Origin of the sequence: Magnetospirillum sulfuroxidans (assembly GCF_018224925.1) — a bacterium.
GTDB lineage: Bacteria > Pseudomonadota > Alphaproteobacteria > Rhodospirillales > Magnetospirillaceae > Magnetospirillum > Magnetospirillum sulfuroxidans.
The window spans coordinates 55,327-110,596 of the sequence record NZ_JAGTUF010000012.1; the positions used below are offsets into that span (position 1 = coordinate 55,327).

At 62.8% G+C, this 55,270-nt stretch carries 56 protein-coding genes and 1 tRNA gene (2 of these 57 running past the window's edge); 36 read left to right on the top strand and 21 right to left on the bottom strand.

Annotated features, from left to right (window positions below):
- Both KEC16_RS12850 and KEC16_RS12855 read left to right on the top strand, forming a co-directional pair.
- Positions 1-594 carry the final stretch of a gamma-glutamyltransferase family protein gene (locus KEC16_RS12850; RefSeq protein ID WP_428846060.1) on the top strand. It extends 969 nt beyond the left edge of the window, so 594 of the gene's 1,563 nt are visible here — the last part of the coding sequence; its start codon lies off the left edge, out of view; the stop codon is at positions 592-594.
- 27 nt (positions 595-621) lie between these two features.
- Positions 622-867, top strand: coding sequence for a hypothetical protein (locus KEC16_RS12855; protein WP_211549513.1), 246 nt, complete (start codon positions 622-624; stop codon positions 865-867).
- On the opposite strand, the gene KEC16_RS12860 is transcribed toward KEC16_RS12855, so the two are convergent.
- The 3 genes from KEC16_RS12860 to KEC16_RS12870 are packed head-to-tail and all read right to left on the bottom strand — an operon-like array spanning position 816 to position 5,148.
- Positions 816-2,261 carry an ATP-binding protein gene (locus KEC16_RS12860; protein WP_211549515.1) on the bottom strand — a complete coding sequence of 482 codons (1,446 nt, stop codon included), beginning with the start codon at positions 2,259-2,261 and terminating at the stop codon, positions 816-818. The two genes, KEC16_RS12855 and KEC16_RS12860, sit on opposite strands and share 52 nt — an antisense overlap.
- 58 nt (positions 2,262-2,319) lie before the next feature.
- On the bottom strand, positions 2,320-4,611 hold the full coding sequence (locus KEC16_RS12865; protein ID WP_211549517.1) for an NADP-dependent malic enzyme: 2,292 nt from the start codon (positions 4,609-4,611) through the stop codon (positions 2,320-2,322).
- 36 nt (positions 4,612-4,647) lie between these two features.
- Positions 4,648-5,148, bottom strand: coding sequence for a hypothetical protein (locus tag KEC16_RS12870; protein WP_211549519.1), 501 nt, complete (start codon positions 5,146-5,148; stop codon positions 4,648-4,650).
- A 172-nt stretch (positions 5,149-5,320) separates the two neighbouring features.
- Here KEC16_RS12870 and mutS point away from each other — a divergent pair, with 172 nt between their 5' ends.
- The 10 genes from mutS to KEC16_RS12920 all read left to right on the top strand — a co-directional run bounded on the left by mutS (position 5,321) and on the right by KEC16_RS12920 (position 18,305).
- The gene (mutS, locus tag KEC16_RS12875; RefSeq protein ID WP_211549677.1) at positions 5,321-7,924 is read left to right on the top strand and encodes a DNA mismatch repair protein MutS; all 2,604 of its coding nucleotides are present in this window, start codon (positions 5,321-5,323) and stop codon (positions 7,922-7,924) included.
- A gap of 187 nt (positions 7,925-8,111) precedes the next feature.
- Positions 8,112-10,883: a [protein-PII] uridylyltransferase gene (locus tag KEC16_RS12880; RefSeq protein WP_211549520.1), complete on the top strand. Its 2,772-nt coding sequence runs from the start codon at positions 8,112-8,114 to the stop codon at positions 10,881-10,883.
- A 4-nt stretch (positions 10,884-10,887) separates the two neighbouring features.
- Positions 10,888-12,450, top strand: a complete 1,563-nt coding sequence (gene murJ / locus KEC16_RS12885) for a murein biosynthesis integral membrane protein MurJ (RefSeq protein WP_211549522.1) — start codon at positions 10,888-10,890, stop codon at positions 12,448-12,450.
- Between the two features lie 63 nt (positions 12,451-12,513).
- Entirely contained in the window at positions 12,514-13,512 is a 999-nt protein-coding gene (gene trpS, locus KEC16_RS12890; RefSeq protein WP_211549524.1) for a tryptophan--tRNA ligase, read from the top strand.
- A gap of 12 nt (positions 13,513-13,524) precedes the next feature.
- On the top strand, positions 13,525-14,457 hold the full coding sequence (locus KEC16_RS12895; protein ID WP_211549526.1) for a DUF2333 family protein: 933 nt from the start codon (positions 13,525-13,527) through the stop codon (positions 14,455-14,457).
- 109 nt (positions 14,458-14,566) lie between these two features.
- Positions 14,567-15,496 carry a sulfite exporter TauE/SafE family protein gene (locus tag KEC16_RS12900; protein ID WP_211549528.1) on the top strand — a complete coding sequence of 310 codons (930 nt, stop codon included), beginning with the start codon at positions 14,567-14,569 and terminating at the stop codon, positions 15,494-15,496.
- Complete coding sequence (locus KEC16_RS12905; RefSeq protein ID WP_211549530.1) at positions 15,496-16,230, top strand: TIGR02186 family protein; 735 nt, start codon at positions 15,496-15,498, stop codon at positions 16,228-16,230. Before KEC16_RS12900 ends, KEC16_RS12905 begins: the two co-directional genes overlap by 1 nt.
- 13 nt (positions 16,231-16,243) lie before the next feature.
- On the top strand, positions 16,244-16,726 hold the full coding sequence (locus KEC16_RS12910) for a universal stress protein (RefSeq protein ID WP_211549532.1): 483 nt from the start codon (positions 16,244-16,246) through the stop codon (positions 16,724-16,726).
- A 94-nt stretch (positions 16,727-16,820) separates the two neighbouring features.
- Positions 16,821-17,369 carry a NifU family protein gene (locus tag KEC16_RS12915; protein WP_211549554.1) on the top strand — a complete coding sequence of 183 codons (549 nt, stop codon included), beginning with the start codon at positions 16,821-16,823 and terminating at the stop codon, positions 17,367-17,369.
- 27 nt (positions 17,370-17,396) lie between these two features.
- On the top strand, positions 17,397-18,305 hold the full coding sequence (locus KEC16_RS12920) for a glucosaminidase domain-containing protein (RefSeq protein WP_211549556.1): 909 nt from the start codon (positions 17,397-17,399) through the stop codon (positions 18,303-18,305).
- A gap of 22 nt (positions 18,306-18,327) precedes the next feature.
- Here KEC16_RS12920 and KEC16_RS12925 read toward each other — a convergent pair whose 3' ends face one another.
- Together KEC16_RS12925 and KEC16_RS12930 are read right to left on the bottom strand one after the other, a co-directional pair.
- A complete protein-coding gene (locus KEC16_RS12925) occupies positions 18,328-18,756 on the bottom strand; it encodes a hypothetical protein (RefSeq protein WP_211549558.1) in 429 nt (142 codons plus the stop codon).
- A 33-nt stretch (positions 18,757-18,789) separates the two neighbouring features.
- The gene (locus KEC16_RS12930) at positions 18,790-19,470 is read right to left on the bottom strand and encodes an EI24 domain-containing protein (RefSeq protein WP_211549560.1); all 681 of its coding nucleotides are present in this window, start codon (positions 19,468-19,470) and stop codon (positions 18,790-18,792) included.
- A gap of 159 nt (positions 19,471-19,629) precedes the next feature.
- Between KEC16_RS12930 and KEC16_RS12935 the strand changes: the two genes are divergently transcribed.
- Together KEC16_RS12935 and typA are read left to right on the top strand one after the other, a co-directional pair.
- Entirely contained in the window at positions 19,630-20,634 is a 1,005-nt protein-coding gene (locus tag KEC16_RS12935) for an adenosine kinase (protein ID WP_211549563.1), read from the top strand.
- A 22-nt stretch (positions 20,635-20,656) separates the two neighbouring features.
- Positions 20,657-22,471: a translational GTPase TypA gene (gene typA, locus KEC16_RS12940; protein ID WP_211549565.1), complete on the top strand. Its 1,815-nt coding sequence runs from the start codon at positions 20,657-20,659 to the stop codon at positions 22,469-22,471.
- Between the two features lie 156 nt (positions 22,472-22,627).
- On the opposite strand, the gene KEC16_RS12945 is transcribed toward typA, so the two are convergent.
- Positions 22,628-24,433 (bottom strand): leucine-rich repeat domain-containing protein, encoded by a 1,806-nt coding sequence (locus KEC16_RS12945; RefSeq protein WP_211549567.1) that lies wholly within the window; start codon positions 24,431-24,433, stop codon positions 22,628-22,630.
- A 306-nt stretch (positions 24,434-24,739) separates the two neighbouring features.
- Here KEC16_RS12945 and KEC16_RS12950 point away from each other — a divergent pair, with 306 nt between their 5' ends.
- On the top strand, positions 24,740-25,057 hold the full coding sequence (locus tag KEC16_RS12950) for a DMT family transporter (protein ID WP_211549568.1): 318 nt from the start codon (positions 24,740-24,742) through the stop codon (positions 25,055-25,057).
- A 54-nt stretch (positions 25,058-25,111) separates the two neighbouring features.
- Here the strand turns inward: KEC16_RS12950 and KEC16_RS12955 are convergent, their stop codons facing one another.
- Positions 25,112-26,206 (bottom strand): hypothetical protein, encoded by a 1,095-nt coding sequence (locus tag KEC16_RS12955; protein ID WP_211549570.1) that lies wholly within the window; start codon positions 26,204-26,206, stop codon positions 25,112-25,114.
- Between the two features lie 275 nt (positions 26,207-26,481).
- Here KEC16_RS12955 and KEC16_RS12960 point away from each other — a divergent pair.
- The 9 genes from KEC16_RS12960 to ccmI all read left to right on the top strand — a co-directional run bounded on the left by KEC16_RS12960 (position 26,482) and on the right by ccmI (position 32,720).
- Positions 26,482-26,558: transfer RNA gene (locus KEC16_RS12960), tRNA-Arg, on the top strand.
- 69 nt (positions 26,559-26,627) lie between these two features.
- A complete protein-coding gene (locus tag KEC16_RS12965; protein WP_211549572.1) occupies positions 26,628-27,365 on the top strand; it encodes a YkgJ family cysteine cluster protein in 738 nt (245 codons plus the stop codon).
- Positions 27,366-27,476: 111 nt separating this feature from the next.
- The gene (locus KEC16_RS12970; RefSeq protein ID WP_211549574.1) at positions 27,477-28,211 is read left to right on the top strand and encodes a heme ABC transporter permease; all 735 of its coding nucleotides are present in this window, start codon (positions 27,477-27,479) and stop codon (positions 28,209-28,211) included.
- Between the two features lie 9 nt (positions 28,212-28,220).
- A complete protein-coding gene (gene ccmD, locus KEC16_RS12975; RefSeq protein ID WP_211549576.1) occupies positions 28,221-28,436 on the top strand; it encodes a heme exporter protein CcmD in 216 nt (71 codons plus the stop codon).
- Positions 28,433-28,873: a cytochrome c maturation protein CcmE gene (gene ccmE, locus KEC16_RS12980; protein WP_211549578.1), complete on the top strand. Its 441-nt coding sequence runs from the start codon at positions 28,433-28,435 to the stop codon at positions 28,871-28,873. The genes ccmD and ccmE overlap by 4 nt, the downstream gene beginning before the upstream one ends.
- A gap of 22 nt (positions 28,874-28,895) precedes the next feature.
- Positions 28,896-30,887 carry a heme lyase CcmF/NrfE family subunit gene (locus tag KEC16_RS12985; protein WP_211549580.1) on the top strand — a complete coding sequence of 664 codons (1,992 nt, stop codon included), beginning with the start codon at positions 28,896-28,898 and terminating at the stop codon, positions 30,885-30,887.
- A gap of 2 nt (positions 30,888-30,889) precedes the next feature.
- Complete coding sequence (locus KEC16_RS12990; RefSeq protein ID WP_211549582.1) at positions 30,890-31,429, top strand: DsbE family thiol:disulfide interchange protein; 540 nt, start codon at positions 30,890-30,892, stop codon at positions 31,427-31,429.
- Positions 31,426-31,893, top strand: a complete 468-nt coding sequence (locus tag KEC16_RS12995) for a cytochrome c-type biogenesis protein (RefSeq protein ID WP_211549584.1) — start codon at positions 31,426-31,428, stop codon at positions 31,891-31,893. Before KEC16_RS12990 ends, KEC16_RS12995 begins: the two co-directional genes overlap by 4 nt.
- Complete coding sequence (ccmI, locus tag KEC16_RS13000) at positions 31,890-32,720, top strand: c-type cytochrome biogenesis protein CcmI (RefSeq protein ID WP_211549586.1); 831 nt, start codon at positions 31,890-31,892, stop codon at positions 32,718-32,720. Before KEC16_RS12995 ends, ccmI begins: the two co-directional genes overlap by 4 nt.
- A gap of 19 nt (positions 32,721-32,739) precedes the next feature.
- On the opposite strand, the gene ccmB is transcribed toward ccmI, so the two are convergent.
- Positions 32,740-33,405, bottom strand: coding sequence for a heme exporter protein CcmB (gene ccmB / locus KEC16_RS13005; protein WP_211549588.1), 666 nt, complete (start codon positions 33,403-33,405; stop codon positions 32,740-32,742).
- Entirely contained in the window at positions 33,402-34,073 is a 672-nt protein-coding gene (ccmA, locus tag KEC16_RS13010; protein WP_211549590.1) for a heme ABC exporter ATP-binding protein CcmA, read from the bottom strand. Before ccmA ends, ccmB begins: the two co-directional genes overlap by 4 nt.
- 227 nt (positions 34,074-34,300) lie before the next feature.
- Here ccmA and acnB point away from each other — a divergent pair, with 227 nt between their 5' ends.
- Positions 34,301-36,886: a bifunctional aconitate hydratase 2/2-methylisocitrate dehydratase gene (gene acnB, locus KEC16_RS13015; protein WP_211549592.1), complete on the top strand. Its 2,586-nt coding sequence runs from the start codon at positions 34,301-34,303 to the stop codon at positions 36,884-36,886.
- 93 nt (positions 36,887-36,979) lie between these two features.
- On the opposite strand, the gene KEC16_RS13020 is transcribed toward acnB, so the two are convergent.
- Positions 36,980-37,501, bottom strand: coding sequence for a bacteriohemerythrin (locus KEC16_RS13020; RefSeq protein WP_211549594.1), 522 nt, complete (start codon positions 37,499-37,501; stop codon positions 36,980-36,982).
- 134 nt (positions 37,502-37,635) lie between these two features.
- Here KEC16_RS13020 and KEC16_RS13025 point away from each other — a divergent pair, with 134 nt between their 5' ends.
- Complete coding sequence (locus KEC16_RS13025; protein ID WP_211549596.1) at positions 37,636-38,127, top strand: metal-dependent hydrolase; 492 nt, start codon at positions 37,636-37,638, stop codon at positions 38,125-38,127.
- On the opposite strand, the gene KEC16_RS13030 is transcribed toward KEC16_RS13025, so the two are convergent.
- Positions 38,122-38,700: a malonic semialdehyde reductase gene (locus KEC16_RS13030; protein ID WP_211549598.1), complete on the bottom strand. Its 579-nt coding sequence runs from the start codon at positions 38,698-38,700 to the stop codon at positions 38,122-38,124. The genes KEC16_RS13025 and KEC16_RS13030 overlap by 6 nt on opposite strands.
- A gap of 74 nt (positions 38,701-38,774) precedes the next feature.
- Between KEC16_RS13030 and KEC16_RS13035 the strand changes: the two genes are divergently transcribed.
- Positions 38,775-39,803 (top strand): polysaccharide deacetylase family protein, encoded by a 1,029-nt coding sequence (locus tag KEC16_RS13035; protein WP_211549600.1) that lies wholly within the window; start codon positions 38,775-38,777, stop codon positions 39,801-39,803.
- A gap of 29 nt (positions 39,804-39,832) precedes the next feature.
- Here KEC16_RS13035 and KEC16_RS13040 read toward each other — a convergent pair whose 3' ends face one another.
- From KEC16_RS13040 to KEC16_RS13060, 5 genes are all read right to left on the bottom strand, one after another.
- Positions 39,833-41,326, bottom strand: coding sequence for a DnaJ domain-containing protein (locus KEC16_RS13040; RefSeq protein ID WP_211549602.1), 1,494 nt, complete (start codon positions 41,324-41,326; stop codon positions 39,833-39,835).
- A 65-nt stretch (positions 41,327-41,391) separates the two neighbouring features.
- A complete protein-coding gene (locus KEC16_RS13045; protein ID WP_211549604.1) occupies positions 41,392-41,883 on the bottom strand; it encodes a hypothetical protein in 492 nt (163 codons plus the stop codon).
- A 61-nt stretch (positions 41,884-41,944) separates the two neighbouring features.
- The gene (locus KEC16_RS13050; protein WP_211549606.1) at positions 41,945-42,370 is read right to left on the bottom strand and encodes a hypothetical protein; all 426 of its coding nucleotides are present in this window, start codon (positions 42,368-42,370) and stop codon (positions 41,945-41,947) included.
- Positions 42,371-42,487: 117 nt separating this feature from the next.
- The gene (locus KEC16_RS13055; protein WP_211549608.1) at positions 42,488-42,847 is read right to left on the bottom strand and encodes a carboxymuconolactone decarboxylase family protein; all 360 of its coding nucleotides are present in this window, start codon (positions 42,845-42,847) and stop codon (positions 42,488-42,490) included.
- Between the two features lie 83 nt (positions 42,848-42,930).
- On the bottom strand, positions 42,931-43,371 hold the full coding sequence (locus KEC16_RS13060) for a nucleoside deaminase (protein ID WP_249209165.1): 441 nt from the start codon (positions 43,369-43,371) through the stop codon (positions 42,931-42,933).
- A 73-nt stretch (positions 43,372-43,444) separates the two neighbouring features.
- On the opposite strand from KEC16_RS13060, the gene KEC16_RS13065 reads away from it, so the two are divergent.
- From KEC16_RS13065 to KEC16_RS13080, 4 genes are all read left to right on the top strand, one after another.
- A complete protein-coding gene (locus tag KEC16_RS13065; RefSeq protein WP_211549610.1) occupies positions 43,445-44,161 on the top strand; it encodes a gamma-glutamyl-gamma-aminobutyrate hydrolase family protein in 717 nt (238 codons plus the stop codon).
- Positions 44,158-45,153 (top strand): pseudouridine synthase, encoded by a 996-nt coding sequence (locus KEC16_RS13070; protein WP_211549612.1) that lies wholly within the window; start codon positions 44,158-44,160, stop codon positions 45,151-45,153. The genes KEC16_RS13065 and KEC16_RS13070 overlap by 4 nt, the downstream gene beginning before the upstream one ends.
- The gene (rsmD, locus tag KEC16_RS13075) at positions 45,134-45,679 is read left to right on the top strand and encodes a 16S rRNA (guanine(966)-N(2))-methyltransferase RsmD (protein ID WP_211549614.1); all 546 of its coding nucleotides are present in this window, start codon (positions 45,134-45,136) and stop codon (positions 45,677-45,679) included. The genes KEC16_RS13070 and rsmD overlap by 20 nt, the downstream gene beginning before the upstream one ends.
- Positions 45,680-45,741: 62 nt before the next feature.
- Positions 45,742-46,485: a Bax inhibitor-1/YccA family protein gene (locus tag KEC16_RS13080; protein ID WP_211549617.1), complete on the top strand. Its 744-nt coding sequence runs from the start codon at positions 45,742-45,744 to the stop codon at positions 46,483-46,485.
- A 61-nt stretch (positions 46,486-46,546) separates the two neighbouring features.
- Here KEC16_RS13080 and nth read toward each other — a convergent pair whose 3' ends face one another.
- Both nth and KEC16_RS13090 read right to left on the bottom strand, forming a co-directional pair.
- Positions 46,547-47,179 (bottom strand): endonuclease III, encoded by a 633-nt coding sequence (nth, locus tag KEC16_RS13085; RefSeq protein WP_211549681.1) that lies wholly within the window; start codon positions 47,177-47,179, stop codon positions 46,547-46,549.
- A 30-nt stretch (positions 47,180-47,209) separates the two neighbouring features.
- Entirely contained in the window at positions 47,210-48,133 is a 924-nt protein-coding gene (locus KEC16_RS13090; RefSeq protein ID WP_211549619.1) for a DUF1848 domain-containing protein, read from the bottom strand.
- Positions 48,134-48,343: 210 nt separating this feature from the next.
- Here KEC16_RS13090 and dnaK point away from each other — a divergent pair, with 210 nt between their 5' ends.
- The 5 genes from dnaK (at position 48,344) to dapB (ending at position 52,887) form a co-directional block, all read left to right on the top strand.
- The gene (gene dnaK, locus KEC16_RS13095; protein ID WP_211549621.1) at positions 48,344-50,254 is read left to right on the top strand and encodes a molecular chaperone DnaK; all 1,911 of its coding nucleotides are present in this window, start codon (positions 48,344-48,346) and stop codon (positions 50,252-50,254) included.
- A 69-nt stretch (positions 50,255-50,323) separates the two neighbouring features.
- Positions 50,324-51,469, top strand: coding sequence for a molecular chaperone DnaJ (dnaJ, locus tag KEC16_RS13100; RefSeq protein ID WP_211549624.1), 1,146 nt, complete (start codon positions 50,324-50,326; stop codon positions 51,467-51,469).
- A 58-nt stretch (positions 51,470-51,527) separates the two neighbouring features.
- Positions 51,528-51,773 carry a type II toxin-antitoxin system CcdA family antitoxin gene (locus KEC16_RS13105; RefSeq protein WP_211549625.1) on the top strand — a complete coding sequence of 82 codons (246 nt, stop codon included), beginning with the start codon at positions 51,528-51,530 and terminating at the stop codon, positions 51,771-51,773.
- Positions 51,773-52,072, top strand: coding sequence for a CcdB family protein (locus KEC16_RS13110; RefSeq protein ID WP_211549627.1), 300 nt, complete (start codon positions 51,773-51,775; stop codon positions 52,070-52,072). The genes KEC16_RS13105 and KEC16_RS13110 overlap by 1 nt, the downstream gene beginning before the upstream one ends.
- A gap of 17 nt (positions 52,073-52,089) precedes the next feature.
- Positions 52,090-52,887: a 4-hydroxy-tetrahydrodipicolinate reductase gene (dapB, locus tag KEC16_RS13115; protein WP_211549629.1), complete on the top strand. Its 798-nt coding sequence runs from the start codon at positions 52,090-52,092 to the stop codon at positions 52,885-52,887.
- Here the strand turns inward: dapB and KEC16_RS13120 are convergent.
- The 3 genes in view from KEC16_RS13120 to hrcA are tightly spaced (at most 52 nt apart) and all read right to left on the bottom strand, a layout consistent with a single transcriptional unit that may run on beyond the window.
- Positions 52,857-54,047, bottom strand: coding sequence for a PQQ-dependent sugar dehydrogenase (locus KEC16_RS13120; protein ID WP_211549631.1), 1,191 nt, complete (start codon positions 54,045-54,047; stop codon positions 52,857-52,859). The genes dapB and KEC16_RS13120 overlap by 31 nt on opposite strands.
- A 52-nt stretch (positions 54,048-54,099) precedes the next feature.
- Entirely contained in the window at positions 54,100-54,690 is a 591-nt protein-coding gene (gene grpE / locus KEC16_RS13125; protein ID WP_211549633.1) for a nucleotide exchange factor GrpE, read from the bottom strand.
- Positions 54,691-54,713: 23 nt separating this feature from the next.
- On the bottom strand, positions 54,714-55,270 hold the 3' portion of the coding sequence (gene hrcA, locus KEC16_RS13130; protein WP_211549635.1) for a heat-inducible transcriptional repressor HrcA. The gene runs 496 nt beyond the window's last position; 557 of the gene's 1,053 nt are visible here — the last part of the coding sequence; its start codon lies beyond the right edge, outside the window — the gene reads right to left on this strand; its stop codon occupies positions 54,714-54,716.

Here is a 55,270-nt window from a genome sequence, read left to right on the forward strand (position 1 = left end):
TGGCCGCGCGATATCGGCGATGGCGATACCGTCTGGCTGGGGGTGATCGACGGCCAAGGCCGCGCCGTCAGCTATATTCAAAGCCTGTTCCATGCCTTCGGTTCCGGCGTGACCCTGCCGCGCACCGGACTGGTCTGGCACAATCGCGGCTTTTCCTTCTCGCTTGATCCCGAGCACCGCAACGCCCTCGAACCGCGGCGCAAACCCTTCCATACCTTGTCGCCGGCCCTGGCCCGCCTCAAGGATGGCCGCACCATGGTCTGGGGCAGCATGGGCGGCGATTCGCAGCCGCAGATTCAAGCGCAATTGTTCACCCGCGCCGTGTTGTTCGGCCAAAGCCCGCAAACGGCGGTGACCGCGCCCCGCTTTGCCCTTGGCCGCAGCCTGGACGGCGCCCCGCCCGGCGGCCTGCTGTTGGAAAACCGCTTCGCCCCCGCTTTGGCGCAAGATTTGAGCAAGGCCGGCCATGCGATACAAATGACCGGGGATTTCGATTCCGCCCTCGGTCACGCTGGCATGATCATTCGCCGGGCCGACGGCACCTTGGAAGGCGCTTGCGATCCCCGAGCCGACGGCACCGTCGCCGCCTGGTAACCATTCACGCGAAGGCTTAGAAACGCCATGGCCGAATTCATGATGAAGCCGATCAGCCAAAACGATATTGGCGAACGCACCATCTTCAACACCGGGGTTTCAACCGTGGGAAAGGGCGGCGATGACTATTTTTGCGGTCATTGCGGCCGCAAAATGATTCACAACATGAATCTGTCGGCCATCGAAGCCACCGTCGTCTATCAATGCGGCGGCTGCCAAAGCTACAACCTGCCGCCGGAAAGCGAAAGCGCCGACGAGACGGCTTCGGTCTGAGCCTTGGCCCCGCACAGATAAACCGAGAACACCGATCCCTGGCCCAACGTCGATTCCACCGTCAGTTTGCCGCGATGGCGATTGACGATGTGCTTGACGATGGCCAGCCCCAGCCCGGTGCCGCCCAGCGTGCGTGAGCGGGCGGTATCGACGCGATAGAATCGTTCGGTCAGGCGCGGCAGATGCTCCTTGCCGATGCCGTCGCCGTGATCGCGCACCGCCAACACCACCGCCGGTGCATCGCGCAAAGCCGGGCCGGCCGCCGCCGGCAAGGTGGTGGCCACGCGCAGGGTGACTTCCACCGCAGTGCCGTCACGACCGTATTTGACCGCATTGTCCATCAGGTTCTGGGCCAGTTGCGCCAATTCATCGGCTTGACCGATGACGTGGCGGGCGGCTTCGTCGATAGTGACGACCAAACGCATCTGCCGCGGCGCGGTCAACGGCATCAGGGCGTCGGCCCCGGCCTGGATGATGCGGCCAAGATCGACGCTTTCCGCCGGGGGGGTGTGCTCGTTCAGCTCGATCCGCGACAGCGACAGCAGGTCGTTGACCAACCGCGCCATGCGCGATCCCTGATCGAACATGATGCCGAGAAATTTGTCCCGCGCTTGTTCATCATCGCGGGCCGGACCCCGCAGGGTTTCGATGAACCCCAACAATGTCGCCAGCGGCGTGCGCAATTCGTGGCTGGCATTGGCGACGAAATCGGCGCGCATCTGCTCCATCCGCTTGAGCGTGGTCAGATCGTTGAGCGCCAACACCGCCACCGCGTCGCTGGCCGGCGATGGCCCCAAGCGTTCGATGCGAAACTGGAACGACCTTGGCACCGGCACCGGCAGCTCAAAGGCGCCATCGCGGGCCTGGGCCCCGGCCAAGACCGCGTCGGCGGCTTCCAGCACGTTGGGATTGCGCAACACCACCGACAGGTCACGGCCGGTGATGTCGCGCCCGAACGCCGTCAGCGCGCTTTGATTGAATTTGACCACCCGCCGTTCGGGATCGAGCAGAACCAGCGGATCGGGCAGGTTCTCGAACAGGCTTTCATTCCATTTGGCCAACAGGGCCAGCTCGGTTTGACGTTCCTGCCAGGCGCGGCGCAACTGCGCCACCGACGAAGCGATTTCCTCGATTGGGGTGTCGGGGCTTACCGGCGGTGGAATATTTTCGCCGCCGGCGGCCAGATTGCGCGCCCACAAGGCGACACGGGCGGCATCGGCCATGCCCGGACGGATCAGCCACGACAAAGCCAGCACCACCCAGGCCCACAAGGCCAGTGCGGTCAGCACATGCATTTCGCGCAAGATCACCAAGGCCGCCAGCACGGCAAAGCTGGGCAAGGAAAGCACAAAGGCGCGGCGCAGCAGGCGCGGCGGAGTGAAGCGTCGGCTCATGAGCCCATCCAGAAAAATACGGACAGCCAGTCTAACAGGCTGTCCGCCGCACCAAACGTTAACTTCTCATGGCATCGTAGCAGGCCAGCACCGCCATATTGACGATATCGTTGACGGTGGCGTCCATCGAGGTGATCTGGATCGGCTTGTCCAATCCCATCAAAATCGGGCCGATGACAGTGCCGCCGCCCATTTTCTGCATCAGCTTGGCGCTGATATTGGCCGAATGCAGGCCGGGCATGACCAGGACATTGGCCGGCCCCGACAGCCGACAGAACGGATAAAGCTTCAGCAAATCAGCATCCAAGGCGATATCGGCGGCCATTTCGCCGTCATATTCGAAATCGACCCGACGGGAATCCAAGATAGCCACCGCCTCGCGCACCCGTTCCGACGGATGGGCCACCGGATTGCCGAAATTGGAATAAGACAACAAGGCGACCCGCGGCTCGTGCCCCATCTGCCGGGCCTTGGCCGCGCTTTGCTGGGCGATATCCGCCAATTGTTCCGGCGTCGGCGTCTCGTGCACGGTGGTATCGGCCATGAACACGGTGCGGCCCTTGGCGATCATCATGGTCAGACCCAGCAGCACCTCGCCGGGGGCGGTGTCGATCACCCGCTTGATCTCGTCGAAGGCTTGCCAGTAATTGCGGGTCAGACCGGTGACCATGGCATCGGCATCGCCTTCGGACACCATCAGCGAACCGAAGATGTTGCGTTCCTGATTGACCAGACGCTGGACGTCGCGCAACAGCAATCCTTGGCGCTGCATGCGGCGATACAGCACCTCGATATAATGCTCGCGCTGATGCGACAGCCGGGCATTGACGATTTCCAGCCCTTCCAGGCCGGGCAGACCGCTGGATTTGACCGTCTCGTGGATCTGTTCCTCGCGGCCCAGCAAGATCGGCGTGCCGAAACCGGCATTGCGGAAGGCCAAGGCGGCGCGGATGGTTTTTTCCTCTTCGCCTTCGGCGAACACCACGCGCTGCGGGTGGGCGCGAACCTTTTCCGAGATGGCCTGCAAGCTGGCCGCGGTCGGATCAAGCCGGGCCGACAATTGCTTGGCATAAGCCTCCATGTCGATGATCGGCTTTTGCGCCACCCCCGAATCCATGGCCGCCCGCGCCACCGCCGGCGGCACGGTGGCGATCAGGCGGGGATCGAACGGCACCGGGATAATATATTCGGGGCCGAAACGAAGCCGGCGCCCGGCATAGGCGGCGTCCACCTCGTCGGGCACGTCCTCGCGCGCCAATTGGGCGATGGCGCGGGCCGCCGCCACTTTCATGGCTTCGTTGATGGTTCGGGCACGAACATCAAGCGTGCCGCGAAAGATATAGGGAAAGCCCAACACATTATTGATCTGGTTGGGATAATCGGAACGTCCAGTGGCGACGATGGCATCATTGCGCACCTGGCGGACCTCTTCCGGGGTGATTTCCGGGTCAGGATTGGCCATGGCGAAAATGATCGGACGCGCCGCCATCGCGGCGATCATCTCCGCGTTCACCGCGCCCTTGGCCGACAGACCCATGAACACGTCGGCGCCGACCATGGCCTGTTCCAGGGTCCGGGCGTCGGTGGGCACCGCATGGGCGGATTTCCACTGGTTCATGCCGTGGTCGCGGCCTTGGTAAATGACCCCCTTGGTATCGCACAACGTCACGTTTTCGTGGCGGATGCCCATGGCCTTGATCAGCTCGACGCAGGCAATGGCGGCGGCGCCGGCGCCATTGACCACCACCTTGGTGTCGGCAAGCGAGCGCCCGGTCAGGTCCAAGGCGTTGAGCAGGCCGGCGGCGGCGATGATGGCGGTACCGTGCTGGTCATCATGGAAGACCGGAATGTCCATGATCTCGCGCAGGCGGCTTTCGATGATAAAGCATTCCGGCGCCTTGATATCTTCCAGATTGATCCCGCCGAAGGTCGGCCCTAAAAACCGCACGCAATTGACGAATTCGTCAACGTCGCGGGTATCGACTTCCAGATCGATGGCGTCAACATCGGCAAAGCGCTTGAACAAGACCGCCTTGCCTTCCATCACCGGCTTGCCCGCCAACGCCCCCAGATCGCCCAGCCCCAAAACGGCGGTGCCGTTGGAAATCACCGCCACCAGATTGCCCTTGGCGGTGTAGTCATAGGCCAAGGACGGATCGCGGGCGATGTGCAGGCAGGGAAAGGCGACGCCGGGCGAATAGGCCAGCGACAGATCGCGCTGGGTGGTCATCGGCTTGGTCGGCACCACCTCGATCTTGCCGGGACGGCCCGAGGCATGCATCAGCAGGGTTTCGCGTTCCAGCGCGGATTGCGCCCCGGTTTCGTTACGGTTGGCGGACAAATCGGTCATGATGATATGGACGTTCCCAGACGATTCCAGGCCTGTTCAGCGGCCTTGGCGGTTGAAGACGTGAATATTGGCGGCGCCGGTTTCGGCCAGAATCTTCTTGGCCTTTTCCTCGCCCAATTGATCGGCGACCATCACCCACAAGATGACGGCGCCGGCGGCCAGGGCGCGGTCGAAATCATGGCTATCGGGCAAGGCCGAGACTTCGTCCAGCACTTCCTTGATGGCGGCGCCCCCGATGCCGGCGGCGACGATGGCGGCGATGGTCGCCCCCACCGGCCCCGAAGCCAGGGCGATCAGACCGGCGGCGACCAGCGGGCCTTCGTATTTGATGTCGCCGGCGACGGCGATCAGCGCATCCTTCCATTTGGACGAGGATTGCGCAGCGTCAAGCGAATCGTGCGACGACAGCACCGACAAATCGGCGCGGGCAAAGCCTGCGGCCAACAGAGCAAGGACGGCCGATTGAAAATGTTCGCGGTCAGCAAAGGTTCCAACCACTTCACGCGTGATCGGGGCATGGATGTCGGTGGCGTTCAAAGCCCCCTCCTGTAAAGCATCGGGGGCAATCATTCTGCGCCAACCAAAAGCCGTTGCATAGGGGGCAGGGGTTGCGAACATGTCGCGACGTGCTACCTTGCCCGCATTCTCGTCAACCCGGACCCGATCCACGCCCGTGACCGAAGCAATCATCCCCGCCGATGCCACGCCGATGATGGCCCAATATCTGGCCATCAAGCATGCCCATCCGGATTGCCTGCTGTTTTACCGCATGGGCGATTTCTACGAATTGTTCTTCGACGACGCGGTCAAGGCGGCGGCCACCTTGGATATCGCCCTGACCAAGCGCGGCAAGCATCTGGGGGAAGACATCCCCATGTGCGGCGTGCCGGTGCGGTCCTACGAAGTCTATCTGTCGCGGCTGGTGCGCGCCGGCCACAAGGTGGCCATCGGCGAACAGACCGAAGACCCGGCCGAAGCCAAGAAGCGCGGGGCCAAATCGGTGGTCGCCCGCGACGTCGTCCGCGTCATCACCGCCGGCACCCTGACCGAAGACAATCTGCTGGATTCCCGCGCCCATAATTACCTGGCCGCCGCCGCCGAAATTGGCGGCACCATCGGACTGGCCTGGGTCGATGTCTCCACCGGCGATTTCGCCATGCAGCCGCTGGCCCCCGCCCTGCTGTCCGCCGCCCTGGCCCGCCTGTCGCCGGGCGAATTGCTGGTGCCGGAACGGTTGTTGCACCAACCCGACCTGCTGGAAGTGTGGGCCGAGTGGAAATCCATTTTGGCCCCGCTGCCCAGCGTCCGTTTCGATTCCGAAAATTCCCGCAAGCGGCTGGAAGCGTTGTACGGCGTCGGTGCGCTGGATGGTTTCGGCAGTTTCGGCCGGGCCGAACTGGCTGCCGGCGGCGCCCTGGTCGATTACATCGAGCTGACGCAAAAGGGCAAGATGCCCCGCCTTAACCCGCCGCAACGGCTGGCCCAAGGCGCGGTGATGGAAATCGACGGCGCCACCCGGCGCAACCTGGAACTGGCCGAAACCGTCAATGGCGAACGCAAGGGCTCGCTGCTGGCGACCATCGACCGCACCATCACCGGGGCCGGGGCGCGTTTGCTTGCCGCCCGGCTGGCGGCGCCGCTGACCGATCCGGCCGCCATCGGCCAACGGCTGGATGCGGTGGCCTTTTTCGTCGAACACGAAACCGTGCGCGCCGATATCCGCGCCGCCCTCAAACGCTGCCCGGACATGGAACGCGCCTTGTCCCGCCTTAGTCTGGGCCGCGGCGGCCCCCGTGATCTGGCCGCCATCCGCGACGCCCTGGCCGAAATTCCCGCCTTGCGCGCGGCCCTGGCCCGGCCATCCCTGGACACGCCGCCGACGGCCATCGCCACGGCCGCCGCCGATCTGGGCGAACATTCCACCGTCGTCGACATCCTGACCCGCGCCCTGGCCGAAGAGCTGCCGTCGCTGGCCCGTGACGGCGGCTTCATCCGCCCGGAATTTCATGCTGGCCTGGACGAACTGAAAAGCCTGAAGGCCGAGGGCAATTCCCATCTGATGCGGCTGGAACGGCGCTATGCCGAGGAAACCGGCATCGCCAATTTGAAAATCCGCCATAACAACATCATCGGCCATCACATCGAGGTGGCGGCCAAACAGGCGGAAAAGCTGGATGAAAGCTTCATCCATCGCCAGACCATGGCCACGACCGCACGCTACACCACCACCGAGCTGATCGAGCTGGCCGGCAAGCTGACCGGCGCCGCCGACCGCGCCCTGGCCCTGGAACAGCACGTGTTCGAGCATCTGGTCGGCGACGTGACGACGCGGGCCGCCGCCATCGCCGCCGCCGCCGCCGCCCTGGCCACGCTTGACGTTGCCGCCGCCTTGGCCGAATTGGCGGCAGCCGAGGATTGGATCCGCCCCGAAATCGATGACAGCACCGCCTTCGTCATTGACGGCGGCCGCCATCCGGTGGTCGAGGCGGCCTTGCGCGCCGCCAATTCCGGCGCTTTTGTCGCCAATGATTGCGATTTATCGGCCGGCAACCGGCTGTGGCTGATCACCGGCCCCAACATGGCCGGTAAATCCACCTTTCTGCGCCAAAACGCCGTCATCGTCCTGCTGGCGCAGATGGGCGCCTTTGTTCCCGCCCGCGCCGCCCGCATCGGCGTCGTCGATCGTCTGTTTTCCCGCGTCGGCGCCGCCGACGATCTGGCGCGTGGCCGATCGACCTTCATGGTGGAAATGGTCGAAACCGCCGCCATCCTCAATCAATCCGGCCCTCGGGCCTTGGTCATCTTGGACGAAATCGGACGCGGCACCGCCACCTTCGACGGCCTCTCCATCGCTTGGTCGGTGGTCGAGCATCTGCACGAGGTCAATGTCTGCCGGGCCTTGTTCGCCACCCATTACCACGAGCTGACGTCGTTGGCCGGCCGGCTGAAAAATCTGTCGTGCCGGCAAATGCGGGTCAAGGAATGGCAAGGCGACGTGGTCTTTTTGCACGAAGTGGCGCAAGGCGCCGCCGACCGTTCCTATGGCATTCACGTCGGCCGCCTCGCCGGCCTGCCCCCGGCTGTCGTTGCGCGGGCGGAAGAAGTTCTGTCAGCCCTGGAAAAAGGTGAACAAGGCAGCGCCGTCGCCCGGCTGGCCGATGACCTGCCGCTCTTCGCCGTCCTGGCCAAACCAAAAGCCAAAGAAGCTGCCGGGCCATCGCCGTTAGAGGAAAAATTGAAAGATATCAACCCGGACGAGCTGAACGCCAAGCAGGCGCTGGACCTGCTTTACGAGCTCAAGCGGCTGCTGTGATGGGCAAATACCTGCTGATCGCCTTGGAAATCGGTGTTCCCGCCCTGTTGCTGTGGCTGATCTTGCGCAATCTGCGTAAGTCCTAGGCAGTCGTGCCCACAGAGGAAGCAATGGCAAAACGTCTGGAAAGCCTTGCTTTTCCGGCCCTATACTCCGCATCCCTCGCACGTTTTCCCGGTGCCCGTTCATGAGCAAAATCGTCCGCCAACGCGACATCATCGACCGCCGTGCCATCATGGCCCGACTGACCGAGCTGGCGGAATCCGACTTGCCCAAGATGAAACGACGCAGCGCCGTTCTCGGCGTCTTCAAGGATGTTCTGGCGCATGGCCGCGCCGAAGTCCGCCAGCGCTTTGACGTCCATGGCGATGGTACCCAGACGGTGCGGGAAAATTGTTTCCTCATCGACCAACTGGTCCGCATCGTCCACGATTTCGCCGCCGCGCATGAATTGCCGCAAAACATCCGCACCAGCGGCGAAGCCATGAGCCTGGTCGCCGTCGGCGGCTATGGCCGGGGCGAGTTGTCGCCGCAATCCGATATCGACCTTTTGTTCCTGACGCCCTACAAGCGCACCCCCTGGCACGAACAGATCGTCGAATACGTCTTGTACATGCTGTGGGACATGGGCCTGAAGGTCGGACAAAGCACCCGTTCGGCCGATGAATGCATCCGCATGGCCAAAGGTGACCTGACCATCCGCACCGCGCTGCTGGAAATGCGCTGGCTGTGGGGTGACCAACCCTTGTATTTCGACCTGAAGAACCGTTACGCCAACGAGATTATCGCCGGCACCGGCGAGGAATTCGTCGAGGCCAAGCTGGCCGAGCGCGATGCCCGCCATTCCAACATGGGCGACACCCGTTATGTCCTTGAACCCAACGTCAAGGAAGGCAAAGGCGGGCTGCGCGATCTGCACACCCTTTACTGGCTGGCCCGCTATCTCTACCGCGTCGACAGCATCGCCGAACTGGTCGATCAGGGCATCTTATCCAAGGATGCCCACAAGCGTTTCGCCAAGGCCCAGGCCTTCTTGTGGACGGTGCGTTGCCACCTGCATTACGTCACCGAACGGGCCGAGGATCGCCTGACCTTTGACGTTCAGCCGGAAATCGCCCAGCGGATGAATTACACCGACCATGCCGGCACCCGCGGCGTCGAGCGGTTCATGAAGCATTTCTTCCTGGTGGCCAAGGATGTCGGCGATCTGACCCGGCTGTTTTGCTCGTTGGCCGAGGAACAGCAAAAGCGTAAGCCGCGCATGCGCCTGGGCAAGCTGCTTTTCCTCAAACGTTCGAATGTGGACGGCTTCATCATCGACGGCGACCGCTTGAACGTCGCCGCCGAAGATCAGTTCGCAACCGATCCGGTGGCGATGATCCGCCTGTTCCATACCTCGCTGGAACACGGCATCGACATCCATCCGCACGCCCTTGATCTGGTCCATCGCAATTTGAAACGGGTGGTGTCGCTGCGCCACGACGCCAAGGCCAACGCCTTGTTCGTCGCCATGCTGACCAGCAAGAAGAACCCGGAAGTGGCGCTGCGCCACATGAACGAGGCCGGCGTTCTGGGCCGTTTCATCCCTGATTTCGGTCGTGTCGTCGCCCAGATGCAATACGACATGTACCATGTCTATACGGTGGACGAGCACACCATCCAGGCCATCGGCATCCTGCACGCCATCGAACAGGGCGATCTGGTCGAGGAAGCGCCGCTGTCCACCCTGATCATCCATAAGGTGTCGTCGCGCAAGGCGCTGTACCTGTCGGTGCTGCTGCACGACATCGCCAAGGGCCGTGGCGGCGATCATTCGGTGCTCGGCGCCGACGTGGCGATGAAGCTGGGGGCACGTTTCGGCCTGACCGAGGAAGAGACCGAAACCGTGGCCTGGCTGGTGCGCGAGCACCTGAGCATGAGCCGGGTTGCCTTTAAGCGCGACATCGACGATCCGCAGACCATCACCGATTTTGTCACCCGGGTGCAAAGCCCGGAACGGCTGCGCCTGTTGTTGGTGCTGACCGTCGCCGATATCCGCGCCGTCGGCCCCAATGTGTGGAATGGCTGGAAAGGCGGGCTGCTGCGTGAATTGTACCAGCGTTCCGAGGAATTGATGCTGGGCGGCATGGCCGCCGCCCGCGACCACCGGGTCAAGGCGGCGCAAGCGGCCCTGTCGCGTGAATTGCTCGCCACCAATTGGCCTCAGACCGATATCGACGCCCATCTGACCCGCGGTTATCCGACCTATTGGACCAGCTTTGACACCGCCACCCATGTCCGTCATGCCCGGCTGGTGCGCGATGCCGAAAGCCGCCACGCCCCGCTGACGGTGGATTCTCGCGTCGACAGTTTCCGTTCCGTTACTGAAATTAATGTCTACACCAGCGACCATCCCGGCCTGTTTTCGCAAATCGCCGGGGCCATGGCGGTGTCAGGCGCCAATATCGTCGATGCCAAGATCGTAACCTTGGCCAACGGCATGGCATTGGACAGCTTTTGGATTCAAGAAAGTGACGGCGCCGCCTTCGATACGCCGTCCAAACTGGCCAAGCTGTCGACGGTGATCGAACAGGTGTTGTCCGGCCGCATGCGCCTGGATAAGGAACTGGCCGCGCGCAAGGGCAAGTTGCCGGCCCGCGCCCATGTGTTCAAGGTGCCGCCCCGCGTCATCATCGACAACAAGGCGTCGTCGTCGCATACCCTGATCGAGGTCAACGGCCGTGACCGCCCAGGTCTTTTGTACGATCTCACCGCCGCCATGACTCAGTTGGGGCTGCAAATCGCCTCGGCTCATATTTCCACCTATGGCGAGCGGGTGGTTGACGTCTTTTACGTCAAGGACATCTTCGGCCTGAAGATTCAGCACGACCGCAAGCTCGACCAAATCCGCGACGGCGTCTTGAAAGCGCTGAAAGATCCGGCCGAGGCCGAAGCCGCGGCAACCGCGGCGGCGCAGTGATCCCATGAACTTGCTGCGCTCTATCGCCACCATCGGCGGCTTCACCATGGGCAGCCGCGTCACCGGCTTTGCCCGCGATATCCTGATCGCCAATTACCTGGGCGCCGGGCTGGTGGCTGATTGTTTTTTTGTCGCCTTCAAATTCCCCAATCTGTTCCGCCGCCTGTTCGCCGAGGGCGCCTTCAACGCCGCCTTCGTGCCGTTGTTCGCCGGCAAGCTGGAAAGCGAGGGCGAGGGCGAGGCCGCCGCCAAACGTTTCGCTGAAAACGCCTTGGCGGTGCTGAGTGTTGGCTTGGCCGCCTTCGTCGCCGTCATGCTGATCATCATGCCCTGGGCCATGTACGTGTTTGCCCCCGGTTTCGACGCCGTCGCCGGCAAGATGGAACTGGCGGCCGAGCTGTCACGCCTTACCTTTCCTTATTTGCTGTTCATTTCGCTGGTGTCGCTTCAATCGGGGGTGTTGAATTCCATCGGCCGCTTCGCCGCCGCCGCCGGCACCCCGATCCTGCTTAATCTGACCTTGATCGCGGCGCTGATCGGGCTGACGCCGCTCACCCCCACCGCCGGCCACGCTTTGGCCATCGGCACCACCATCGCCGGTATCTTGCAATTCCTCTGGCTGGTTCTTTCCCTGCGCGCGCAGGGCTGGATGCTGTCGTGGCGGTGGCCGCGTCTGGATCCCGATGTCGTTTTGCTAATGAAACGAATTGTCCCGGGCGCCGTCGGCGCTGGCGTCTATCAAGTCAATTTGCTGATCGACACCATGATCGCCTCGGTCGTCGCCGAAGGTGCGGTGTCTTATCTGTATTACGCTGACCGGGTCAATCAACTGCCGCTGGGGGTGGTCGGCATCGCCGTCGGCACCGCGCTTTTGCCCATCTTGTCGCGTCAGATTCGTGCCGGCAATGACGAGGCCGCCCAATACAGCCAGAACCGCGCCTTGGAATTCTCGCTGCTGCTGACGGTGCCGGCCATGGCCGCCATCGCCGTGTTGTCGGTGCCGTTGATCATGGTGTTGTTCCAACGCGGCGCCTTTGGCTGGGCTGAAACCCAGGCGACCGCCGGCGCCCTGGCCGCTTTTTCCCTGGGCTTGCCGGCTTATGTGTTGGCCAAATGCCTGACTCCGGCCTTTTTCGCCCGTCACGACACCGCCACCCCGGTGAAGCTGGCCACCATCGCCATGATCAGCAATATCGTCCTTAATCTCGCCCTGTGGCCGTTGGGACTGGCGCAGATCGGCATCGCCCTGGCCACCGCCGCTTCGGCCTGGATCAATGTCGGCTTGCTGGCCTGGACCTTGCGCCGTCGCGGCATCTTCCGGCTGGACGCCCGGCTGCGGTCCAAGGCGCCGCGCATCGTCGTCGCCACGGCGGTGATGGCCCTGGCCGTCGGCGCCGGCGGCTGGTGGGCACAGCCCCAGATGGCCGATGCCAGCCAAACCATGCGCGCCGCCTTGTTGGCGGCCCTGGTCGGCGGCGGAATCGGTCTGTTCGCGCTGTTGGCGCAGCTGACCGGGGCCATGCGCTTAAGCGAGATCAAGGCCATGCTCAAACGCCAGCAACCTTGACAGAACCCCGTCTTCGGGCATAGCTCAAGCCCTATCAAGGGTCCAAACCTGGAGCTATCATCCATGCAGCGCATTTTTTCCGGCGTTCAGCCGACCGGAAACCTTCACCTGGGCAATTATCTGGGTGCCATCCGCAACTGGGTTCACTTGCAGAACCAGTACGAATGCATCTTCTGCATGGTCGATCAGCACGCCATCACCGTCTGGCAAGACCCCAAGGAATTGACCCGCAATACCCGCGAAGTCGCCGCCGGCATGATCGCCGCCGGTATCGACCCGGACAAGAACGTCTTGTTCAATCAATCCATGGTGCCGGCGCACGCGCAATTGGCCTGGGTGTTCAATTGCGTCGCCCGCATGGGCTGGCTGAACCGCATGACCCAGTTCAAGGAAAAGGCCGGCAAGCACAAGGAAAACGCCTCGGTCGGGCTGTTCGCCTATCCCAATCTGATGAGCGCCGACATTCTGATCTACAAGGCCACCCATGTGCCGGTGGGCGAGGATCAAAAGCAGCATCTGGAGTTGGCCCGCGACACCGCGCAAAAGTTCAACAGCGATTACGGCACCGCGTTCTTCCCGCTGCCCGAACCGCTGATCTTTGGCGCCGCCACCCGAGTGATGTCGTTGCGCGACGGCGCCAAGAAGATGTCGAAATCCGATGAATCCGATTATTCGCGCATCAACATGACCGACGACGCCGACACCATCGCCTTGAAGATCCGCAAGGCCAAGACCGACCTGTTCCCCATGCCCGACACTGTCGAGGGCTTGGCCGACCGGCCCGAGGCGGCGAACCTGTTGGGCATCTATGCCGCCCTGTCCGACCGCGACAAGACGGCGGTGATGGCGCAATTCGCCGGCCGTCAATTCAGCGAGTTCAAGTCTGAACTGGTCGATCTGGCCGTCTCGGTGCTGGGTCCCATCAACGCCGAGATGAAGCGGCTGATGGCCGAACCCAGTCATATCGACGCCGTGCTGAGAAAAGGAGCGGAGCGGGCCAACGCCATCGCCGAGCCCATCTTGAAGGATGTCTATGACATCGTCGGTTTCCTGCGGCCCTGATCGGAGACGCCTATGATGACCGCGTCCGATTCCAAACGCTGGCTGTGGTGGCTGCTTCCTGTCCTGCCGGTGATGCTGGTGCTGTATTACGGCATCGGCATGGGGCTGGCCCATGTCATCGACGACGATCCCGATTATGGTCCGGGCCCTGTCGGCCCGACGCAAAGCCGTGCCGTCGCCCTGGCGGCACGGCTGATCCTGCGCGAGGTCGATGAGCATAAATGGGTCGCCAACGACCCGTTCTTCAATCCCAGTTGGGCGCTCGACAACATGCCGGCCTATCAGACCGGGATCATCGCCGCCATCGCCAGCTTTACCAATCAATTGGCCGGTCAGAACCCAGATAATGGCGACACCGATGCGGAATTGGCGCGGGCCGCCGGTTTCTTGAAATATCCCGGCACCATCTGGAAATTCGATTCCCGCACTTCTTGGGCTCCGACGGCTTCGTCGGAAAAGCAATATCGCGCCGCCGCCCGCAATCTGCTGGTCTATAACGAGCGTCTGAGCAGTGGCGATGCCCATCCCCAGCGTGACGCCGCCGCCTTGGCGGCGGTCTTGCGCCATCTCGGCGCCGCCATGGATGCCGGCGCCAACCGCCTTGACGCCCATCTGGCCACACCGCGCTGGGCGCTGTTCGACACCCAGGCCGACGACATGTTTTACAACGCCAAGGGCCGGGCCTATGCCCAATCGCTGATCTTGCGCGAACTGGGCTGGGATTTCGCCCAGGTGATTTCCCAACATGATTTAGGCGATGATTGGCAAGCCATGCTGGCCACTTTGCGCCAGGCCGCCAGCTTGGAACCGCTGGTGGTCATCGCCGGCCAAGACGATTCCACCTTCTTGCCCAACCATCTGGCCAACCAAGGTTTCCGCCTGTTACAGGCGCGCACCCGGCTGGCCAAGGTGGCGGCGGCGCTGGCGTCACGCAACGAACATTAGAGAATGATGAAATTGTTATTGCCTTCGGCCCGGCAAAAGACGACAAGGGTTTAACGAAGCACGCCGACAGACGCGTGCACGCCTGTCTATAAAGAGGGGCGGGGAGGCCATGCAGATCTATCTTCCAATCGCGGAAATGTCCGTGAACGTATTCCTGATTCTGGGGCTTGGCGGTGGCGTCGGCCTGATGTCGGGTCTTTTCGGTGTCGGTGGCGGCTTTTTGATGACGCCGCTTTTGATCTTTTTAGGGATTCCACCGGCGGTCGCGGTCGGAACCGAGGCCGCGCAGATCGTCGCCTCGTCGGTATCGGGCGTGCTGGCCCATTGGCGGCGCGGCAACGTCGATATCAAAATGGGGCTGATCCTGACCTTGGGCGGCTTCATCGGTTCGTTCGGCGGCGTCGAGCTGTTCAAATGGCTGCGCGGTCTGGGTCAGGTCGATCTGGTCATCGCCTTGTGCTACGTCATCTTTCTTGGTGTCGTCGGCGGGCTGATGTTCATCGAAAGCATCCAATCGCTGGTCCAAAGCCGCCGGATGACCGAATCGGGGATGCCGCGCAAAAAATTGCATCAGCACACCTGGATTCACGGATTGCCGTTCAAGGTCCGCTTTCGCCGCTCCAAGCTGTATATCAGCGCCGTCCTGCCCATCGGGCTGGGGTTGCTGGTCGGCGTGTTGGCGGCGATCATGGGCGTGGGCGGCGGCTTCATCATGGTTCCGGCGATGATCTATCTGCTGGGCATGCCGACCTCGGTCGTGGTCGGCACCTCGCTGTTCCAGATCATCTTCGTCACCGCCAATTCCACCTTTTTGCACGCCACCCGCAACTTCACCGTCGATGTGGTGCTGGCCTTGCTGCTGCTGTTGGGCGGCGTCATCGGCGCCCAGATCGGGGCCAAGATGTCGGTGCGACTCAAAGGCGAGCAATTGCGTGTGCTGTTGGCGTTGATCGTCTTGTTGGTCTGCGTCAAGCTGGGGGTCGATCTGGTGACCACGCCGACCGAAATGTTCACCCTCGGCGCCGGAGGAAAGCATTGATGAAACCGCTTTTTCTGGCTTTGGCCCTGGTGCTGGCTACCAGTCTGCCGGCGTGGGCGGTGGAACCGTTGGTCGCCGACCTGTCCAAGCATCTGGTTGCCATCACCACCGGCTTCGCCGGCACCGACGTGTTGTTGTTCGGGGCCGTCGATGGCGAGGGCGAGGTGGTGGTGGTGGTGCGCGGCCCGCCCAAGGCCGAAATCGTCCGCCGCAAGGATCGCCGGGTCGGCATCTGGATCAACAGCGGCAGCGCCACGGTGGAAAGCGCCCCCAGCTTTTACCGCGTCGCCAGTACGCGGCCCTTGGCCGAAATCGCCGCCGATTCAGTGCTCGACCGTCATCAGATCGGTTTGAACCATCTGGATTTAACCGTCGAAAGCCAAGATAGCGGCGCCACCCCGGTGATCTACCGCGATGCCCTGGTGCGTCTAAAGCAAAAAAAGGGGCTTTACGGCGACACTGTCCAGCAGATCGGGTTCATGAGCCATCGGCTGTTTCGCACTGAAATTCACTTCCCCGCCAACGTCCCGGTCGGAACCTACCTTGTCGAGGTTTACCTGATCCAAGGCGGCGAGGTGATCAGCGCCCAGACGACGCCCTTGGTGATTTCCAAAATCGGCGTCGGCGCCGACGTTTTTGATTTCGCCCATCAGCAGGCGGCCGCCTATGGTCTGATCGCCATCATCTTGGCGGCGGCGGCGGGTTGGCTGGCGGCGGCGGCCTTTAAGAAATAACCGGAGGAAAGCCATGTCCGATCCCCAAACCGGCTCCGGCCGCGTCTTCCTGGTCGTGGTCGACGACACCGAGGAAATGCGCGCCGCCCTGATGTTTTCCTGCCGTCGCGCCCGCCATACCGGCGGCCGCGTCGCCCTGCTGCGGGTGATCGAACCGGCCGAGTTCCAGCACTTCGCCTCGATCGGCAAGCTGATGCGCGAAGAAGCCCGCCAAGACGCCGAGGCGCTGTTGCAACGGCTGGCGACCGAGGTCAACGACTTGTCCGGTCAATTGCCGGTGCTGTATGTGCGCGACGGCAACCCGCACGAAGAAGTCATCGCCCTGATCGACGAAGAGCCGCTGATTTCAGTGCTGGCCTTGGCCGCCGATACCAGCCCTGGCGGTCCCGGTCCCCTGGTCAGCGCCTTGTCCGGTAAGTTCATCGGCCGGTTACGGGTGCCCTTGACCATCATCCCCGGCAACCTGACCGCCGAACAGATCGAAGCGATTACCTGAAGCCCGAGCATTCCAGTGGGGCTTTGCGGCTTGACACCCGCCCTCCCCAGGTCCATTTAGCAAGGGTGAATTTTGCTCGTTGTGCGAGGATTTGATGTTCATTCAAACTGAAAACACCCCCAATCCGTCGACCTTGAAGTTCCTGCCCGGCCGCGAGGTCATGCCCTCGGGCACCGCCGATTTCGCCAATACCGAAGCCGCCAACCGTTCGCCGCTGGCCGCCAAATTGTTCACCGTCGATGGTGTCGCTTCGGTTTTCCTGGGCGGCGATTTCATCACCGTCGGCAAGACCGATGCCGCCACCTGGAGCACCTTGAAGCCGCTGCTGTTGTCGGCGATCATGGATTTCTTCAGCGCCGGCCTGTTGCCGGTGATCACTGAAAGCGCCGAAAAGGCTGCCGACGGCGAAGAAACCGATCTGGTCCGCCAGATCAAGGAATTGCTCGACACCCGCGTTCGGCCGGCGGTGGCGCAAGATGGTGGCGACATCATCTTCCGGTCTTTCGAAGACGGCATCGTTTATGTCCACCTGCAAGGCGCTTGCTCGGGCTGTCCCAGCTCGACCGCGACCTTGAAGCATGGCATCGAGAACATGCTGAAGTACTACGTGCCGGAAGTGGTGGCGGTACAGGCGGTCGATTGACCGTCTGACCGCGTTCTCCGTCCCGCCATGACGGAAACCCGCGCCAAATCCTCGGTTCTGACCCTGCTGCCGCCGCTCTTGGCGGTGGCGGGGCTTTATGCGCTGGTCATGCTGGGCATCGAATCGCCGCTGTGGCGCTGGCTGCTGCGCGATGAGCCGGTGGGCCTGGAAACCTCGCTTTCCGCCAACGAGATGTCACAAGCCGAATCGCTGGATGCCGCCCTCACCCGCATGAATTATCGTCTGGACCGCATCGCCGCCGGCCAGACCGTGCCGCCGCTCTTCCTGCCCAGCCTCCCCGAGGATCTGGACCAAATCGCCGAGATCGCCACCAAGAAGCAGGTCTTCCTGCGTCTGATGCTGCCCTTGATCTTGGTGGTCAACGAGGAAATCGCCGAAGACCGCGCCCGGCTTGAAATCATGGCCGCCAACCGCGCCCGCCGCGATGAAAGTTGGCTGGCGGAAGTGGCCGAACGCTACCAATCGCCAAGCGCCGAACCCGCCGCCCTGCTGCGTCGGGTCGATGTGGTGCCGCCATCCTTGGCCTTGGCCCAGGCGGCGGAGGAATCGGGCTGGGGCACCTCGCGCTTCGTCCGCCAGGGCAACAATCTGTTCGGCCAGATCGCCGCCACCGGCTTGATTCCAGAGGACGATTCCAGCGGACCGGCCATGGCCAGCTTCGATTCGTTGCATGCGGCGGTGCGCGCTTATGTGCAAAACCTCAACGCTCACCCGGCCTATGACAATCTGCGTCGGATCCGGGCACAAATCCGGGCCCGGGGCGGCTTTCCCGATGGTCATTCCCTGGCCGGCGCCCTGGGCGCTTATTCAGAACGCGGGCAAGCTTATATCGACGGCATCCGCGCCCTGATCCGGCATAACGGCTTGCTGCGTTTCGACCACGCCAAATTGGGACGTCAGGGAATTCTGAGTTAATCCGCGGCGGAAAACGCCCGCGTCAGGAGAGCGGCGGCGGGCGGTCGCGGCCGGTCAGCTCGTCGAAGCAACCGCGCTCGTCCAAAGGCTGAACCCCCCGCATGGCGTAATGGGCAACCACCTGACGACCGTCATCGTCATAGAGGAACAGGTCCAAGGTGCAGGCCCGGCCGCGATATTGCCATATCTCCGCCGGCGCATCGCGGCGGGTGAAGCCGGGACGACCCAAGGCCGAGGTGATTTGCACCGTCGTCAACCCCTTCAGCCGCGCCGGTTCAGTCAGACCGCCGGGGAAGAGCGCCTGCTGATCGCCTGATTTCGGCGCGGAAGACGACGAATCGGTGCCGGAAAAGCGGCCCGACACATTTGGTCCCGACAGGGTCTGCGGGTTACCGCCGCAAGCGACCAGCAACAGCAGGGGCGACAGCAACGCAAGACGGGACAGACGCATCGAGGGACCACCAGGGGCGAGGGGATGGCCCGATTATACTGGATTTAATCGCATGCGCAACGTTTCCGCCACGTGCGTCATGAACGCGGCGGCGATTACCGGAGCGGCCAGATTAAGCAGCGGGAGCGAGAATAAAAAGGCGATGATAATCCCCGCCAACCACAGCCGCCCCAGATTGGCTCGAAACATCAGCCGGGCGGCGGCGGGGTCCATGCGGCGAAAGGCGGCCAGCTCGAAATATTCCCGTCCCAGCAGGTATCCGTTGATCAGCGTCGCCAGCACCACGGTGAAGCCGGTGAACAGCAAGATGCCGTAAACCGGCAAGGCCAGCAGGTTGACCAGCACGGTCAATGCCAAAAAGCGCAACGTGCCCAAGATCACCTCGCTCGTCGGCTGCGGCCGCCCCGGCCCCAATTGGGGATAGTGCCGGGCCTCCACCGCTTCGGCGACGCCGTCGAGCATGGGTCCCATGATGGTGGTGGTCAAAGCCGGAAAGAACAAGATCGGCAGCACCAACGCCAAGGCGCCGATGGCCAGATCGGTGCCCCAATCGGCCCAGACATTGGCGAACAAGGTCAGATTGGCGAGAACCACCCAAATAACCGCCACCAGGGCGGCATAGGCGATCAAGGCCCCCAGAACCCCCCATTTCAGCACCCGCGCCAGCCGCGGATCGGACAATTGTCCCAACGCCTTGATCAAAGCCCCGATCATCCCTGCGCCCTCTTCCAGCTCTGCCGATTCGGTGACGTTGCCATGACCAAACCGTTTTTTATTGTTCCAAACGCGCACGCCGTTATACTGCGCCGCCAAACGGGTCGGCCGGACGCGGCCACCAACCCATATCGCGCGCTATAGCAAGAGATCAAGAGAATGGCGGATACTCGCTTCCACGTGGCCGGCATCGGCAACGCGATCGTTGACGTGCTGGTGCACGCCGATGACGCCCTGCTTGGCCAGCTCGACCTGACCAAGGGTGTGATGACCCTGATCGATTCGGCCACGGCCGATTCCATTTATGAACAATTGCCTCCGGGTATCGAATGCTCCGGCGGCTCGGCCGCCAACACCATTGTCGGCATCGCCTCGTTGGGGGGCAAGGCCGCTTATATCGGCAAGGTCAAGAACGACCAGTTGGGCCAGGTCTTCCGTCACGACATCCGGAACGCCGGCATCACCTTCGACACCGCCCCGGCCGAGGATGGCTTGTCCACCGCCCGCTGTTTCGTTCTGGTCACCCCCGACGCCCAGCGCACCATGCTGACCTATTTGGGCGCCTGCGTCGAATTGACCCCCGACGATGTCGACGAAGCGGTGATCACCGCCGCCGCCGTCACCTATCTGGAAGGCTATCTGTACGATCCGCCGGCCGCCAAGCGCGCCTTTCTGGCCGCGTCCTCGGTCGCCCATGGCGCCGGCCGCATGGTGGCGCTGTCGCTGTCCGATCCGTTCTGCGTCGATCGTCACCGCGCCGCCTTCACCGATCTGGTCGCCAATCATGTGGATATCTTGTTCGCCAACGAAGCGGAACTATGTTCACTGTACCAGACCGATGACTTCGATACGGCCATCCGCGCCTCACGCGGGCATTGCCGCATCGCCGCCATTACCCGTGGCGCCAAGGGCTCGGTCGTGGTCAGCACTGACGATGTCACCGTCGTCGGCGCCGATATCGTCAACCAGGTGATTGACACCACCGGCGCCGGCGATCTGTACGCCGCTGGTTTCCTTTACGGTTTCACCCAGGGCCGCGATCTGGCGACCTGCGCTTTGCTGGGCGGTGTCGCCGCCGGTGAAGTGATTTCCCATTTCGGCGCCCGCCCCGAAATTCCGCTGGCCCACTTGGCCTCGGAAAAGCTCGGCCTCCCTTCCCTCTGATCGGTATTTGAACGACATCCCCATGGAACTCAGGAACATCGCGATCATCGCTCACGTTGACCACGGCAAAACTACCCTGGTCGACGCCATGCTCAAGCAATCCGGCACCTTCCGCGAAAACCAGCAGGTCGCGGACCGGGTCATGGATTCCAACGACCTGGAAAAAGAACGCGGCATCACCATTCTGGCCAAGTGCACCTCGGTGGATTGGAAGGGCGTGCGCGTCAACATCGTTGACACCCCCGGCCACGCCGATTTCGGCGGTGAAGTGGAACGCATCTTGTCCATGGTCGACGGCGTCGTCGTCCTGGTCGACGCGGCCGAAGGGCCGATGCCGCAAACCAAGTTCGTCACCGGCAAGGCGTTGGGCCTAGGGCTGCGCCCCATCGTCGTCGTCAACAAGGTTGACCGTGGCGACGCCCGTCCGCACGAAGTGCATGACGAATGCTTCGATCTGTTCGCCGCGCTCGACGCCAATGACGATCAGCTCGATTTCCCCACCTTGTTCGCGGTCGGCCGCGACGGTTGGGCGGCGGAATCGCCCGAAGGCCCCAAGGACGCCGGTCTTGAGCCGCTGCTCGACCTGATCTTGCGCCACGTGCCGGCGCCCAAGCGCGATCTGGAAAAGCCGTTTTCCATGCTGGCCACCACCTTGGAAGCCGACCCCTATCTCGGCCGCATCCTCACCGGCCGCATCGAGACCGGCATCTTGAAGCTGAACCAGGCGGTCAAGGGCATCAACAAGGACGGTCTGGTCGAACAGTTCCGCGCCAGCAAGATCTTGTCGTTCCGTGGCATCGAGCGCGTTCCGGTGGAACAGGCCGAAGCCGGCGACATCGTTTGCCTGGCCGGTATGACCAAGGTCACCGTCGCCGACACCATCTGCGTCGCCGAAGTCGATGAGCCGTTGAAGGCGCAGCCCATCGATCCGCCGACCCTGGCCATGATCTTCTCGGTCAACGACAGCCCGCTGGCCGGCACCGAGGGCGACAAGGTGACCAGCCGCGTCATCGGCGCCCGTCTGATGCGCGAAGCCGAATCCAACGTCGCCATCCGCATCACCGAGCAAGAATCCCGTGACGCCTTCGAAGTGGCGGGACGCGGTGAATTGCAGTTGGGCGTGCTGATCGAAACCATGCGCCGCGAAGGCTTCGAGCTGTCGGTGTCGCGTCCGCGCGTGCTGTACAAGACCGAAAACGGCAAGCGCATGGAGCCGATCGAGGAAGTTTTCGTCGACGTCGACGAAGAATTCTCCGGCGCCGTGGTCGAAAAGATGACCATCCGCAAGGCCGAACTGACCGGCATGCGCCCCACCGGCGGCGGCAAGACCCGTATCACCTTCCTCGCCCCCTCGCGCGGTCTGATCGGTTATCACGGCGAATTCCTGACCGACACCCGTGGCACCGGTTTGATGAACCGCGTGTTCCACGGCTATGCCGAATACAAGGGCGCCATCGAAGGCCGTCGCAACGGCGTGCTGATTTCCAACGGTTCCGGTGAAGCGGTGACCTATGCCTTGTGGAATCTGGAAGATCGCGGCCCGATGTTCATCACCGGCGGCGTCAAGATTTACGAAGGCATGATCATCGGCGAACACAGCCGTGGCAATGATCTGGAAGTCAACGCGCTCAAGGCCAAGCAATTGACCAACGTCCGCGCCTCGGGCAAGGACGAAGCGGTGCGCCTGACCACGCCGCGGAAGATGAGCCTGGAACAGTCCATCGCCTATATCCAAGACGATGAACTGGTGGAAGTGACGCCGAAGTCGATCCGTCTGCGCAAGCGCCTGCGCGACCCGAACGACCGCAAGAAGGCGAGCCGTTCGATCGAGGATTAAGGGATTGGGGGCTTGCCCCCGTCTTCCGACAAAAAAGCCCCGGTGCGACAGCGTACCGGGGCTTTTTATTGAACTCCGGAGATACAGAGAGGCCTGTCATGGGGCAACGGCAGCACCGTCTGCTCCGCCCTCTCTGTGCCTCTGTGGTGATTTCTTTTACCCGGAAATCATGCCGCGCAAGGCGGCGATGACTTGGCGCAGCCAGCCGTAATCCAATGGCAAGACCTGGGCCAGGGCCATCAAATCCGGCGCATGGCTGAGCAGGAAGTAGCATCCGACCAGGGCCAGGGAGTCGCCTAAGAGCAAGACTCTTTTGGTGTAATGTTGCACCACTGTCTTGCGGATTTCCTCCTTGTCCTTGTCGGTCAGCGTCAGCAGGCCTTGCCGGGCCAGGGGGGCCAGGACATTGTTCAAGCCATCCATGGCGCCATGGACCATTTCCGCTTTTTGTCCCGGCCGCGCCGCTTCGGCCAGATCGTTGATGACCGGCGGCAAGGCCGGGTCCACCGCCTGACGATAGGGTTCCAGCGCCGTCGCCAGGGTTTTCAGCATGGCCTGAACCTGCCCCGCCGCCTCGGCCGCGACCGGGTCGTTGCTTTTACGTTTGTACTCCTGCCATTCCTGCGTCCAGTTCAGCAGCATGTGGATATTGCCGATCAAGGCGTTGCACATGCCACGCTGTTCCGCCGACAGCGGATCGTCGTTGCCCTGGGCATAATCATCCAACACCAGCCGCAAGCGATCATTGGCGAAGGCCAGCGGCAACACCTGCAAGGCCTGCACCCGTTCGCCCAACAACGAGACACAGCGCTGCACCATGCGGCTGAGCAGCGGGTGGTTGCCGGTGCGCTCCAGCGTCTGTTGCGCCCAATCCAGCGTCTCGCCGTGCATGGCCTGCAATTGCGGCTGTTCGGCTTCAAGCGGCGACACGGCCGGGGCGACTACCAGCCGGCCCTCGACCACCTGGGTCACCAATGGCGCCACCTGCTGTTCCGGCACCGTCTTGGCGGTCTGGGCCGGATCGGGGGCGCTGTCATCGGCCAAGGTGCGCAAATAAGCGAACAAAGCCGGCGTCCCTTGCTGTGCCAGTTCGTCCAGCGGCGGGGTGAGCGGGTTGCTGCCGAGATCGAGGTCAAGATCATCGCCGAGATCGGCCAGTTGTCGCGGCAAGATGGTGATTTGGTTGCGACGGAGATCAAGTTCGGTCAAGGCGGTCAAAGCGCCGACCCAGGCCGGGATGGCGTCAATTTTACAATCCACCAGCCTCGCCGATCGCAGCTTCGGGAAAACCCGGAGATCGGGAAAGCCCAAAGCCTCCTCCCCCCAAATGGTCAAACCCACCAAATCCAGTTGATTGAGAGCGACCGGCCAGGTGCTGAGGTCGTTGTAAAAAAGGTGAAGCTGGATAACGGCCGGCAATAGGGCGACCGTGGCGGCAATGTCCGCCGCTGATGATCGCCGAAAGGTCAGATCATCCACCGGCCAATGGGCAAAGGTCCTATCGGCGTTATCGGGCCGGCGGGACAAAGCAAGCCGGCGTATCGGCAGCTTTTCCAGGCCGGGGGGAAGCCGGCTGATCTCTGTCCTGGCAAAATCAAGGAATTCCAAACGCGTCAGTTGGGCCAATTGTGCCGGCAGGGTTTGCAACGGGTTGCGGTATACATCCAAAGACCTCAGATGAACACAGTGGCCGATGCTTGGCGGCAGGGCCGCAAGCTTATTGCCGTAGGCTTTCAAGTCCCGCAATTGGCTGAGATCCCCCAGGCTGTCCGGCAGGACTGTCAGTTTATTCGCGCCGACATCAAGAACGCCCAAATTGTGCAAGCGTCCCAGATCATCGGGCAGCCGCCGTAAGCCGTTAGCCTTAAGATCAAGTTCCGTCACCGCGTCCAGATCCCCGTCGATCAGATCGGTGACACTGGCCGGTTCCAGCGGGATGGTCTTTTTCAGCTTCCAGGCCATGATCAATCCGCGGGGTTGAGGATTGTGGAAGATTACCACGGGTTGTTGTTACCGGTAAGCCTGACCGTAACAAGATGAACCCCAGAGACACAGAGACACAGAGACACAGAGGCACAGAGGGGGCGGAGCCGACGATTCCGCCCTCGCCCATGACAAACCTCGCTGTGTCTGTGTGGTGGTTTTGGCTCGGCGGCCGCATTTGCATCGCAGCGCCGATGCCTTATATGATCAGGACCACCCCGGCGGGGACGACCCCGCCTTGTCTGGGGTCAGTGGGGACGGCCCCGTGCACGAACGGGAGGCAACATGTCCTGGGTCTATCTGTTTTTCGCCGGTTTGCTGGAAATCGCCTGGGCCATCGGCCTTAAGGCCAGCGACGGCTTTTCCCGCCCGCTGATTTCCGCCGCGACCATCGCCGCCATCCTGGCCAGCTTGGGCCTGCTGGGCCTGGCGATGCGCACCCTGCCCATGGGCACCGCCTATGCGGTGTGGAGCGGTATCGGCATTATCGGCACCACCCTGATCGGCGTGTGGTTTTTCGGCGAACCGGCCTCGATCGCCCGGTTGGGCTGCATCGCCCTGATCGCCGTCGGCATCGTTGGCTTGAAGCTGCTGCACCCATGAAAAAAGCCCCCGGATCGCTCCGGGGGCTTTTTATCTTCTGGAAATCAGATGGTCTTAGCGGACATAGACCTGAACTTCGCCGTTATTGACCGTCGGGCTGGTGGTCTGCGACACCCGGATACGGTTGGACGGCAGGCCCATATTGGTAAGCGAGCGCACCACGGTTTCGGCATTGCGGCGAATGTTGGTGGCGCCCAGCGCCTGGGCGCCGGGGGTCGAACCGGTGGGCGACACCGCGACCACATCGAAAGACGCGCTGGGACGACGGTCCAAGGCGCCCTTGACGGCGGCGTACAGCGCGCTTTCGTAATTCACATTGGCCCGGTCAAAGCGAATGGTCACCAGGGCCATGTCGCTGCTGCCGACCGCACCGCGCGGCGCGGCCATGGGGGCGTCATACGAAGCCGGCATGGCGCCGCCACGGCTGGACAAGGCCGAGCTGTACAGCTGACCGTTCTTGATGGCCAGGGCCAAGGTGTTCAGGTTCTGGCGTTCATTGCCGACATAGGCCTGCTGACGGTTGACGTCGTCGGACAGCTCGGTCAGCAAACGCTCGACCAGCACCACGGTGCGGTTGGTTTCGTCTTCGAGAATGCGCAGCTGGCGGTGATCTTCATCGACGGCGCCGGACAACTGGCGGGCGGCGCGCACCGATTCCAGCAGATAGGCGGCCATGGCCGAGGAATTGGTCACGTCGTTGGACAAGCGCGTCATCTTCAAGACGTCTTCGCTGATCCGGTCCAACTCGCCCTGAGCGGCGTTCCATTGCTGGTTCAAGATCGGATTGCCGGGGGTGGTGCCGACCTGCAAGCGCGCGTTGATGGCGGCGACAGTGCCGTGATAACGCTGCGAATCCTGCACCGTGTCGCTGCGGATACCCTGCAGCGCCTGGTTATGCCGGGTCAGCATTTCCTGCAACCCGGCCAGATCGCCACGCAACGACGACACCTTGTTGCCGACGAAGGTGCCGGTGGCGGCGCCATTGGTGACGCCGGGGGCTTCGAAATTGCTGGACCCCAAAGACGGGGGAGAGGCCGGCGCCGTCTGCACGGGGCCGGACGAGGGAAACAGCGTTTCCTCGGCGAACGAGCATCCGCCTACCAGGAGAACCGCGCACAGCGCCGCGGCATGAGTCGTCTTCAGGGCCATTGGGACTGTTTACCTTTTTGTTCGCCAGATCGGATGGAACCCGCCGGGTCAGCAAAACCTGTTATATGATCTCGGAATATTATGATTGCCCCCGCGCAATTGTGGCGGATTTTACGCAATCACCTAGCCCCCCACAAGCCGTATTGTTGTCCTTGCCCGGGGAAAGCGGCAGAAAAGCCAAGTTTTCTTTCCTGCAAAAACAGGCTTGCGCCCCCAGATCAGTTTGTGTATGTTCCGCTCCCTCGCTGGGGGGTTACTCCTGGTGAACCGGCGAAGCGCCCGTAGCTCAATTGGATAGAGCACCAGACTACGAATCTGGGGGTTGGAGGTTCGAGTCCTTCCGGGCGCGCCATTTTCCAGGCCACCTTCGCACAAGGCGGCCTTTTTTGTGTTTGAACCGCCAACCCGACAGGTTGCGCCCTTGTTCACGCCGACCACTGATTTCTTGTCGCAATCTTGCGCCGCCGCTTTCGCCGGCCTGGCGCCGCGACCGGCCGAAGCCGCCACCAACGCCGCCATCGACCAGGTGTTCGCCATCGCCGAACATTCCTGGCAATCGCGGCGCTCCAGCCTTGATTATCTGCGCAGCGCCCCGCCTTCCGCCTGCAAGGCCGGTTGCGGCTGGTGCTGTCATCAACAGGTCGGCATCACCTCGCTGGAAGCCATCCGCATCGCCGCCTATCTGCGGGCCTTGCCGCCCGAGACCGCAAGCCCGTTGATCGAGGCCGTGCGCGGCCTGAACGCCACCACCAAGGGCATGACCACCAGTCAGCGGGCCAAAAGCGGTTTGGCCTGCGCCTTTTTGTCGCTGGACGGCAATTGCCGCATTTATCCGGTGCGGCCGTTGCGCTGTCGCGGCCTGCATTCCATTGACGCCGATTTCTGCGCCGCCTCGCACACCGATCCCGACGGCATGCGGGCCAAGCTAGAGGCCGGCCAATTGCGCCCGGTCTATCTGTCGATCCCCGAATCCATCTTCGATTCGGCCCTGTCCGGCGTGCTGAGCGCCTTGCGCCGGCTGAAAATGACGCTGGTGGCGCTGGAGCTGTCGGCGGCGGTCACCGCCGTGCTGGACGACCCGCGCACGGCCAAACGCTGGCTGGCCGGGGCCGTCCCCGATCGGGCCTTGGCCCTGGTTCCCGACCCGGGCAAGAGCTGACCGCCTGACCTTCGTCAAACCTTACCCAGCAGTAACGTGGAATCCTGCGTATCTCGCGATATATACTTCGCAGCTTTCGCATACGCTGGAACGACGCCAAGAGTCTCAAACATGCACCGGTTCGCCAATCCTGCCCGTTTTCTGCGCATCGCCGCGATCATCCAGCCCTGGGCGGTGGGCATCGCCATCCTCAGCTTCGGCGCCGGATTGTGGTTTTCGCTGTTCGCCTCCCCCGCCGATTATCAGCAGGGCGAAAGCGTCCGCATCATGTACATCCATGTGCCGTCGGCCTGGATGGGCATGGTCTGCTATACCGCCATGGCGGTGTTTTCGGCCATGGGCCTGATCTGGAAACATCCGCTGGCCGATCTGATGGCGCGGGCGACCGCCCCGGTCGGCGCCGCCTTTACCTTTATCTGCCTGATCACCGGCTCGTTGTGGGGCAAGCCCATGTGGGGCACCTGGTGGGTATGGGATGCGCGGCTGACCAGCATGCTGATCCTGTTTTTCCTCTATCTCGGCTATATGGCCCTGGCCGATGCCTTCGATGATGCCGAGCGCGGGCAAAAAGCCGCCGGCATCCTGGCCTTGGTCGGCGTCGTCAACGTCCCCATCATCAAATGGTCGGTGGATTGGTGGAACACCCTGCACCAGCCGGCCAGCGTGGTGAAGATGGGCGGGCCGGCCATCGACGCCTCGATGATGGTGCCGCTGATTTTGATGGCGGTGGCCTTTAAGGCCTATTGGGTTTTGGTACTGATCTTGCGCACGCGCGGCGAGATCGCCGCCGCCAAGCTGCGCACCTTGCGGATGGCCCAGGTCCACGCCGCCGGCCAAACGGAGTAGACGAACGCCATGGATACTGTTTCAGCCCTTTTCACCATGGGTGGCTATGCCGGATATGTCTGGCCGTCTTATGCCCTGGCGGTGGTGGTGATGGCCGGATTGCTGGTCGCCTCGATCCGCTCGGCCCACCGCCATGAACGGGATTTGGACGCGCTCCAGCGTCTGCGCCCAGGCCGCAAGCGCGGCCGCGACCAGATTCCGGTGTCGGAGGCACCGCACCCATGACCCGGAAAAAACGTCGGCTTTATTTCGTCATCCTTGGCCTGCTGGCCATCGGCACCGCCGCCGCCCTGGTGCTGTCGGCCCTGCGTCAGGACATCGTCTTCTTCTTCAGCCCAAGCGAGATCATGGAGGCCAAGGTCCCGACCGAAGGCCGCCGCATCCGTCTGGGCGGGCTGGTCGAACAAGGCAGCGTGGTCAAGCAAGGCGCCCTGGTGCACTTCAAGGTCACCGACGGCGCCCATTCCCTGCCTGTCGTGTTCGAAGGCCTGTTGCCCGATCTGTTCCGCGAGGGCCAAGGGGTGGTCACCGAAGGCCGGATGGGCGATGGCGTGTTCATGGCCTCGGAAGTGCTGGCCAAGCACGACGAGAATTACATGCCCAAGGAAGTGGCGGAAAGCTTGAAAAAATCCGGCCATTGGCAGGGCGAACAACCGAAATAGCCCGTTTCAGCAGGAGACCTTGATGATCGCCGAAATCGGCCATTTCGCCCTTATTCTCGCCTTGGCGGTGGCCTTGGTGCAGGCCACCATCCCGCTGATCGGGGCCAGTCGCGGCAACGCCACCTGGATGGCCCTGTCGGGGCCGACCTCGACCGCCCAGGTGCTGTTGATCGGCATCAGCTTCGCCGCGCTGATGCATGCCTATGTCACCTCGGATTTCTCGGTGATGAACGTGGCGCAGAACAGCCACACCGACAAGCCCATGCTCTACAAGGTGGCCGGCGTCTGGGGCAACCACGAGGGCTCGCTGCTGTTGTGGATCACCATCTTGGCGCTGTTCGGCTTTGCCGTCACCTTGTTCGGCCGCAATCTGCCGCCCGGACTGAAATCCCGCGCCCTGGCGGTGCAGGCGATGATCACTGTCGGCTTTTTGCTGTTCATCTTGCTGACGTCGAACCCGTTCGCCCGGCTGGAACCGCCGCCGATCAACGGCAGCGGCCTTAATCCGCTGTTGCAGGACCCCGGCTTGGCGTTTCATCCGCCATTGCTGTATCTCGGTTATGTCGGCTTTTCCATGGCCTTTTCCTTCGCCATCGCCGCCCTGATCGAAGGCCGCGTCGATGCCGCCTGGGCCCGCTGGGTCCGGCCTTGGACCTTGGCCGCCTGGGTCTTCCTGACCTGCGGCATCGCCTTGGGCTCGTGGTGGGCCTATTACGAATTGGGCTGGGGCGGCTGGTGGTATTGGGACCCGGTGGAAAACGCCTCGTTCATGCCGTGGCTGGCCGGCACCGCCTTGCTTCATTCCGCCGTGGTGGTGGAAAAACGCGATGCGCTGAAAAGCTGGACCATCTTGCTGGCCATCACCGCGTTTGGTCTGTCGCTGTTGGGCACCTTCCTGGTGCGTTCGGGCGTCATCACCTCGGTGCACGCTTTCGCCACCGATCCCGCCCGTGGCGTGTTCATTCTTGGCCTGCTGGTGGTCGCCATCGGCGGCTCGTTCCTGCTTTACGCTTTGCGGGCGCCGACCCTGAAGACCGGCGGCCTGTTCGCGCCGCTGTCGCGCGAAGGCGCGTTGCTGCTCAACAACGTGCTGATGGCCACCGGGGCCGGCACCGTGCTGCTGGGCACCTTGTACCCGCTGTTCGCCGACGCCCTGGATCTGGGCAAGGTGTCGGTGGGGCCGCCCTTCTTTAACTCGGTCTTCCTGCCGCTGATGGTGCCGATGGTTCTGGCCATGGGCATCGGCCCGCTGATGTCGTGGAAACGCGGCGATCTGGCCGGGGCGTTGTCGCGGTTGAAAGTCGCCGCCATCGTGGCCCTTATCGTCGCCATCGTCACCTGGGTGGCCCAAGGCGGCAGCCTGGGGCCGTGGTGGGCGGCGGCCGGCATGGGACTGGCCGTGTGGCTGTTGCTGGGCACCTTGACCGAATTGGCCGAGCGCACCCGCCTGTTCCGCGTTCCCGTCGGCCAATCGCTGCTGCGCCTGGGTAAATTGCCGCGCGCCGCCTGGGGCATGACCCTGACCCATGCCGGATTGGCGGTGTTCATCGCCGGCATGACCGCGTCATCGGCGTGGAAAGTGGAATCGGTGCAGTCGCAAAAGATCGGCGAGACGGTCACCGTCGCCGGCTATGCCTTTACCTTGAAGACGGTGCAAGACGTCCAAGGCCCCAATTACATCGCCAGTCGCGGCACCTTCGAGGTGACCAAGGATGGCGCGCATTTCGCCGTCATGCAGCCGCAAAAGCGCAGCTACAAGATGCCGCCGATGCCGACCACCGAAGCGGCCATCGAAACCACCTTCCTGGGCGACGTCTACGCCGTGGTCGGCGATGCTTCGTCCGATGGCGGTTATGTCACCCGGCTGTATTTCAATCCGTTGGTGGTGTGGATGTGGTTCGGCACCGCCATGATGGTCTTCGGCGGTTTGGTCTCCTTGTCCGATCGCCGTCACCGCATCGGCGCCCCCACCCGCGCCCCCACCCATGTTCCCGCCAATTCGGTAAAGGCCTGATCATGCGCCGTCTTCTTTATCTGCTGCCGGTGGCGGTGTTCGGCATCATCGCCTTGTTCTTCCTGCGCGGGCTGACCTTGAACCCGCGGGAAATCCCCTCGGTCCTGATCAATCGTCCTGTTCCCGAAATGAACTTGGCGCCCTTGCCGGGACGGGGCGAAAACACCGGTTTGGCCACCGCCGATCTGAAAGGCCGGGTGTCCCTGGTCAACATCTATGGTTCGTGGTGCATCGCCTGCGTGCAGGAACACCCCTATCTGGTGCAGATCAAGAAACAGGGGATCGTTCCCATCCACGGAATCGATTGGCGCGATGATCCGGTCGAAGGGGCCAAATGGCTGCAAAAGCATGGCGACCCCTATGACCGTGTCGGCATCGACCCGGCGCCGGGCCGGACCGCCGTCGATTTCGGCGTCACCGGCGCCCCCGAGACCTTCATCGTCGATAAGGCCGGCCTTATCCGCTACAAGCATATCGGCCCGGTCACCCCCGAGACATGGGACAAGGTCTTGCTGCCGATCATCAAGGAATTGAACAAATGAAGCGGCTGGTCCTGGGCTTGGCCCTGATCCTTGTTCCGCCGGCTTATGCCGCCGATCCGTCCGAGATGTTGAAAGACCCGGTGCTGGAAAAGCAGGCCGAGGCTTTGGGCAAGGAATTGCGCTGTCTGGTCTGCCAAAACGAATCGATCGAGGATTCCAACGCTGATCTGGCCCGCGACCTGCGCATCATCGTGCGCGAACGCATGGCCAAGGGCGAGAGCCCCGAACAGGTCAAGCAATACGTGGTCGATCGTTACGGCGATTACGTCTTGCTCAACCCACCGTTCAAAGGCACCACCTTGGTGCTGTGGTTGGGCCCCTTTGCCCTGCTGCTGCTGGGCGTGGCCGCCGCCTTCGCCTTTTTCCGCCGGCGCGGCGCCAGCGGCGGCCCGGTGCCGGCCGCCCCGCTTTCAGCCGAGGAAAAACGCCGGCTCGAGACCTTGTTGAAGGATAAGGATCAATGATGATCTGGCTGGTGTTCGCCGCCCTGACCGCCCTGACCCTGGGCATCTTGCTGGTGCCGTTCCTGCGCGCGGCGCCCACCGCCCTGGCTCGGGCCGAATATGACCTGACCGTCTATCGCGACCAGTTGCAGGAAATCGAGCTGGAACTGGAGCGCGGCACCTTGTCCGCCGATCAGGCCGACGCGGCGCGCACCGAAATCCAACGCCGGATCTTGGGGGCCGGGGCCGGTCGCCAGGCCGGCAAGGGCCCGGCCAGCCGCTCGTGGCTGATGGCCGCGGTCATCGCCTTGTTCGTGCCGCTGACCGGTTTCGGCTTTTACCTCTTCTTGGGCGCCCCCATGCTGCCCGACCAGCCTTTTGCCGCCCGCGCCGACAAGATCAAGGAAATGCAGGACCAGGGTCAGATGATCCGCAACATGGTCGCCTCGCTCACCGCCAAGCTGGAACAAAATCCCGGCGACGGCAAGGGCTGGGGCATGCTGGGCCGTTCGTTCAAGGTCTTGGGGGAAAAAGACAAGGCCATGGCCGCCTATCGCAAGGCCATCGCCTTGTCGCCCGCCGATAGCGGCAGCCGCATGGAATTGGCCGGTCTGCTTCTCGAAGACATCCCGCAAGGGGCGGTGCTGCCGCCGGAATTCGTCGGCCTGATGCGTGAAATCCTCGCCGTTGATCCCAATAACATCGATGCCCTGTATTTCGGCGGTATCGCCGCCATGCAGATGGGCGACACCACCCGCGCCCGCGATTTGTGGACCAAGGTGATGATGCAATTGCCGGAAGGCGAGGATAAAAGCGATATCAAGAAGCAGATCGACGGATTGCAATAAAGTCCTGGGCGGCGGGGCGCTATTCCAGCGCTTGGCGCAACGCCGCCGAGGTCGCCCAAGGGGCCAGCGGCAAGCAGGCGGCAAGCATGGCCGCCAAGATCAACAAATGCGGTTCGGCCGACAATCCTTGGACGGCGGCGTCAATGGCGCCGACCCCGAAAATCAATACGGGAACGTAAAGAGGCAGGATCAGCAACGAGACCAGCACCCCGCCGCGCCGCGCGCCCAAGACCAGCGCGGCGCCAATGGCGCCAATCAGCGACAGCACCGGGGTGCCGATCAGCATGGTCAGCATCAGAACGGCGAAGCCGTCGCTGTTCATATGCAACAGAACCGCCAAAATCGGGGCGGCGACCAGCAACGGCAATCCGGTGGTCAGCCAATGGGCCAGAACCTTGGCCAGCACCACCACCATCAATGATGTCGGGGTCAGCACCAGCAATTCCAGCGAACCGTCTTCATAATCGGTCTGGAACAGGCGATCCAACGACAGCATCGACGCCAACAGCGCGGTGACCCACAGCACCCCGGCGGCGACCCGCTCCAAGATGCCGGCTTCGGGGCCGATGCCGAACGGAAACAGCACCACGGTCAAGACGAAGAACGTCACCACCATCAAGCTGTCCGACCCTTGGCGCAGAGCCAGCCGCAAATCGCGTCGCACAACTTCGAGGAAACGGATCATGCCGGGTCTTCTTCTGTTTCGATTCCAAAATCATCCAGGTGAACGGTGCGGGCGCCGGGCAAATCCACATCCTGGTGGGTGGATAACACCACCATCCCCCCGCTGGCGCGGTGGTCCGCGAAAACGCCTTCCAGCACCTTGATGTTATGGCGATCCAAGGCCGTGGTCGGTTCGTCCAAAAGCCACAACGGCGACGGCGCCGCCAGCAACCGGGCCAGATTGGTCCGCCGCTTTTGTCCCGCCGACAGCATCTTGCCCGGGATATCGCGCAAATGGGCAAGGCCGAAGCGGGACAGCGACCGATCCACCGCGTCACTGGCGCGGGCAGCGTCCGGTTCATGCAACCGCGCCCAAAAACGCAGGTTTTCCGCCACCGACAGCACCGGCTTGATGGCGTCGTGATGGCCGACATAATGGGTGCGGGCGGCGTGGATTTCCGGCTCGGCCTGGGTCGAAACCGCGCCCCAGGCCAGCTTTCCCGCCGCCGGCTTCAACAACCCGGCCATCACCCGCAGCAAGCTGGACTTGCCCGAGCCGTTGGGTCCCAGCAAGACCAAAGCTTCGCCGGCGGCAACGCTGAAATCCAGGCCGGCGAACACCACCCGGCCGCCGCGAATGCAGCCGAGGCCGTGACCGGTGAAGGGGGGAAGATCGTTTGGCGCGTTCATGGTCCTGGTATGGCAGAAAACCGGCCGGGGTGAAAGTGATGAACGTCAAGCAAAGTCCGGCTTCAGCCCCCCAGCGGGTGGTGCAATCCCCGCCCGAACGGATAGTTCAGACTGGACTTAAAGCGAAAATTATGGTGTAAGCGCAGGCAATGAAGTCCCATATAATAAGCCAACCGGCTTCCCCCCTTGGGGTTGCCATTCATTCCCCCTTTTTGCGGAGGTCATCCGTGCTTGAAGCCTATCGCCAGCATGTCGCCGAACGTGCCGCCCTCGGGATTCCGCCCCTGCCGCTGTCGGCCAAGCAGACCGAGGAACTGGTCGCCTTGCTGCAAAACCCGCCCAAGGGGGAAGAGCAGTCCCTGGTCGACCTGATCACCCACCGTGTTCCCGCCGGCGTCGACGATGCCGCCCGCGTCAAGGCCACCTTTCTGGCCGACATCAGCGCCGGCGCCATCGCCTGCGCGCTGATCAGCCGGGTCAAGGCCACCGAATTGCTGGGCACCATGCTGGGCGGTTTCAACATCCAGCCGCTGATCCGCCTGCTGGGTGACAAGGAATGCGGCAAGGCCGCCGCCGAAGCGCTGAAAAAGACGCTGCTGGTGTTCGATTACTTCCACGACGTCAAGGATCTGGCCGACAAGGGCAATGCCGACGCCAAAGAGGTGTTGCAGTCCTGGGCCGATGCCGAATGGTTCACCTCGCGTCCCGAGGTTCCGGAAAGCCTGACCGTCACCATCTTCAAGGTGACCGGCGAGACCAACACCGACGACCTGTCGCCGGCCCCCGACGCCTGGAGCCGCCCCGACATCCCGTTGCACGCCTTGGCCATGCTGAAGAACCCGCGTCCGGGCATCGAACCGGAAGAAGCCGGCGTGCGTGGCCCGATCAAGTTCCTGGAAGACCTGCGGGCCAAGGGCAACCTGGTCGCCTATGTCGGCGACGTGGTCGGCACCGGATCGTCGCGCAAATCCGCCACCAATTCGGTGTTGTGGTTCACCGGCGAAGACATCCCCTTCGTCCCCAACAAGCGTTTCGGCGGTGTCTGCCTGGGCACCAAGATCGCCCCGATCTTCTACAACACCATGGAAGATGCTGGCGCCCTGCCGATCGAACTCGACGTCAACCAGATGAACATGGGCGACGTGGTCGAGCTGCGCCCCTATGAAGGCAAGGCCTTGAAGAACGGCGCCGTCATCGCCGAATTCAAGGTCAAGTCCGAGGTGATCTTCGACGAAGTGCGCGCCGGCGGCCGCATTCCGCTGATCATCGGCCGTGGCCTGACCACCAAGGCCCGCGACGCCCTGGGTCTGCCGGTCAGCACCTTGTTCCGTCTGCCGCAACAGCCGGCCGATACCGGCAAGGGCTATTCGTTGGCGCAAAAGATGGTCGGCCGCGCCTGTGGCCTGCCGGAAGGCAAGGGCATGCGCCCCGGCACTTATTGCGAACCCAAAATGACCACCGTCGGCAGCCAGGACACCACCGGGCCGATGACCCGCGACGAGCTGAAGGATCTGGCTTGCCTGGGCTTCTCCGCCGATCTGGTCATGCAGTCGTTCTGCCACACCGCCGCTTACCCCAAGCTGGTCGATGTGCAGACCCACCGCACGCTTCCCGAATTCATCTCGACCCGTGGCGGCATCGCCTTGCGTCCGGGGGATGGCGTCATCCATTCCTGGCTGAATCGTCTGCTGATGCCCGACACCGTCGGCACCGGCGGCGATTCCCATACCCGCTTCCCCATCGGCATTTCCTTCCCGGCCGGTTCCGGTCTGGTCGCCTTTGCCGCCGCCACCGGCGTCATGCCGTTGGACATGCCGGAATCGGTGCTGATCCGCTTCAAGGGCGAAATGCAGCCGGGCGTCACCCTGCGCGATCTGGTTAACGCCATTCCGCTTTACGCCATCCGCCAGGGCATGCTGACGGTGGAAAAGAAGGGCAAGAAGAACATCTTCTCCGGCCGTATCCTGGAAATCGAAGGCTTGCCCGACCTCAAGGTCGAACAGGCGTTCGAGCTGTCCGACGCCTCGGCCGAACGTTCGGCCGCCGGGTGCTCGGTGCGCCTGTCCCCGGCCCCGATCATCGAATACATGACCTCGAACATCACCCTGATGAAGTGGATGATCGCCGAGGGCTATCACGACGCCCGCACCCTGGCGCGACGGATCAAGGCGATGGAAGCCTGGATCGCCGATCCCAAGCTGCTGGAACCCGACGCCGATGCCGAATATGCCGCCATCATCGAAATCGATCTGGCCGACATCAAGGAACCCATCGTCGCCTGCCCGAACGATCCCGACGACGTCAAGCTGTTGTCCGAAGTCGCCGGCGACAAGATCGATGAAGTCTTTATCGGTTCGTGCATGACCAATATCGGCCATTTCCGTGCCGCCGGTAAGGTTCTGGACGGCAAGTCGGATATCCCCACCCGCCTGTGGATCGCGCCGCCGACCAAGATGGACGCCACCATCTTGAACGAGGAAGGCTATTACAGCGTTTTGGGCAAATCCGGCGCCCGCATGGAAATGCCCGGCTGTTCCTTGTGCATGGGCAACCAGGCGCAAGTCCGCAAGGGTTCGACCGCCATGTCGACCTCGACCCGTAACTTCCCCAACCGTCTGGGCATCGACACCCGCGTCTATCTGGGGTCGGCCGAGCTGGCCGCCGTCTGCGCCCTGATGGGCAAGATCCCGACGGTGGCCGAGTACATGGAGCAAGTCAGCGGTCTGGAAGCCAAGGCGGCCGACATCTATCGCTACATGAACTTCGACCAGATCGCCGAATTCCGCGATATCGCCGCCACGGTGAACGTATAATTCAGGCTTCGGGCTGAAATGACCAACCCCCGCCGGGCAACCGGCGGGGGTTTCTTTTATTGGTCAACCGAAACGAAACAAGACGCCCAAGGATTACAGCTTGTCCGCCGCCAGTTTTTCCGCCAACGCCTTTTCCGCCGCAAGTTTTTCCGCCGCGGCGCGGGCTTCGCGCCGATGCTTTTCCGCCAGCAGCTTTTGCGCCTGCATCTGTTGGATGTAAGGGCGCATGCGCAAATCCGACTGGATGATGTGATCGACCAGCCATTCCTTCAAAAAGCCGGCCAGATCGCGAACCATGCGGTCGCGGTCGGGGCCATCAGCGGTTTTGGTGTATTCACCGACGATCAAAGACAGTTTCTTCAGCACATCGCGATGTGACCGGCGGTGACTATCATAATAGGGATAGCGAATGGCCAGCTGAATGTCTTCTTCGCGCTTGAAATGTTCGCCGGTATATTCCACCAAACCCAACAACACCCGGGCAACCCGCTTGTGTTCGATATGGCCCCCCGACATGGCTGCTTCAAAAGCATTGATCAAATCCACCAGATGCCGATGATCGGCGTCGATGGTTGGATCCCCGGTATTCATGGCCTCGCGCCAAGCAATAGACATCACACACCCCCGAGACTCTTCCGTCCCGCCCGTTTCCCATACGGAGTTTACCCGAGGCGCGGCAGCAATTCCAACAATGGAATACCAGCCCTGCGCGCATCCGCAGCGCGCACAAATGCAGGAACCACACGATCATGATGGCCGGATCGCATATTGCCGTCGGCGCCGCCCTGTGGGCGGTGACCGCACGCGTGTCGGGAATGGAGACGATCGAACCACAGGCCCTGGCCGCCGCCGCCCTGGGGGCGCTGTTGCCCGACATCGACCACCCGCAATCCTGGGCCGGCCGCAAGATGCGCCTGGTGTCGGTGCCGCTGGCCCTGGTGGTCGGCCATCGCGGCATCACCCATTCGGCCCTGGCCATCTTAGGCTGCGCCGTTTCGCTGATGGTCCTGGGGACCGGTTGGCTGGCGGCGCCGGTGGTGGTCGGCTATCTGTCGCATTTGCTCGCCGACAGTTTGACGCCGTCCGGGGTACCGTTGCTGTGGCCGAACAAGCGGCGCTTTACCCTGAACCTGTGCCGAACCGGATCGGTGACCGAAATCGCCCTGGTGGCGGCCATAATCGCCGCCGCCGGCTGGGCCGCCGGCATCGACCTGTCACACCTGCCTCGGCCAAAATTATAAAATGGCGCAGCCTTGTGCGAATGACAGCCGCGGATTGCGGGGATGCAGTTTCGTTGCGTCCCCGTAACCGATATTGACGAGGAAATTGGCCTGCCAATGAGTATCGGCAAAAAACGTCCCGTCCACCGTGCCGGCGTCAAACCCGCTCATCGGACCGCAATCCAACCCCAATGCCCGTAGCGCCAAGATGAAATAGCCCGCTTGCAGGCTGGAATTGCGAAAGGCGGTGGCGGCGATCAGACCGTCATTGCCCGCGAACCAAGCGCGCGCATCGGTCTGCGGGTACAGTTCCGGCAATTTGTCGTAGAATTTCATATCCTGGGCGATGATCGCCGTCACCGGGGCGGCCATGGTTTTATCCACATTCCCCGGCGCCAAGGCTGGCCGCAACTTTTCCTTGGCCGCCGGACTGACGACAAAAGCAACCCGCATCGGTTGACAATTGGCCGAACTCGGCCCCAGCACCGCCATATCCCAGGCTTGATGCAACAAGGCCGGATCGACCGGGCGATCTTGCCAATAAGAATGAGTGCGACCAAAGGTGAACATTTGCTCGAGCAGCGGGGTGGTCATGGACCGTCTCCTGTCGTACAACAATAAAAGTTGTTTTAGCTTAAGCTTCACCGGGGCAAGGAACATAGAGGTTGATGCGCGGACTCGGTCGATTCATTGCCATTGTTGCCCTGACCCTGATGGGGACGCAGGCGCTGGCGGCTGATTCGGCGGTGGTGTTCATGTATCACCGCTTCGACGACCCGCGCTTTCCCACCGCCAATACCCGCCTCGATCAGCTGCAAGACCACATCGCCGAGTTGAAAGCCGGCAATTATACCGTCTGGCCCATCCCCCGCATCATCGCTGCGCTGAAAAGCGGCCAGCCACTGCCCGAACGCACGGTCGGCCTGTCCATCGATGACGCCTGGATCACCGTATATCGCACCGCCTGGCCACACTTAAAGGCTGCCAATCTGCCGTTCACCCTGTTCGTGGTCACCGACGAAACCGATAGTGGCGGGGCCGAATACATGAGCTGGGACCAAATCCGCGAAATGACCCAATCGGGTCTGGTCACCATCGGCAGTCAAGGCGCCGGCCACCCGCATATGCCGGCGCTGTCAGCCGCCGCGGTCGCCGAGGATCTGACCCGCGCCGCCGCCCGTTTCCAGGCGGAATTAGGCAGCGTGCCCAAGCTGTTCGCCTGGCCGTTCGGGGAAATGAGCCGCGAGGCCGAAACCACGGTGCGCGCCGCCGGCTATGACGCGGCCTTTGGCCAGCATTCCGGCCCGGCTTGGCTGCACTCCGACCCTTATTTCCTGCCCCGTTTCGCCCTTAACGAAACCTATGGCGAAATCGAACGCTTTCGTCTGGCGGCACGCACCCTTGCCCTGCCGGTGATCGACGTCACCCCCGCCGATCCCAAGCTGGTCAACAACCCGCCTTTGTTCGGCTTCACCTTGGCGCAAGACGTCCCCGGCGTCGAATTACTGGCCTGCTACGCCGCACATGAGGGCAAGCTTGCCATCGAGCAATTGGGGCCACGGGTGGAGGTCCGGATGATGAAACCGTTCCCGCCCGGACGCGGCCGCATCAATTGCACCATCCCCACCCTGGATGGGCGCTGGCGCTGGTTCGGTTGGCAATTTTACCTAAGCCCCGATGGCTCCAACGCCAATTAGAGCGTGATGCATCGTCAAGGCGTCCCGGTCTAATCATCCTCGACGAATTTATCGATATCCAGACGCTGCGGCCCGCCGTCATCCTTGACCGGCAGCGCCAGAGAAATTTCAGGCAAGGTCATCATCGACGAGGTTCGGGTTGCCGCCAAAGTGCGGAAAGTCACCGTGAACGGCAGTAAGCCAGCCTCCATATCGCCGACAAACAGACCGCACGCGCGGGAATAACCACTGCCGATGGCGAATTCCATGCGGTACGTGCCTTCGGGAATATTGCCCACCGCAAGATGATACGTCGCCGGAATGAAATACGAGACCACCGTGGTGCCGCTGGCGGTCTTGAGTTTCACCACCGCGTCATAACGCCCTTCATTATGGATCATCAGCCGGTGTTCACCACTGGCCCGGCGCATCAGCACCTCGCCGGCTTCCGGCTTGACCCCTCGATTGGCGGCGCACCAATCCTGCTTGTGGCGGCTGCCGGCGCCGGCATAAAGGCCGCGCCGCGACACCCAACCGATGACGCCGGACGGCGTCCGCACCTGCGCCCATTCCGGATCGGGCGAATCCAAAATTTGTACGGTTGTGAAACGATCAAGCAGGGTCAGCAGCGGCGCCCCTTCCAGCGGGGCCTGGCGCAATTTCAAATCGGCCACCGCCACATGACGGATATCGCCGACCAAAGCCGGCTGCACCGAAATGCCGGCGGAGGTGGCCACCGGCTGATCCCACGGCTTGGTCAGGCCAAAGCCCAACAATCCCAAAGCCACCGGCAAGGCGGCCAAGGGCAAGCCCTGGGCCGCGAAAACGCCGCCTTTCCACGGCGCCCAGCGGCCGCGCAAGCGCCGGGTCGAATCCTGGGTGGCTTGGCGCAACACCGTCACCTGCCGCTTATGCACCGACAAGCGGGCAAAGCGGGCCGCTTGTTCGGTCAGCCCACGGGCCAGATCGGTTTCTTCCAGATCCAGAAAGGCGCGGGCCTGACGAATCAGCAACCGGGCATTTTGATGACGCGGCTTGGTGCCGCCGAACAAATTGCGCAAAAGCGCGATCGGGGTCAAGACCAGCCCCATGGGCGACCACCAGCCCCAAGCCCAAGTCTGGGTACTGGCCTTAGCCGCGGCCAAATCGGCGCAGTCCCGGCAAAAAATGCCCTCGTCGTGGCTCCAACTGGCCCAGATCAGGTAACTTTTTACCCGGTGGAAAATGACGTAGCGGGGCTGGGCGGTAACCTTGCCGCAGCGTGAACAGGCGAAGGGCGACGACGGGTAATCGTCGCCGTCCTCGGTCAGCGGATGCACCCCGGTGGCATCGTATTCGGCCCGCCGCAGCACGTCCTGCAACACCCGGTAGGCCTCGACAAGTCTTTGAAATTCCAGGCGCGCACCCTCGCTCGGATTGCGGTCTGGATGCAGCTTCTTGGCCCGCGCGCGATAGGCCGTCTTGATCGCCACAAGGTCGGCCCCCGGCGCAAGGCCGAGGATCGCATAATAGCCCTTGGGGTCCTGGGACAGGGTGCTGTTCATCGCTTCAATTCTTGGACATGTCGCCATCAGCCTTGCAAGCACCATGCCGCGACTGTGCGCAAAATTCAGCGATGATTGACCTCGGATTGGATGCGGGTCAAGGCTTCAAGAATACGTTCCCGACTCGCGTCATCGGCGCCACCATGACGCCGCAAAAACTCGGACAAGGGCCGCCCCGAGCCTAAACCGACCAGAACACCCTCGCGCTGGACCACCCAATCGCGCACCAATTGCGCCGCATTGTCATGGCAACCGCCACAGAACTGGCGGAAATCAGCGGATGTCCCGGCTTGCGCCGTCAACATGGCGGTCAACTCGGCGATCTGATCGGCGGCATAGCCGCCATTATGGCGAACCAGATAGGCCGTCACCGGCTGTCCGGACAGTCGGCCGGTGAGAACGCCGGCCCGCATCTCCAGGGATTCGCGGGCGAAATCGCCGGCATGGCCGTGACAACCGCCACATTGACCATCCCACAATGCATGCAGGTCACTGGCCCGCGCCGAACCGGCGACAAGGAAAAGCGCAACGGCACACAGACGGGAGAATGTCGACATCATCATCATTCCCGATTCGTAACAAGAAGGCGAAGCCCCGCCAAAATCCCCCCAGGGACAATCAGGGCGCCATCCGTCCGCGCTGTTGGCCTTGGGGCGGCACTTGGGCGGTGGCGAAGCGATCGAATATCCAATTGGCGACGGCGTTCAATTGTCCGTCGGTCAGCTCAGGAAAGGTGTCGCCGATGGGCGGCATCAGGCCAAAACGCTGAACCGCCATGGCATCCACCGCCTTGGCCTCGGCCGGCGCCTTGATGAAATCCAACACCCGGGCGACAAAGACAGCCCGCTCGGGGCCGGTCACTTGCCGCAGATGCGCCGCCATCATGTCCATGGGGGGCGCGATCATTTCATCGCGTCGCGCCGGGTCACGCTGCTTGAAGTGGCAGGTGCCGCAGGCGCGGTCGAAAATCTCCTCGGGCTGCTCGGCCGCGGCGGGAAGGGCCAGCGCCAGCATGGACAGAAGGGAAAAGGCCAACACTCTCATCGCCAGTCTCCGTCCGATGTTGGACCATGGCAGCATGAAACCACCCTGTCCGCCGTGACGGCGGTCATGCCGCCGGCCAAGAAATGACCCGGCGGGTCATTTCCTGGCCAAACCGATTTATTCCGCCGCCTTGTCGGCCACATGCTGATCATAGGCTTCGACCGCCAGACCGCCATACATCAAGGACGGCCCACCGCCCATGTAGACGGCCATGCCGATCACTTCCATCAATTCTTCCCGGCTGGTGCCAAGATCGCGGGCCGTGCGGGTGTGGAAGGTGATGCAGCCATCACAACGGGCGGCGATGGCGATACCCAGGGCCACCAGTTCCTTGGTCTTGGCGTCCAGCGCCCCATCGGCGCACGCCGCCTTGGCCATGGCGGAAAAGCCCTTCATCACCTCGGGGATGCCGCCGCGCACCTGTCCGACCAGGGTGGACAGGTCCTTGGCCAGATCGGGCCAGTTCTGGGTGCTCATGGACTGAAACTCCGTTTATGGATGCAATGCGGCTAATATGCTGTTCTGGTGAAGAATGTGAAGCGCGCCCCGCGCATGGATGCTCAGCGTCTTTGCCGGAAGAAATCGCGCAGCAAGGCCGAGGCCTCGGATTCACGCAGACCGCCGACGATTTCGGGATGATGATGACAGGTCGCGCGCGCGAACACCCGCGCCCCATGCTCGACGCCGCCGCCCTTGGGATCATAGGCGCCGTAATACAGCCGGCGCAGCCGGGCATGGGCGATGGCCGCCGCGCACATGGGGCAGGGCTCCAACGTCACGTACAGATCGCATTGTTCCAGCCGGGTCCGCCCCAAGACGGCGGCGGCGGCGCGGATCACCTGCATTTCGGCGTGGGCGGTGGGATCATTCAATTGCTCGACCCGATTGCCATCGGCGGCGATCACCGCCCCGTCGCACACCAGCACGGCCCCCACCGGCACCTCGCCACGCCGGGCGGCGGCCTGAGCCTGATCAAGGGCACGTTGCATGAAGTCGGTCATGCTCACCATCTAACACATTGCCGCCATCGCCGCAGGGTTCTATACGATGGTCGGATCGAGACAAAGGCATTCCATGGACGATCTTGCGGTTATCGGCATCACCTTGGACAGCGAACAGCCGGGGGGCTATTCCAAATTCCCCTGGTATGCGCTGCGACAGAATTATTGTTCGGCGGTAGTCAACGCCGGCGGCCTGCCGCTGCCCTTGCCGCACGAACCGACCTTGGCCGCCGCCTATCTTGACCGCATCCATGGGCTGATCGTCACCGGCGGCGCCTTCGACGTCGATCCGGCGCTGTTCGGCGCCGCCACCCGTCATGAAACGGTGGTGCTGAAACAGGCCCGCACCCAATTCGAACTGGCGATGATCCAGGGGGCGCTGGCCCGCGACATGCCCATTCTCGGCATTTGTGGCGGCCAGCAATTGCTCAACGTCGCCTTGGGCGGCACCCTGATCCAGCATATTCCCGCCGAAATCGCCGCTTGTCTGGCGCATGAGCAGCCCAATCCGCGCGACCAAGCCGGCCATGACGTGGTTTTGGTCGCCGGCAGCCGGCTCGCGGCCATCGCCGGGGGCTTGCGCATCGCCGTCAACAGCGCCCATCATCAGGCGGTCAAGACGGTGGCGCCGGGTTGTGTCGTCAATGCCCACGCCGAAGACGGGGTGATCGAAGGCATCGAGGACCCGCGCCGCAAATTCTGCATCGGTGTGCAATGGCACCCGGAATTCACCATCTCAGACGCGGACGCCCGATTGTACCGCGCCTTCATAAAGGCCTGCCGCGCATGAGCGACGAAAACGACACCATCCCCGAAGACAGCGAAGCCGAAGCCCCGGAAAAGGGTGAACGCATCGCCAAACGGCTGGCCCGCGCCGGCATCTGTTCACGACGCGACGCGGAAAAGCTGATCACCTCGCGCCGGGTGGTGGTCAACGGCAAGGCGCTGGAGAGCCCGGCCTTCCTGGTCGGCCCCACCGATCGCATCGTCGTCGACGGCCAATTGGTGCCGGAAGCGGAAAAGGCGCGGGTGTGGCGCTATCACAAGCCGGCCGGACTGGTCACCACCCACCACGACCCCCAGGGCCGGGCCACCGTGTTCCAAAAACTGCCTGAAACCATGCCGCGGGTGATTTCGGTCGGCCGCCTGGATCTCAGTTCCGAAGGCCTGCTGCTGCTGACCAATGACGGCGAGCTGGCCCGGTCGCTGGAATTGCCGGCCGCCGGCTGGGTGCGGCGCTATCGCGTCCGCGTCCACGGTTCGATTGAACCGGAATCGCTGGTGCCTTTGGAAAAGGGCCTGACCATCGACGGCGTCAAATACGGCCCGATCAAGGCGATCTTGGATCGTCAAAAGGGCTCGAACGCCTGGCTGACCATCAGCCTGAAGGAAGGCAAGAACCGCGAAATCCGCCGCGTGATGGAACATATGGGCTGGCCGGTCAGCCGATTGATCCGGGTCTCTTATGGCCCGTTCCAATTGGGCAACCTGGAAGAAGGCGGGGTCGAGGAAGTGCCGGCCAAGATCGTCAAGGAACAATTGGGCCAAGGCGGCGGCAATTGGGCCAAGGCCGATACCGAGGATCGTCCGCGTCCGCCGGCCAAGCACAAGCCCCCGCACGAGAGCAAGGGCCCACGCGAGGGCAGGGGAGCTTACGAAAGCAAGGGACCGCGCGACACCAAGGGATCGCACGAAAGCAAGGGACCGCGCGACACCAAGGGATCGCACGAAAGCAAGGGACCGCGCGACACCAAGGGACCCCATGAGACTCGTCGGCGGTAAACACAAGGGCCGCGCCCTGCAGGCCCCGGACGGCAAGATAGCGCGGCCCACCGCCGACCGGGCGCGGCAGGCCTTGTTCAATATCTTGGCCCATTCCGATCTGGTGGAACTGGACGGCGCGGTGGTGGTCGATTGCTTCGCCGGTTCCGGTGGGCTGGGGCTGGAAGCGCTGTCGCGCGGCGCCGCCGCGGTGACCTTCGTCGAAAATCATCCGCTTTCCATCGCCGCCATCCGCGCCAATCTGACCGCCTTGCGCGAAGACGCCGAGATCATCCGCGCCGACGCCACCAAGCTGGCCAGGGCCAAGACAGCCTGCACCCTGGCCCTGTTGGACGCGCCCTATCATTCCGGTCTGTCGGCGCCGTGCTTGGCGGCCTTGGCGGCTCAGGGCTGGCTGGTCGACGGCGCCCTGGCGGTGGTGGAAGTCGCCGCCAAGGAGGATTTCACCCCTCCGCCCGGCTTCACCGTGCATGACCAACGTATCTATGGCGCGGCCCGGTTGATTTTCTTGCTTTTCCGCGCTTGATTCGTCCCCTGACCGCGCCATATTGGTCGCAACGTGCAACTCCCGAGCCACGAGGTAAGACAATGGCCTTCGGATCCGATCGTAAATATATGACGCCTGCGCAAGCCGACGCCGCCCAGATCGACGTTGGTCTGCGTCAGTACATGCTGCGGGTTTACAACATGATGGCGCTGGGCCTGGGCCTGACCGGTGTGGTCGCCTTGCTGGTCGCCAACAATCCGGCCGTCTTCGGCCTGTTCTTCCAGCGCAGCGCCACCGGCAATGTCGGCCCCAACCTGTTGGGCTGGGTCGCCTTGCTGGCTCCGGTCGGCTTGGCCCTGTGGCTGAGCTTCCGCCTCCACGCCATGCGCGCCAGCACCGCCGCCGGCATGTTCTATGGCTATGCGGCGCTGATGGGCATTACGCTGTCCATGTACCTGCAAATCTATACCGGCGTCAGTGTCGCCCGGACCTTCTTCATCACCGCTTCGGCCTTCGCCGGTCTGTCGCTGTGGGGCTATGTCACCAAGAAGGACCTGTCCGGCTTCGGCAGCTTCCTGATCATGGGCCTGTGGGGTCTGATCATCGCCTCGCTGGTCAACATGTTCCTGGGCAGCTCGATGATGAGTTTCATCATCTCGGCCGCTGGCGTGCTGATTTTCGCCGGCCTGACCGCCTATGACACCCAGAAGATCAAGGAAATGTATTTCGAAGCCGACGACAGCGAGACCGCTTCGAAAAAGGCCATTTTCGGCGCCCTGACCCTGTATCTCGACTTCATCAACCTGTTCATCTATCTGCTGCGTTTCCTCGGCGACCGCCGCTAAACCAGCGCTTGACCAACAAACCCCCGCCGGGTCGCCTCGGCGGGGGTTTTCGTTGATGCCCTCAGATGGTCTTGGCCTCGAACTGGCACAGATCGTTGACCACGCACAGATGGCATTCGGGCTTCCTCGCCTTGCAGACATAGCGGCCGTGCAGGATCAGGTAATGATGGGCGTCGCGGCCCCACCGCGCCGGGGTGATTTTCAGCAAGCCTTCCTCGACCTCCAAGACCGTCTTGCCCGGGGCCAGGCCGGTGCGGTTGCCCAGGCGGAAACAATGGGTGTCGACGGCGATGGTGGGATGGCCAAAGGCCACGTTCAACACCACGTTGGCGGTCTTGCGACCGACACCGGGCAATGCTTCCAGCGCGGCGCGCTCCTCGGGCACTTGGCCGCCATGGCGGGCCAGCAGGATTTCCGACAAGGCGATGACGTTCTTGGCCTTGGTCTTGTACAAGCCGATGGTCCGGATGGCCTCGCGCAGATTTGCCTCGCCCAACGCCACCATGGCGGCCGGATCACGCACCCGGGCGAAAAGCGGCCCGGTCGCCTTGTTCACCCCGATATCGGTGGCCTGGGCCGACAACACCACCGCCACCAGCAAGGTATAGGAATTCACGTATTCCAGATCGCTTTTGGGATTGGGGCGGTCGGCGGCAAGACGCGCATAAAACTCGTCGGCCTGGGCGGCATTCATCATGGCAGATCTTTCGTCGTCATCGTCCACTTATACCAGCAGGCTTTCCGTTTCGTCCCGGATGACCGGCGCGAACAGATAGTCACCCAACGGGTCATGGCCGCCGTGACGCCGCTTGGCCAACGCCCGCGACCCCACCGCATAACAATAGGCGCAGCCGTGTGGGCAGGTGTCATAAGCCCCGATATCGCGGCTTTGATGGCAGGCGCAGCCGGGACGGTTGCCCAAGACCTTGGCGGCGATGGCCCGCCGCAATCCCCAGCCGGCGGCCACGTCTTCCAGTCGGCGCGCATCGATGCAGACCGCCGCCTCGGTTCCCGGCGCCGCATAGGCCGGCTGCGAACACAGACCAAGACGCATGCCGTGGCCGGCGGCCATCCGGGCCAAATCGGCGGCCAAGTCCCGCTTCACCGCCTCGTCCGGGTCGTCCCAGTCAAAGCCTTCGGCCCGCGCCGCCGCATCCATGTTGCGCGCCGTCTTTTTGTAAATGGTGGCGAATGAAATGACGCATTCATCCACCACCCCGGCCAGCGCCTGGGCCAGACGGGCGAAATTTTCCCGGTGAAACCCAACCGGGGTCAGGCTGGTGAAAACAATGGGGTCATAGCGCCAGACCACGGCGCGGGGGCCAAATTCCGCCGCCAGTTCCCGCATATGGGCAATCGCCCGCTCTGGCGCGATCACCGAAAGGTCCAAGGCGCGAGGATAGCCGGTCACCGTCTGACTGACGACAAAGGGCAGATCGGCCGCCCGCACCATGCGCAAACCGGGAACAAAGGGCTGGGCGTTGCGAGTCCAAAAAACAAAGCCGTCAACATTCTGGCGCAAGGCGATCGTCGCCGGCGGCCCGCCATAGGGGTTCACCACCTTGGCGAAACCGGCGCGGAAGCGATTTTCGAACCATGGCGCATAGAACGCGGGAATGTCGGTGCGGTAGCTGGCCGAAACGATCATGGGGCAATGCTGACCCTGGCGCGGCATTGTTGGCCAGCGCTTTTTTCATTTCCGCATGAGTTGAAGTTCGTCGGGAGTTGCAGCCCCCCAACGCCACCCTATATAACCCCGCAGACGGCGCGTGTGCGCCATCCGGATTATCCAAGGGGGTCCGGCGGTTGCCGCCCTGTCACAGGGACCACCGGACCGGCCAAATTGAATGAGGACGACATGAGCAAAGTCATCGGTATCGATCTGGGCACCACCAATTCCTGCGTTGCGGTGATGGACGGCAAAACCGCCAAGGTCATCGAAAACGCCGAGGGCATGCGCACCACCCCCTCCATGGTCGCCTTCACCGATTCCGGTGAACGTCTGGTCGGTCAGCCGGCCAAGCGCCAGGCGGTCACCAACCCGACCAACACCTTGTTCGCCATCAAGCGCCTGATCGGGCGCCGCTTTGACGATCCGATCACCAAGAAAGACATGAACTTGGTGCCCTATCACATCGTCAATGGCGAGAATGGCGACGCCTGGGTCGAATCGGGCGACAAGAAGCACAGCCCCAGCCAGGTTTCCGCCTATATCCTGATGAAGATGAAGGAAACCGCCGAATCCTATCTCGGTGAAAAGGTCACCCAGGCGGTGATCACCGTCCCGGCCTATTTCAATGACGCCCAGCGTCAGGCGACCAAGGATGCCGGCCGCATCGCCGGCCTGGAAGTCCTGCGCATCATCAACGAACCGACCGCGGCCGCCCTGGCCTATGGCATGGAGCGCAAGGGCGGCGGCATCGTCGCTGTCTACGATCTGGGCGGCGGCACCTTCGACGTCTCGGTGCTGGAAATCGGCGACGGCGTGTTCGAAGTCAAGTCGACCAACGGCGACACCTTCCTCGGCGGCGAGGATTTCGACGCCCGCATCATGGATTACCTGGCCGACGAATTCAAAAAAGAGCAGGGCATCGACCTGCGCAATGACCGTCTGGCCTTGCAGCGCCTCAAGGAAGCGGCCGAAAAGGCCAAGTGCGAGCTGTCTTCGTCGATGCAGACCGAAGTCAACCTGCCGTTCATCACCGCCGATGCCTCTGGCCCCAAGCATCTGAACATCAAGCTGACCCGCTCGAAGCTGGAAGCCCTGGTGGAAGATCTGGTCGCCCGCACCATCGAACCCTGTAAGGCGGCGCTGCGTGACGCCGGCCTCAAGGCCAGCGAAATCGACGAAGTCATCTTGGTCGGCGGCATGACCCGCATGCCCAAGATCCAGGAAGTGGTGAAGGAATTCTTTGGCCGCGAGCCGCATAAGGGCGTCAACCCGGATGAAGTGGTGGCCATCGGCGCCGCCATCCAGGGCGGCGTGCTCAAGGGCGAAGTCAAGGACGTCTTGTTGCTCGACGTCACCCCGCTGTCGCTGGGCATCGAGACCCTGGGCGGCGTCTTTACCCGTCTGATCGACCGCAACACCACCATCCCCACCCGCAAGTCCCAGGTGTTCTCCACCGCCGAGGACAATCAGACCGCGGTCACCATCCGCGTGTTCCAGGGCGAGCGTGAGATGGCCGCCGACAACAAGATCTTGGGCCAGTTCGATCTGATGGGCATTCCGTCGGCGCCGCGCGGCGTGCCGCAGGTGGAAGTGACCTTTGACATCGACGCCAACGGCATCGTCAATGTCAGCGCCAAGGACAAGGCCACCAACAAGGAACAGCAGATCCGTATCCAGGCGTCGGGCGGTCTGGCCGATGCCGATATCGAACGCATGGTCCGCGAAGCCGAAGCCCATGCCGCCGATGACAAGAAGCGCAAGGAAACGGTGGAAGCCCGCAACCATGCCGACGGTCTGGTTCACAGCTCGGAAAAGTCGCTGAAGGAATTCGGCGACAAGGTCGATGCTGGTCTCAAGAGTGAAATCGAAGCCGGCATCGCCGATTTGCGTGCGGTGATGGATGGCGACGATGCCGAACTCATCAAGACCAAGACCGAGGCCTTGATGCAGACGTCCATGAAGCTGGGCGAAGCCATGTACAAGGCCCAGGAAGCCGCCGGCGGTGCCGAGGCCGAGGGTTCCGCCGCCGCTGGCGGTGACGACAAGGTGGTCGACGCCGATTTCGAGGAAGTCGACGGCGACAAGAAAGGCAAGTAAGCCTGAAAGCCAAATAGCCCGCCCCGTTCGCCGGGGCGGGCCAGTTGTCCTGTAAGAAATGGTATTGGTATGAGCAAGCGCGACTATTACGAAGTCCTGGGTGCAGAACGCGGGGCCTCGGCCGATGAGCTGAAAAAGGCCTATCGCAAGCTGGCTATGCAGTACCATCCCGACCGCAACCCGGATAACCCGGACGCCGCCGACAAGTTCAAGGAATTGAACGAGGCTTATGACGTCCTCAAGGACGAACAAAAGCGCGCCGCTTATGATCGCTTTGGCCATGCCGCCTTTGAAAACGGCATGGGTGGCGGGCGCGGACAAGGCGGTTTCTCGGATTTCGGCGGCGGCGGCGGCGGTTTCTCGGATCTGTTCGAGGAAATGTTCGGCGATTTCATGGGCGGACGACGCGGCGCCGCCACCGGGCGCGGCAACGATCTGCGCTTCAACATGGATATCAGCCTGGAAGACGCCTTCGCCGGCAAAAGCACCACCATCACCGTGCCATCCTCGGCGTCGTGCGAATCGTGCAAGGGCACCGGCGGCAAGGACGGCGCCCAGCCGACCACCTGTGGCACCTGCCACGGCCATGGCAAAGTGCGGGCGCAGCAAGGCTTTTTCACCATCGAACGCACCTGCCCGACCTGTCAGGGCATGGGCAAGGTGATCAAAGACCCCTGTCGGGTGTGCGGCGGCCAAGGCCGCGTGCGCAAGGACAAGACCCTGCAAGTGACCATTCCCGCCGGCGTCGAGGAAGGCACCCGCATTCGCCTGTCGGGCGAGGGCGAGGCCGGCGCCCGCGGTGCCCCCGCCGGCGATCTGTACATCTTCTTGTCGATCAAGCCGCACCGCATCTTTCAGCGCGACGGTGCCAACATCTATTGCCGGGTGCCCATCCCCATGACCACCGCCGCCCTGGGCGGAGTTATCGACGTCCCCACCATCGACGGCTCGATGACCAAGGTGACCATTCCGCCCGGCAGCCAATCGGGCAACCAGTTCCGGCTGAAATCCAAGGGCATGAGCGTGCTGCGCAGCCCCGCCCGTGGCGACATGTTCATCCAGGCCATGGTCGAGACCCCGGTCAACCTGACCGCCCGCCAGCAGGAATTGCTCAAGGAATTCGATGCTGCCGGCGACACCGACGGCAAACACAACCCTGAAAGCGAAGGCTTCTTCGCCAAGGTCAAGGAGTTGTGGAAGGATCTGACCGAATAGGATTGAACCCCCGCTCTTCATGCGCATATCATCTGCGCATGAAGAGCGGAGCGATCCCATGAGTACGGTGTCGAAGAAGTCGAATTCCAAGCAATCGTGTAACCTCAGCATCAATGCTGCGTTGCTGCGCGAGGCCAAGGGCTTGGGCATCAACCTGAGCCAGACCCTGGAATCCGAACTGGAAAAGCTGGTGCGCCAAGCCAAGGCCAAGACCTGGGCCGAGGAAAACCGCGAAGCCATCGAAAGCCAGAACCGCTGGATCGAGAAGCACGGCTTGTGGAGCGACGGGCTCAGGATGTTCTGATGCGCCAATTCGACGTGCATCTGCCCAATGGCGACGGCCCCTTGTTGCTGGTTCTGCAAGCCGAGGCCGTCAACCCGTTTTCCATCGTCGTCGCCGCACCGCTTTATCCCGCCGACGACTGGCACGATCCGGTGCGCCACCTGCAACCCCGCTTCGTCATCGGCGACAAAAATTTCGTCCTTGCCACCAATTATCTGGCGGCTGTTCCTCGCAGCCAGTTCGGCACTGTGCTGGCGTCGCTGGAGCCGCACCGCGCAACCATCCTCGCCGCCCTGGATTTCCTGTTCACCGGCATCTGACCTACGGAGCAACACACATGAAGATCGGTATCGTCGGCTGCGCCGGCCGCATGGGACGGATGTTGATGAACGCGGTGGTCGAGGCCGAAGGCTGCACCTTGTCGGGCGGCACCGAACGTCCCGGTTCACCGCAGGTTGGCCAGGATGTCGGCGCCGTGCTGGGCCTGGGCAAGCTGAACGCCGTTATCAGCGACACTCCATCGACCCTGTTCGCCGCCTCTGACGCGGTTATCGACTTCAGCGCCCCCGCCGCCACCGTCGCCCACGCCGCCTTGGCCGCCGAAATGGGCAAGATCCTGATCGTCGGCACCACCGGACTTTCCAAGGAGGACGAGGCCAGGCTGGCCGAGGCGGCGAAAAGCGCCACCATCGTCTATGCCCCCAATTTCAGCGTCGGCGTTAACCTGCTGATGGCCCTGACCGAGCGTGCCGCCGCCATTCTGGGTGATGATTACGATATCGAAATCGTCGAGATGCACCATCACCACAAGGTCGATTCGCCATCGGGCACCGCCTTGGGCCTGGGCCGGTCGGCGGCCAAGGGCCGCGCCGTGGCGCTGGACAGCGTCTGGCGCAAAAGCCGCGATGGTCTGGTCGGCGCCCGCCCCAAGGGCGAGATCGGTTTCGCCACCCTGCGCGGCGGCGACGTCGTCGGCGACCACACGGTGATGTTCGCCAGCGAGGGCGAGCGGGTGGAACTGACCCACAAGGCGTCAAGCCGTGCCGTCTTCGCCAAGGGCGCCGTGCGCGCCGCCCTGTGGGCCAAGGAGCAAAAGCCGGGGCTTTATTCCATGCGCGACGTGCTCGGGCTGTAGCGCAGGATCTTCCACACCGTGCGGCCGGCATCGTCGGCCACGTACAAAGATCCGTCCGGGGCGGCGGCAATCCCCACCGGCCGCCCCCAGACCGCATGCGCCGTCGTCATGAAACCGGTAGCGAAGGCTTCGTAATAGCCCAGCGGCTTGCCGTCCTTGAACGGAACCCGCGCCACCATATAGCCGATGGGTTCTGATCGGTTCCAGGAACCGTGCAGGCCGACATAGGCGTCACCATCGGCAAAAGCCAATCCCAGCGGGGCCGAATGGGCGCGAAACAACAAATCGGGCGGCCGCGTCCCCGCCACCTTGTCCGCAGCCTTGTGTCCCAGGCCGGGATGCGGATTGTTTCCCAGATAGGCATAGGGCCAGCCGTAAAAACCATCCTCGACCACCTGGGTCAGATAATCGGGAACCAGTTCATCGCCCAGGCCATCGCGTTCGTTGACCACCGTCCATAAGTCATCGCTGCCGGGGCGAAAGCTCAGGCCCACCGGATTGCGCAAGCCGGCGGCGAAGGTCCGGCCGCCATGGCCGACGCCGTCAAAGACGCGAATGGTGGCGCGCGGTTCGGCTTCTTCGTCCACATTGCGGCGCGAGCCGATACCGACGTAAAAACGTTGGCCATCAGCCCCCAGGGCCAGCGACCGGGTGGAGTGACCGCGATCATCACCCAACGCCCCCTCCGGGGTGATCTGCCGACGGCCTGTCGGCCGATCCTGATCAGGATGCCAAGGCAACGCCCACACCGCCCTGGTATCAGCCACCCACACCGCGCCATCCCGCCATGCCAGCCCAAACGGTTCACTGAAACCATCGGCGAAAAGGTGACGCCGTTCGGCGACGCCGTCACCATCGGCATCCACCAGCCGGGTCAGCTTGTCGAAACGCTGTTCGGCCACCAAAACCGAACCGTCGGCCAGTACCAGCAGATTACGCGGATGATCCAACCCCTCGGCGAACAAAATCGCCCGCCAGCCGGGCGGCACCTTCAGTCCCACCCCTGGCGGCCGTGCCACCACATCGGCCGGATTGGCCTTCGATGGCGTCGCATAGGGTGGCGGCAGATCACCGATGCCGACGCGCAAGCGGGTCCCCGGCGCCGGATCGGCCCAGGCCGGGGCAGCAAGCAACACGACCACGATTAACAGCCGACGCATGCGGGGACCTTCGACAAAAAAGGCCCTTCCGCTGCCGGAAGGGCCTTTGCTGTTAGACGCTGGTATCGACCTGTTCCCCTGGCGGGGCTTTCGGTCCGCCCTTGGACACCGCCACCAAGGCCGGACGCAGCAGGCGTTCATGCAGCTGATAACCCTGCTGCATGACCATCACCACCGTCCCTTCCGGCTGGTTGGCATCTTCCATTTCCATCATCGCCTGATGCAAATTAGGGTCGAAACGTTCGCCCATGGCTTGGATCAGGCGGATGCCGTAACGTTCCATCGTCGCCAGCATCTCACGCTCGGTCAGCTCCACCCCCACCGTCAAGGTGTTGGCGATGTCGTTGCCTTCGCGCGCATTCGGCGGCACCGCATCCAAGGCCCGGCGCAAATTGTCGGCGACGCTCAGCACATCCTTGGCAAAATTGGAAACGGCGAACTTGCCGCGATCCTCGGCTTGCTGTTCCAGACGGCGACGGACGTTTTCGGTGTCAGCGCGGGCGTAAAGAACCTCGCTTTTCAGCTTGGCCACTTCCGCTTCCAGCTCGGCGATGCGGGCCTCGGGGGAAACCGTATCGACCGGGGCCGGGCTTTCCGGGGCGGGCGTTTCCGCGCCTTGTTCAGTGGTCTGTTCCTCGCTCATGCCTTTACTTCTTCCGTTTAGAGTTATCCGATCAGACGGCCGACAACCTTGGCAGTGTAATCGACCATGGGGATGATACGGGCGAAATTCAGCCGTTGCGGGCCGATCACGCCGATGGCGCCGACGATCTGTTCCCGCGCGTCGCGATAGGGCGCGACGATCATGGAACAGCCGGTGACGCCGAACAGCTCGTTTTCCGAGCCGATAAAAATCTGCACACCTTCTGCCACATTGGCCAGATCAAGCAAACGTAGGAATTGTTCCGAGGTTTCCAACGCCTCGAACAAGCCGCGAATCCGCTCTAAGTCCTCGACGGCGGTGACGTCGTCAAGCAAATGCGACTGGCCCCGCACGATCAACGAGGCATGGCTGGCCTCGCCCGACCAGGTGGCCAGACCGGCTTCGACCACCCGCGTGGTCAGTTCGTCCAATTGGTGGCGCTGCCGGTCCAGTTCCGTTTGCACCAGTTCGCGCACGTCGTCGAGGCTGCGACCGACCAGACGATCATTCAAATAATTGGCCGCCTCCACCAGCGAGCGCGGCTCGACCTCGGGCGGCAGATCCAGCAAGCGGTTTTCCA

What these genes read in the sequence shown, in the direction of transcription:
- KEC16_RS12855 (WP_211549513.1), top strand. Translation starts at nt 622, where the DNA reads ATGGCCGAATTCATGATGAAGCCGATCAGCCAAAACGATATTGGCGAA.
- KEC16_RS12860 (WP_211549515.1), bottom strand. Translation starts at nt 2,261, where the DNA reads ATGAGCCGACGCTTCACTCCGCCGCGCCTGCTGCGCCGCGCCTTTGTG.
- KEC16_RS12865 (WP_211549517.1), bottom strand. Translation starts at nt 4,611, where the DNA reads ATGACCGATTTGTCCGCCAACCGTAACGAAACCGGGGCGCAATCCGCG.
- mutS (WP_211549677.1), top strand. Translation starts at nt 5,321, where the DNA reads ATGATGGCCCAATATCTGGCCATCAAGCATGCCCATCCGGATTGCCTG.
- KEC16_RS12880 (WP_211549520.1), top strand. Translation starts at nt 8,112, where the DNA reads ATGAGCAAAATCGTCCGCCAACGCGACATCATCGACCGCCGTGCCATC.
- murJ (WP_211549522.1), top strand. Translation starts at nt 10,888, where the DNA reads ATGAACTTGCTGCGCTCTATCGCCACCATCGGCGGCTTCACCATGGGC.
- trpS (WP_211549524.1), top strand. Translation starts at nt 12,514, where the DNA reads ATGCAGCGCATTTTTTCCGGCGTTCAGCCGACCGGAAACCTTCACCTG.
- KEC16_RS12895 (WP_211549526.1), top strand. Translation starts at nt 13,525, where the DNA reads ATGATGACCGCGTCCGATTCCAAACGCTGGCTGTGGTGGCTGCTTCCT.
- KEC16_RS12900 (WP_211549528.1), top strand. Translation starts at nt 14,567, where the DNA reads ATGCAGATCTATCTTCCAATCGCGGAAATGTCCGTGAACGTATTCCTG.
- KEC16_RS12905 (WP_211549530.1), top strand. Translation starts at nt 15,496, where the DNA reads ATGAAACCGCTTTTTCTGGCTTTGGCCCTGGTGCTGGCTACCAGTCTG.
- KEC16_RS12910 (WP_211549532.1), top strand. Translation starts at nt 16,244, where the DNA reads ATGTCCGATCCCCAAACCGGCTCCGGCCGCGTCTTCCTGGTCGTGGTC.
- KEC16_RS12915 (WP_211549554.1), top strand. Translation starts at nt 16,821, where the DNA reads ATGTTCATTCAAACTGAAAACACCCCCAATCCGTCGACCTTGAAGTTC.
- KEC16_RS12920 (WP_211549556.1), top strand. Translation starts at nt 17,397, where the DNA reads ATGACGGAAACCCGCGCCAAATCCTCGGTTCTGACCCTGCTGCCGCCG.
- KEC16_RS12925 (WP_211549558.1), bottom strand. Translation starts at nt 18,756, where the DNA reads ATGCGTCTGTCCCGTCTTGCGTTGCTGTCGCCCCTGCTGTTGCTGGTC.
- KEC16_RS12930 (WP_211549560.1), bottom strand. Translation starts at nt 19,470, where the DNA reads ATGATCGGGGCTTTGATCAAGGCGTTGGGACAATTGTCCGATCCGCGG.
- KEC16_RS12935 (WP_211549563.1), top strand. Translation starts at nt 19,630, where the DNA reads ATGGCGGATACTCGCTTCCACGTGGCCGGCATCGGCAACGCGATCGTT.
- typA (WP_211549565.1), top strand. Translation starts at nt 20,657, where the DNA reads ATGGAACTCAGGAACATCGCGATCATCGCTCACGTTGACCACGGCAAA.
- KEC16_RS12945 (WP_211549567.1), bottom strand. Translation starts at nt 24,433, where the DNA reads ATGGCCTGGAAGCTGAAAAAGACCATCCCGCTGGAACCGGCCAGTGTC.
- KEC16_RS12950 (WP_211549568.1), top strand. Translation starts at nt 24,740, where the DNA reads ATGTCCTGGGTCTATCTGTTTTTCGCCGGTTTGCTGGAAATCGCCTGG.
- KEC16_RS12955 (WP_211549570.1), bottom strand. Translation starts at nt 26,206, where the DNA reads ATGGCCCTGAAGACGACTCATGCCGCGGCGCTGTGCGCGGTTCTCCTG.
- KEC16_RS12970 (WP_211549574.1), top strand. Translation starts at nt 27,477, where the DNA reads ATGCACCGGTTCGCCAATCCTGCCCGTTTTCTGCGCATCGCCGCGATC.
- ccmD (WP_211549576.1), top strand. Translation starts at nt 28,221, where the DNA reads ATGGATACTGTTTCAGCCCTTTTCACCATGGGTGGCTATGCCGGATAT.
- ccmE (WP_211549578.1), top strand. Translation starts at nt 28,433, where the DNA reads ATGACCCGGAAAAAACGTCGGCTTTATTTCGTCATCCTTGGCCTGCTG.
- KEC16_RS12985 (WP_211549580.1), top strand. Translation starts at nt 28,896, where the DNA reads ATGATCGCCGAAATCGGCCATTTCGCCCTTATTCTCGCCTTGGCGGTG.
- KEC16_RS12990 (WP_211549582.1), top strand. Translation starts at nt 30,890, where the DNA reads ATGCGCCGTCTTCTTTATCTGCTGCCGGTGGCGGTGTTCGGCATCATC.
- KEC16_RS12995 (WP_211549584.1), top strand. Translation starts at nt 31,426, where the DNA reads ATGAAGCGGCTGGTCCTGGGCTTGGCCCTGATCCTTGTTCCGCCGGCT.
- ccmI (WP_211549586.1), top strand. Translation starts at nt 31,890, where the DNA reads ATGATGATCTGGCTGGTGTTCGCCGCCCTGACCGCCCTGACCCTGGGC.
- ccmB (WP_211549588.1), bottom strand. Translation starts at nt 33,405, where the DNA reads ATGATCCGTTTCCTCGAAGTTGTGCGACGCGATTTGCGGCTGGCTCTG.
- ccmA (WP_211549590.1), bottom strand. Translation starts at nt 34,073, where the DNA reads ATGAACGCGCCAAACGATCTTCCCCCCTTCACCGGTCACGGCCTCGGC.
- KEC16_RS13020 (WP_211549594.1), bottom strand. Translation starts at nt 37,501, where the DNA reads ATGTCTATTGCTTGGCGCGAGGCCATGAATACCGGGGATCCAACCATC.
- KEC16_RS13025 (WP_211549596.1), top strand. Translation starts at nt 37,636, where the DNA reads ATGATGGCCGGATCGCATATTGCCGTCGGCGCCGCCCTGTGGGCGGTG.
- KEC16_RS13030 (WP_211549598.1), bottom strand. Translation starts at nt 38,700, where the DNA reads ATGACCACCCCGCTGCTCGAGCAAATGTTCACCTTTGGTCGCACTCAT.
- KEC16_RS13035 (WP_211549600.1), top strand. Translation starts at nt 38,775, where the DNA reads ATGCGCGGACTCGGTCGATTCATTGCCATTGTTGCCCTGACCCTGATG.
- KEC16_RS13040 (WP_211549602.1), bottom strand. Translation starts at nt 41,326, where the DNA reads ATGAACAGCACCCTGTCCCAGGACCCCAAGGGCTATTATGCGATCCTC.
- KEC16_RS13045 (WP_211549604.1), bottom strand. Translation starts at nt 41,883, where the DNA reads ATGTCGACATTCTCCCGTCTGTGTGCCGTTGCGCTTTTCCTTGTCGCC.
- KEC16_RS13050 (WP_211549606.1), bottom strand. Translation starts at nt 42,370, where the DNA reads ATGAGAGTGTTGGCCTTTTCCCTTCTGTCCATGCTGGCGCTGGCCCTT.
- KEC16_RS13055 (WP_211549608.1), bottom strand. Translation starts at nt 42,847, where the DNA reads ATGAGCACCCAGAACTGGCCCGATCTGGCCAAGGACCTGTCCACCCTG.
- KEC16_RS13060 (WP_249209165.1), bottom strand. Translation starts at nt 43,371, where the DNA reads ATGACCGACTTCATGCAACGTGCCCTTGATCAGGCTCAGGCCGCCGCC.
- KEC16_RS13065 (WP_211549610.1), top strand. Translation starts at nt 43,445, where the DNA reads ATGGACGATCTTGCGGTTATCGGCATCACCTTGGACAGCGAACAGCCG.
- KEC16_RS13070 (WP_211549612.1), top strand. Translation starts at nt 44,158, where the DNA reads ATGAGCGACGAAAACGACACCATCCCCGAAGACAGCGAAGCCGAAGCC.
- rsmD (WP_211549614.1), top strand. Translation starts at nt 45,134, where the DNA reads ATGAGACTCGTCGGCGGTAAACACAAGGGCCGCGCCCTGCAGGCCCCG.
- KEC16_RS13080 (WP_211549617.1), top strand. Translation starts at nt 45,742, where the DNA reads ATGGCCTTCGGATCCGATCGTAAATATATGACGCCTGCGCAAGCCGAC.
- nth (WP_211549681.1), bottom strand. Translation starts at nt 47,179, where the DNA reads ATGAATGCCGCCCAGGCCGACGAGTTTTATGCGCGTCTTGCCGCCGAC.
- KEC16_RS13090 (WP_211549619.1), bottom strand. Translation starts at nt 48,133, where the DNA reads ATGATCGTTTCGGCCAGCTACCGCACCGACATTCCCGCGTTCTATGCG.
- dnaK (WP_211549621.1), top strand. Translation starts at nt 48,344, where the DNA reads ATGAGCAAAGTCATCGGTATCGATCTGGGCACCACCAATTCCTGCGTT.
- dnaJ (WP_211549624.1), top strand. Translation starts at nt 50,324, where the DNA reads ATGAGCAAGCGCGACTATTACGAAGTCCTGGGTGCAGAACGCGGGGCC.
- KEC16_RS13105 (WP_211549625.1), top strand. Translation starts at nt 51,528, where the DNA reads ATGAGTACGGTGTCGAAGAAGTCGAATTCCAAGCAATCGTGTAACCTC.
- KEC16_RS13110 (WP_211549627.1), top strand. Translation starts at nt 51,773, where the DNA reads ATGCGCCAATTCGACGTGCATCTGCCCAATGGCGACGGCCCCTTGTTG.
- dapB (WP_211549629.1), top strand. Translation starts at nt 52,090, where the DNA reads ATGAAGATCGGTATCGTCGGCTGCGCCGGCCGCATGGGACGGATGTTG.
- KEC16_RS13120 (WP_211549631.1), bottom strand. Translation starts at nt 54,047, where the DNA reads ATGCGTCGGCTGTTAATCGTGGTCGTGTTGCTTGCTGCCCCGGCCTGG.
- grpE (WP_211549633.1), bottom strand. Translation starts at nt 54,690, where the DNA reads ATGAGCGAGGAACAGACCACTGAACAAGGCGCGGAAACGCCCGCCCCG.